A 57,671-nucleotide genomic window follows, 5' to 3' on the forward strand; every position below is an offset into this window, starting at 1 on the left:
CGTAAAAAACTGGCACAAGCAGTGTACCGACTATCGTCGCCGCGACCATACCACCGAACACCGAGTAACCCAGTGCTCGACGACTTCCCGCGCCAGCGCCAGTGGCAACAACTAACGGTAGCACTCCGAGTAAGAACGAAAAGGCTGTCATTAATACCGCGCGAAAACGCAGTCTAGCCGCCGTTTCGCCAGCATCCAATATACTCTTGCCCTCTTCTCTCAACTGCTTGGCAAATTCGACAATCAAGATGGCGTTCTTACACGCTAAGCCTATCAACAACACTAAGCCAATTTGGGCATACAAGTTAAGTTCAGCGCCCACCAGCCAAATATTGAGGAACGCCCCCAATATGGCAATCGGCACCGCGAGCATCACCGCAAATGGAATGGTCCAACTCTCGTACTGAGCCACCAAAAATAGATAGGTAAATACCAACGCCAAAGCAAAGATTAATGGCGCTAAGTTACCCGCCTTAATCTCTTGGTAAGTTTGCCCTGTCCACTCATAGCTATAACCTGTTGGTAAGCTCTGCGCCGCTGCGCGTTCCATGGCGCGAATAGCATCACCGGAACTATAACCAGGTGCTGGGAAACCGTTAATCGTGGTAGAACTAAACATGTTGTATGAGTTCATCACGTCGGGCCCCAATATCGGCGTCACCGTCACCAAGGTACTCAGAGGCACCATTTCCCCGGAAGAAGAACGCACATAAAAGCGCGCAATATCCATATCGGAATTTCGGTATTCACCCTCCGCTTGTAGTATGACCCTAAAGACCTTACCGAAACGGTTAAAGTCATTGACGTACATTGAGCCCAGCATCGTCTGCATGGTGGTAAAAATCTCATTCAGCGGTATGCCTAATGCTTTGGCCTTATCACGGTCTACATCGACAAACATTTGCGGCACATCGGCGCGGAAATTACTAAATGACATCGCAATTTCTGGCTGCTCGTTTGCTTTCATAATAAGCGCACGCATCACCGATGCCAGCTCCTGCGGACTGCGGCCTTGAGTGTCTTGCAATACAAACTCAAAACCACCGACACTGCCGACGCCCGGAATGGGCGGCAATGAGAAAGCCATCGCCTTAACGGATGGATTCGCCGCATATTTGGCTTGCAGCTTTGCCACAATCGCGTGTTCTGCCATATCGGCAGATTCACGCTCAGACCAAGTAGACAGAGTGACAATCATCAAACCGCCGTTTGATGCCACTGAGCCCGACAAGATACTAAAGCCACTGGCATGGATCACATTTTCAACACCTGGCTCTGCCAGCGTTAACTCAACTAAATCACGCATGACGTCTTCAGTACGGTTAAGTGACGCGCCATCAGGGAGTTGAATATCGACCATAAAGGCTTTCTTATCTTCCATTGGCACAAAGCCTGATGGCAAGATTGTCGCTAAACCGCCGGTCGCCGCCAATAGCCCGATAAAGACCACCAACACCAACACCAATTTACGGGTTAGCACATGGACTAGTTTGGTGTATTTACCGGTGAAGATATTGAAGTATTTATTAAATTTGGCGTGGAACCCAGTGGTATGCTCCTTTGGAGAACGTAATACCGAGGCGCATAATGCAGGACTTAGGGTCAATGCATTAACTGACGAGATAAGCACTGCAATACAGATAGTCACAGAGAACTGTGCGTACATCTGCCCGGTGATCCCGGGCATCACGGCCGTGGGTGCAAATACCGCTAATAGCACTAACGTGGTCGCTATAATCGGCCCTGTCACCTCTTTCATCGCTTTAGAGGTGGCCTCTTTAGGTGACAAGCCCTCATCCTGCATCAAGCGGGTCACGTTCTCGACCACCACAATGGCATCGTCAACCACAATACCAATGGCTAAGATAAGCGCGAATAGCGATACCGTATTAATGCTCATGCCAGATATTAGCAAAAAGGCAAAAGTACCAATCAAAGACACTGGGATCGCAATCGCTGGGATCAATGTTGAGCGCACATCTTGTAAGAAAATAAACACCACAAAGATAACCAAGGCTACCGAGATAAACAGTGTTTGCACCACCTCATTAATCGAGCTTTCGACGAAGTCTGAGGTGTCATATAACACCTCGTACTCTAAATCTCTTGGGAAGTTAGCCGACAAAGTATCCATCTGCTCCCTAATGCCCGCCGCCACTTCTAATGCGTTAGCATCAGGTGACTGGTAAATAGAGATAATCGCTGATGGTTTATTGTTAAGCTTGCCTTGAGCATCATAAGTTTGTGACCCTAGTTCAACTCGAGCCACATCACCTACGGTGATTTTTGAGCCATCTTCATTGGCTCGAACCACAACATTAGCAAATTCGGTGGTATTTTTTAGCCGTCCTTTGGTTTGCAGCGTATATTGAAACTGCTGGTCTGGATCGACTGGTGCAGCACCAATTCGACCCGCTGCCACTTGAATATTTTGTTCTTGCAGCGCTGCAATAACGTCGGTGGCAGTAATTGAAAAGCTAGCCATTTTATCGGGATCAAGCCATATGCGCATCGCATAATCGAGCGCACCAATAATCTGTACTTTCGATACGCCGTTCTGACGCGCTAAGGCATCTTTTACATTGAGGCCTGCATAGTTAGTAATAAACAACGAATCAAACGTTTCGTTAGGGGAAACTAGGTTCACTACCATCAAGATATTGGGGCTTTGTTTCTCGACTTTCACCCCTTGCCTTTTCACCTCTTCAGGCAATCTTGGCATGGCTTGCTGTACCCGGTTTTGTACCTTTACCTGCGCCATGTCAGGGTCGGTACCGACCTCAAAGGTTACATTGAGTGAATAGCTACCGTCGTTGGCGCTCTTTGACTCCATATACAGCATGCCTTCCACGCCGTTAATTTCAGCTTCTAAAGGCTGGGCAATGGTGTCTTTTACAACATTGGCACTGGCACCCGAATAACTGGTCGACACACTCACTTGTGGCGGTGCGATCTCAGGAAACTCTGACACTGACAAGATAGGAATAGAGATAAGCCCCACCAACGTCAGTACGGTAGAGATCACAAAGGCAAATTTAGGCCTATTGATGAAGAATTCACTAATCATAGTTATCCCCTACTTTGTTTGGTTAGCTTCTTGGAAAGGAATAATCTCTTGCTCAACCGCATTAACTTCAATGCCTGGTCGAATTTTTTGTAGTCCATCAACAACGATACGATCGCCACCATCTAAGCCACTTAACACGCGCCATTGAATGCCGAAACGTTCACCGAGCTCGACAATACGCTTCTCAACTAGATTCTTATCATTAAGCACCATCACAAAACGGCCTTGTTGATCTTCTTGCACTGACGCTTGCGGGATTAATAACGCTTGTTCTGTAATGGGCGATTCGATAATCAAAGTGACGAACATGCCAGGTAACATAAAGTTATCGGCATTTTTAAAAGTGGCACGGATAGGTAAGGTGCCAGTGGCGGGATCAACCTTGTTACTCACAAAATCGATATAACCAGATTCTTTATGCATGGTTGCATTGGGCAACCGCAGATTAATCACAATATCTTGGATCTTTATATCGCGAGATAACGCCTTAGAAAAACTTTGTTGAGCGGTAATTAACGCACGTTCAGCAACTTGAAAGTTAACCCACATTGGCTGTAACTGGACTAAGTTTGCCATTTCAGATTGCGGACTAATGATGTCACCGGTACTCACTTTAGCGTTACTTATCCGCCCAGAGATTGGCGCGTACACTTTGGTATAGCTTAGCTGTAACTCAGCGCCACTAACGGCCGCTTCGGCTTGCACAACGCCAGCGGCGGTTGTCAGCTTACGAGAGGTCAACTCATCCATATCCTGCGCACTGATCATGCCATCGGGCAGTAAGCGACGACCACGTTCCCAGTTCATTACTGCGACATCTCTTGAGGCGATAGCTTGTTTCAGTACGGCTTTTTGCTGAGCTAACTCTGCCACATAAGTTGCAGGATCAATCTCGAACAGTAAGTCCCCCTGATTAACATCTTCACCTTCGATAAAGCTGCGTTTAAGCAGTTGTCCCTGTATTTGCGATTTAATCGTCACATCTTCAGATGCTCTTGTACGGCCAACAATTTCACTTTTAGATTGAATATCTTGCATGCTTGCGGTGCTAACAATCACGCTTGGCAACACTGCTGCCTGAGGCGCTGGCGCTTCACCACACCCACTGGCAATAATACTGATGCACCCAATGGTGAGCAGTTTTAGTTTTGAAACTGTTGAACAGGCCATTTAAGCCTCCTGAAGTGTCAGATATTTGCATTATATTTATCTTGAAATTATAAGCACATACTGCACCGCACATAAACCTTTTTACATTGAAGTATCATTGTTTTTACATAAAACAGCATAGATAACCTCATATTGCTAAATAAAACGAATCAAGCGACCAACAAAAGCACTTTATTAAATTAACTGATGCTTTGTTAAATTAACTGATGCTTTGTTAAATTAACTGATGCTTTATTAGTCAAAGTAACCTATGGAATTGTTGTGAGAGGCAAAAGTGGGAGCTAGAGCAAGTTTATTGGAGTTCATGTCGTGGTAAAAAATACTCAGAGCAACTAAGTTTAACTAGGCTTAAAATTAGTAAGTGTTCTAGTTTCAATAGCAGCCCAATAGTGGTACAAATGACTTAGCTCATTTACGCTGTTTTCTATAACAGCATGACACGTAAGCTATTATTAGATTGAATAACCCAAGTTAGCAGTTAATTGTTAACCTTAGACACATACAGTACGCACAGGCCAACACCATGTGTTGAGCATAATAAGAACAGTGCCCAATATGGCATCCGTTACAGCGAACAGGTAGGTAATTTATGACAGCAATTTCTCACGTTTATAACTATACAGTCCGATGCCCACAGATAAAGGATCCCGCTCACCCAACAAGCTGGCTAAACCATATCGAGATTAACCGTTCATGTGAAATAGCACTCGACAGAATCACTAAGTGGCATGGCCACTCAGGCACTCGATTGTTCGAGCACGAGGGATGCGTCGTTAGAGAAGCAGAAGCAGAACAAGCCTACTTTTCGATTAAAAATGATCGTCTGAGAGATGACATTCATGTGCTAGCGACCTTTAAAGTCTTTATGGATAACAAAACCAAAGACACGTCAGTACAAGAGGTTATGGAACATATCATTGATGATTATAAGTCGCGCTTAAGCAAACTGTAACCATCAGTAGGCATGTTCTAATCACTAGAACATGCCGCTAATTTCAACGACTAGAAAATCCCATTCCATCGACACTGCCAAACAGTGATATCCCTCCTCATTCACCATTGTTTATCTCGTATCAAAAGCAGCCGTAATTGACCACATTACACACTAGACCCATTGGGTAATTGCTGGCATAGTGCTTGCCATTATTAATGATTGGATCTTATTGTGAGATTATCGACCTTAGTTATTTTCCTTAGCACAATAACCACGATCAGTGCCTGTGCAGAACTAAAAGAAGCCGGCCGTCAGATCGGTGATACCACCAAAGAGGTCACCACCGACATTGGTCATGCCTCGCGGGATACCACTCGTGCTATCGGCCATGCATCCCGTGACGCTGTCAACTCAGTAAAAGATGACCTCAGTAAAAACTAAAGTGAGTTAACCAAGCTTGCGGTCAGTATTAAGCAGCATTGGCTCGCATGCCATGCGGTGCCGGTTGCCCTTGCTCATTAACGTGGACAAATACCATTTTGTCTATGCTCACGATAGGGGCATGAGTGAGCTTATTGCGCACTTGGCAACAAACCGTTATTGAACTTGAGCCATAACTTAGCAACGACAAACCAAACTCAATCACATCCCCTTGCCGCGCAGATGTCATAAAGTTCACTTCAGAGATGAGCTTGGTGACATGACTTAGGCTTTTCATTTGGCAACCAGCAAAGATAGCCGCCTCTTCATCTATCCAACTTAATAGTTGACCACCAAACAGTGAATTAGCAGGATTGAGATGTTCTGGTTTAATAAATCGTCGACTATAAAATTTCATAATGGTGCCTCTTAGCTTTACTTAATGATACCTCCAAAGAGGTAGCAACAAGCGCGCCAATAATATTAATCATATTTTTCAACAACTAAGGATTTATCACATCTATTCACAGCATGAAATGCACATTAATAGAGCCTACTTGCACCGAAGTGAATCGCCTGCAGCGCTAGCCAGTCAGTTGTTAAAGCAACAAAACTGAAACAAAATCATCGCCATATCGTCATGCTTATACTCGACAATCACATCGCCACAAAGAAACCTCCTATAAATAATATAAATTGACGGTGATGATAGTGATTAATATCAAAAAGATAGCGGCAATAGCCTCTTGCAGTCTCGTAACAATAGCAGCAAATGCAGCGGTACTTCCTAGCAACCAAACTGACAGTCAATGGTTTAAAGACAGCGCCCAATTAGTGAGTGATAAAACTCAACAGACAGCGCCAAAGAAAGCTAAAAATGTGATTTTATTTGTCGGTGATGGCATGGGTATTTCGACCTTAACAGCAGCCCGCATCTTCGAAGGACAGCAACAGGTTGATAATAAAGGCGGCGAAGAAAACCTCCTCAGCTTTGAGCACTTCCCAAAAACGGCACTGGTTAAAACTTACAACACCAACCAACAAACACCTGATTCTGCTGGCACCATGACTGCAATCGTCACAGGCGTAAAATCAAAGGCGGGTGTGTTATCAGTATCAGACAACAGCTTGCGTGCTAATTGCCTATCTTCAAAAGGCAATGAACTCATCACCTTGGTCGACCTCGCCAATGCAAAAGGCTTATCGACGGGTGTCGTCAGTACGGCTCGCATCACCCACGCCACGCCAGCAGCAGCCTACGCGGCATCGCCTGAGCGTAATTGGGAAGCAGATTCTAATCTTCCAGCAGAAGCCGTTGCCAACGAATGTAAGGATATAGCCTATCAGTTGGTGATGCGCGATGAAGCCAATGCGTTAAGCGTGGCACTTGGTGGCGGTCGTCGTAACTTCATTCCAAACGATGTCACTGATGGCGAAAATAAAACCGGTCGCCGCGACGATGGTGTTGATTTAACTCAAGCTTGGACCGACAACCTTAGCAATTCAGCTTACGTGTGGGATAAAACGGGTTTTGACGCCATTGATGTGACGACAACCGACCACCTGCTGGGTTTATTTAATTCATCGCACATGGAATATGAAGCTGACCGAGCTGATGACACCGCAGGCGAGCCATCATTGACTGAAATGACCACCAAATCGATTGAGCTACTCAACAAAAATGAAAACGGTTACCTGCTCATCGTTGAATCGGGACGTATTGATCATGCCCATCATGCGGGTAATGCTTATCGCGCAATGATGGATACCGTTGAATTGTCTAATGCGGTAAAAGCAGCCGTTGCAACAACTGATCCAGCCGAAACACTCATCATGGTCACTGCCGATCATAGCCACGTATTCACCATCGCAGGTTACCCAAAACGCGGCAATCCAATATTAGGATTAGTCCACAATGTGGGGGGTGATCTCGCCATCGCTAAAGACGGTAAACCTTACACCACTGTCGGTTATACCAATGGTCCTGGCGCTGTTGTGGGTGTGCGTGACGATTTAAGCTCTGTCGATACCAAAGACAAAGATTTTATGCAGCAGTCATTGGTCCCGATGAATAGCGAAACTCATGCAGGCGAAGATATTACGCTACATGCAACGGGTCCAGGTTCAGACCTTGTCCAAGGTGTTATTGAGCAGAACGTAATCTTCCACATAATCAATCAAGCACAAACGCTAGGCGGTACTAAATATTAATACCTAAGCAACTGGTCATTAATAATTTTTCTTACTGACTCATTCAAATACGTCAGCAATAGTACCCAATAATTGGAGTTTAAAATGAACAAGAAATTACTCGTACTTTCGATTGCAGCAATGCTTGGTTTAGCAGCTTGTGGCAGCGATGGTGATAATGGTGCCGACGGCAACAATGGCACTGATGGCAATAATGGTGGCAACGGTAACAATGGCCAAGACTGGAGCGCTGTTAACCAGTGGTATATCGACGGCCAAGCTAGAGTCGCCAAAGCCGAGGAGCTAACCGTTAACAACCAAGCTGGCGCGGCCAAGAACATCATTCTGTTTGTTGGTGATGGTATGGGAGTATCTACCGTCACGGCAGCGCGTATTTTAGAAGGTCAGCTAAAAGGACAAACGGGTGAAGAAAACTCGCTCTCTTTTGAAACCCTCCCTTATTTAGGCTTGGCTAAAACGTATAATGTCGACGGTCAAACACCCGATTCTGCAGGCACCATGACTGCGATGATCACTGGCGTCAAAACCGATGTTGGCGTGCTTTCACAAGCGGAAGGTGTCTCACGGGGTAACTGCGCTTCAACTTCAGGCCAAAACCTGGTCACTTCACTTGAGCTAGCCGCGATGGCGGGATTATCAACGGGTGTGGTCTCTACTGCTCGCATCACCCATGCAACGCCAGCGGCAACCTATGCCCATGCACCTGAGCGTAACTGGGAAAGCGATGCTGACTTGTCAGCAGAAGCGGTCACCAATGGTTGTAAAGATATCGCATCACAGTTAATCGACTTTAATTTTGGCAGCGGACTTAACGTGGTAATGGGCGGCGGTCGTCGTGCCTTTATTCCGAGTTCGATGACAGATCCAGAAGGTAAATCAGGTAAACGTCTCGATAACCGCGACTTAACCGATGAATGGCTAAATAAATATACTAACGCTGCTTATGTTGCAGATAGAGATGGCTTCTTAGCGTTAGACCCAAGCACCACAGACCATGTGTTAGGCCTGTTTAACTCCTCGCACATGGAATATGACTATGACCGCACAACGACGGGTGCCACTGGCGAACCATCACTGGCTGAGATGACCGCAAAATCGATTGATATTTTGAAGAAAAATGACAAAGGTTTTGTGCTCATTATTGAAGCCGGACGCATTGATCATGCTCACCATGCGGGTAATGCAGCACGCGCGCTACATGACACGATAGCCATGTCAGAAGCGGTTCGCGTTGCGATGGAGAAAACGTCCGCTAAAGACACCTTACTAATTGTTACCGCCGATCATAGCCATGTGTTTACCATTGCAGGCTACCCTACTCGTGGTAACCCAATCTTGGGCTTAGTTAAAGGTAATGGCACTGACGGTCAACCTGTTATCACTAATTCAACCGATACAAATGGCTTACCGTATACCACTGTTGGCTACGCTAACGGCCTAGGTTACGCCAACTTAGCCACCGGTGGCGACGAGCGCTATGGCTACGCTGCAGCATCGGGTCGTTTTGACCTAAATTATGTTGATACCCAAAGCGCAGGCTTCCATCAAGAAGCCCTCGTACCACTGGGCAGTGAAACGCATGCAGGTGAAGATGTTGCTATATTTGCCAGCGGTCCAGGTTCACACCTTATTCAAGGCACTGTTGAGCAAAACCACATTTTTCATGTCATGAACCATGCCATCAATTTGGTTGAAAAGGCAGAAGCTGCCCAACCATAACAACAAACGGTGATTGAAAAGCCACTGGATAGTTTCAGTGGCTTATTCAAGCCTTCAGATATGGATATCAACAATCACTTTAATCAACAATCAGTATCCAATATTCAGCCCTTATCAGGAGTGATCATGCAGCACAATACATCTTCAAAGCCGTTCTCTTATACTTCAGCGCTTACTATGGCGGGCACATTAATTGCGCTCTTAATCAGCAGTACAGCGGCCCATGCAGTGCAATGCGAATCGCTAGATTCATCACACCTCAGTGCGCGATATGCAGTCTCCAATAACCAAGGAGTCACTAAAGAGATAACCTTGCTAAGAAATGACCAAGAAGTCATCTATCAGCATAGCGCGCAAAGCTTTGAGCTGTGGAATACTCGCGGGGAATATGTGCGTTATTTTCCAACCGAACGTCGCTCAGTTAGTTATCAGAATGGCGACCTTCTTTCTCTGAATATCCATTTTGACTTCAAGCAGCTCAATCACCTTATCTCCCCAAAGACGATCGCCAGTATGCAACAGCTGCCATCGAACTCAAATAAAGCGACTGACATCTGTATGACTGAGCAACAATATCAAGGGCAACAACAAAATCACCTGTTAGCAATCACATGGCTCGATAAACTCGCACTGCCAAAATCGTTTCGAGTGACTGATAAAAAAGGCAGTATTCAATATGAGTTGCTAGAGATAAAAGCGCTTCCTAAGAGCGAGTTTATCGCACTGACGTCGGGCTATCGGGATATTGATTTTGCCGATGTCGGCGACAATGAGTCAGACCCTTTCATCGCGAAAATGATCCATCAAGGCTTTATTCAACACGGTAGCAGTGGATTTTATGATAGCCAAGGCAAGCAGATCCAAAACGGAGAAAGCGGCCATCAGCACTAGAGGCTGAAAATCGGTTTAAGTCACAAAAAAGCCCTTAACATTAAGGGCTTTTAAGTTTCATTAGCGTAGGGCTTAAGTACTCAAACATCTCAATCCATCAATGAATGAAGGACGATGATTTGAATCCAGCTTAACGCTTCAAAATTATTTTAAGCTCGCGGATAAAGCAATCAATATCGACACGCGATATATCAGCATGAGTCACTAAACGCAGTGTTTTACCCGCGCTAACCAGTATGCCTTTTTGCTTAAGTTGCTCGGTAACCTGATGAATATCTAACTCGCCAACAACCTTGGCAAACACCATATTGGTTTGCACCAGTGACATATCAACATCAAAACAATCAATCGTAGACAATTGCGACGCCAGATAAGCCGCATTATCATGATCGTCAGCCAATCGTTCGACTTGGTCAGTCAATGCCAACTGAGCCGCTGCCGCCAATATACCCGCTTGGCGCATCCCTCCGCCAAGCATTTTACGCCAGCGTCGAGCTTTTTTAATTAAGCGCTCATCAGCCAGTAATATTGAGCCCACTGGCGCACATAACCCTTTAGATAAGCAGATAGATACGGAGTCGAAATACTGCGTAATTGCGGTGATCGGTAGGTTTTGAGCCACGGCAGCATTCGCAACGCGTGCACCATCAAGATGAATCTTAAGCCCTTTTTCAAATGCTAAAGATTGTGCATCGGCCAAATAGCCTTGTGGTACCACTTTGCCACCAATGGTATTTTCCAGACTCAATAACCGAGTTCGCGCAAAATGGACATCATCGGGCTTAATCGCAGCTTCAATGTCCGACAGTAAAATACTACCATCGGCTTGGTTGTTCAGTGGCTGCGGCTGAATGCTGCCTAAAACAGCAGCACCACCGCCTTCAAACTTATAGTTATGCGCTTGCTGGCCACAAATATACTCATCTCCGCGTTCACAATGGCCCATCAAGGCTAGTAAGTTAGCTTGAGTGCCTGATGAGGTAAATAAAGCGCCATCAAAACCAAACATTTCAGCGGCCATATCTTCAAGGTAGTTAACGCTTGGATCGTCGCCATATACATCATCTCCGACTTCAGCAACGCCAATTGCAGCACGCATAGCGGCTGTTGGCTTCGTCACAGTGTCACTGCGAAAATCTATCATCACTTACCTCATTATCAATATTGTGTTTGAACTCAATTACTCGGGGACGGTTGTTCTTTCGAGCTTAGTTTTTGTTCTGTTCTTGGCTACAAAGAATAGAATGATTAAAGCCCCCTAATAATACTGTGACAACCCAGCTTCTACCAGCGCCAAGTTTACAGATACTTCAATAAATCAAATGAACGAGACCTGCAGCGAATACAGCCAAAGCACCATAAATAGACACCGTTTATTTTACTTAATCATTAAAACTATGCCTAAACATCACCAAAAACCCAAATTGATTGGGCTATGACAAACAAACGCCAAAATAATGCATTAGATTAAGTAATGCTAAAAACAATATTTATCACTGTATTTTTTGCTGAAATACGGGCAGACTTCGCTTTCTTTTGGTTAGCTAGAATTATCTTATGTTAGAAGTAAAAGTGATCAGTGCTTTGTGGCTCATCGGCATCTTAGCTGAAGCGATGACGGGCGCCCTAGCCGCCGGTAAAAAACAGATGGACCTTTTTGGTGTGGTGATTATTGGTTGTGTCACCGCGATTGGTGGTGGCACCCTGCGTGATATGCTCCTTGGAAATTACCCCCTAGTATGGATTGAAAATGCACATTACTTGCTAGCCATCGCGGCAGCATCACTGCTCACGGTGATGATTGCACCGTTAATGCGCTACTTATCGCGATTGTTTTTGGCCATTGATGCAATTGGTCTAGCGGTATTTTCTATTGTTGGTACACAAAAAACCTTAATGCTGGGTTACAGCACTGAGATAGCGATTGTGATGGGGGTTGTGACTGGCGTTTTTGGCGGCGTTATCCGTGATATTTTATGCAATCAAGTGCCGCTTATTTTTAAGAAAGAACTATACGCATTAGTGGCTTTGCTAACATCTGCTTTATATGTGGCGATGAAGCTAAACGGTGTAGTTGAATGGATAAGCCTTTCTATCGCACTGACCTTTGGCTTTAGCTTTAGAATGCTCGCTATCCGCTATCATTGGTCAATGCCCAAGTTTGACTACCAATATCAGTCAGACAACATCCATTAATAACCACTAAGCTCGCAGTTTAAAATCATAAAAAAGGTCAGCAAATGCTGACCTTTTACTTATCCAATTAAGCTATTAGCTTGCTGGGGTCTCTTTCACATAGAGATCCATTTGTGGATAAGGAATTCCAATACCCGCCTCATCAAGAGCAATTTTAATCTGCTCTAAAATTTCAAAATGCGCAGGCCAGTAATCACTGCCTTTTACCCATGGACGAACCACAAGGTTAACTGAAGAATCAGCAAGTTCTGCTACCGCTACAGTGTAAGCGGGATCTTTAAGTACATACTGACTATTATCCAGTATTGAGGTTAATACCTTCTTTGTTTCAGCAAGATTTGCATCATAAGACACGCCAATGACCAAGTCTAAACGACGAGTTTCCATTGCCGAATAGTTGACAATAGTGCCATCCATCATTGCTGAGTTTGGTGCAATAATCACTTTATTATCAGGGCTAAGTAGCTTGGTTGAAAAAATCGTAATTTCACTGACCGTACCTGCAATACCTGCAGCTTCAACATAGTCACCCACACGACAAGGGCGGAATAACACCATCAATACGCCTGCGGCAAAATTGGACAGTGAACCTTGTAGCGCTAAACCAACCGCTAAGCCAGCGGCACCAATAACAGCCACCAGAGACGCAGTTTGCACGCCAATCTGCCCTAATGTCGCCACTATGGTAAATACAAATACCAATGACCAAGCTATATTGCCAACAAACGAAGTGACAGTTTCATCGACTTTGCGCTTCTTAAGTAGTTTTGTCGTGAGTTTTTTGGCAACTCCAGCAAAAAACTTACCAATCACAAAAATAATGATTGCGAATAGAATTCTCAGACCATAAGTGACAATCAGTTCTGGTGCTTGATCCATCAGACCTTGCAAATTATCCATGTATATACTCCCTTAATTTTGAAATGTATTTTTAAAAAATAACGAAAAACTCAACTCTTCTATTTAACGCTCGACCACGACGACTTTGATTATCAGCAATGGGCTGTTGATCGCCGACGCCTTTTACATCAAAACGCTTAGCATTAAAATTAAACTCATCTATTAGCACTCGTTTAACCCCGTTTGCCCGTGACAATGACAACGTCAGATTAAAACGCTCACTGCCGACAGAATCCGTATGACCAATCAGTAACAACCTAACCGGTACCTTGCTTAACCAGAGCGAAACACGTTCAAGCACTGGCCTTTGGCTGGATAATAGATCCGACTTAGCAAAGTCGAATTTAACAACATTAGATGACAACTGCGTGCAATGGGTCGGGTAAAAATCCCCCATCAATGTGTTAAGGCAAAGCTCAGTCGTTAATACCGTGCGAGCACAGCCGCTAGCATCTACCGCTTGACCGGTATTCGTTTCGACGCACGCATCTTTGCGATCAGGTACGCCATCTGCATCGCTATCTAACCAGTCTCGCCCAAAAGTCGGACGGGTAAATAACAAGCAAAAAAGCAGACCGAATATCAACCATCGCATATCGTTAACCTAGAGTCGGAGCAAACCTTTCGCAAAGCCGCATGATTAGACAGGGGCTACCTGTTAACTATGTTAACTAACAAAAAGCAAAAAGGCAGTTAAATAATTAACTTAATCACTACATCATAGTCAGTTTTCGGTAATTACCCCAACATCACCCGTTTAACCACTGTATTTACAGAGGTTAACAAACGTCGCCATTCGCTATCTATAGGGCTGTATGTGAATTATTGAGCAGAGCAGGACTTGAAAAGACTCGTTGCAGAGGTTTTGTGCGCCTTCAATTCAAAGCACATCGCCTAGGGAGTCATTCCCTTGAAGCCAGCGCTACAACTCATTGGCTTAGTTTTATGATTGTTTAACCGCTTTTTTGGGTGAGAAATAACAGTAAAAAAATAGAAGATAAAAAGCAGTGAAAGCTAGCGGAAATAGTAAATAAAATAAGCAAACAATGGCAATACGCTGTTAGCGGCATGCCGTCGAGATAAAAGTAACACTCAAAATTTTATTAGGGCTGATCACATCATAAGATGTGCTAATAACCCGAATTACTTTTGTTGTTTAAACTTAGTAATAATACGGTCTAATTGGTTGGCAAAAGCCTGTCGCTCACTTTGTCCCATGGCTGCGGGGCCTCCGGTTTGAACCCCACTTGCCCGCATCGTATCCATAAAGTCTCGCATATTCAAAATCGATTTAATGTTTTGATCGGTATACAGCTCACCACGTGGATTCAACGCGAGTGCGCCTTTTTCAATGGCTTCAGCTGCTAGAGGAATATCGGCTGTAATGACTAAATCCCCCACTTGCAGTCGTCTAACAATTTCATCATCCGCGACATCAAAGCCAGAGGAAACAATGACCATTTTAATAAAGCGCGAAGGTGGAATTTTAACGCTATGATTCGCAATCAGTGTCGTTTCAATTTCAGCACGATCAGCAGCGCGAAAAAGCGTCTCTTTGGTGACACCTGGACAGGCGTCAGCATCAACCCAAATTTTCATAATATTCCTTCATATATCGAGCCATTATGGCGTATTAAATCGATGACTGCCGATAAGTTCCCTGCAGATAAGAACCTACAACAGTGTCTAAACATATGGCGATTATGGATTTAAATACTGTACCGTCGCAAGCTGTTAAAGTGGCTTAGCTCACGCATAATCAGCCCCGTCACCGCTGCAACTTACATCACCGATGTTTAGCGCCGCCATATAAATTTTGGCGCAGACTATAGCAGTATCTCACTTATTTAGACAGAGACCAGCCCCGCTAAAACCTCGTCCTTAATCGAGTCAGTGAGTCGATTTAACCTATAAATTACGCTGCTACTTTGTTATGTTAATCAACAATTAAGTTTCTTTGAGAGCGCAGCAATGTTTACTCATGCCAGTTTTGATTTCTTAAACGAATTATCGGTCAACAATGAGCGAGAATGGTTTAAAGCCAACCAGTCAAGATATGAAGATCAAGTGCGAACGCCCGCACTGCAGTTTATCGAATCGATGCAGCCAGCCGTCTTAGCGCTTTCACCTAGATTAACCGCGGTACCGAAAAAGGTCGGCGGCAGTATGATGCGCCCCCAGCGTGATAGCCGCTTTAGTAAGGATAAAACACCTTATAAAACCAATGTCGGCATCCAATTTCGCCACTTTCAAGGTAAAGATGTACATGCTCCAGGTCTGTACTTACATATCGCCAACGACAGTTGCTTTTTAGGGGCGGGTATTTGGCATCCTGAATCCAAAGCACTCAATGCTATCCGTAGCTGTATCGACGAAAATCCCAATGGTTATAAAAAAGCATTAACAGCGCTATCACAAAGCGGGTTTAACATGGAAGGCAGTCAGCTAATTAGGCCGCCCAGAGGGTTTGATAAAACTCACCCTATGCTAGAAGAGCTTAAACGAAAAGACTTCATCGCCATTAAACCGATAAGTATAGAGCAAGTGTGCTCAACGCAATTTGCCGACGTTTGCGCAGCAGAGTTTGAGCAATGCCAGCAACTCATGCGCTACCTGTGCTTTGCACTGGAATTGGATTACTAACTTACCCGTTTAGTAGTTAATCAACTCCTTGTTATGCAACTGCAGCCGTTTTCACCTACAGCTTGGATAAAGGCGGTGAAGCCTGTGCACTCTGTCAACCTTGGCTGAGGCGCTTAACCGCAGACTCTGCTACAATTGCGCCACTTTTTATCTGAGCCCTTCGAGGCTTCTGCGTCAGGCACATTTACATGGTCGAATCATCTACAGCAGCTAATGCATTTCAAGCTGAAACCAGCGCTCAAAAACGCGCATTTAGCTATAGCAATACCATACATCAGCTATTTAACAGCGTGTTCCAGCAAAAAATGCCCGCTGATCGTATCGTAGGCGAATACTTCAGAGCCAATAAGAAACATGGTTCTAAAGACCGCCGAGTTATTAGAGAAAGCTTATTTGCGCTGTTCCGTTGGTGGGGCTGGCTTAAAAAAGTGCATACCAGCACAGAGCTAGACGATAGTTGGTTTGCAGCACTTGCGGTCGTCGCGGAGTTAGAAGGCCACTCTTGGAGCCAATTTAGTGAAGCTTGGCAAGGCTTTGCTAATCAGTCGGGTAAATTCAATGTCAACGCTAGCCCTCAGCCTTTGCCGACAGTGTCAGATAAGTGCCAATTTGTTCAGCAATGTTTTACTGATATCGACTTTCAAGAAAAAGACTTATTACCGCAGTGGTTTTGGGACATTACCGATATAGACGCTCAGCATGAGCTTGCGCTTATCGAAGCCATGAGTTCACGTCCACCGATTTGGGGACGGGCGCAAAAGTGCTCTGCCCTGCAACTCACCACTGAACTGAAAAATGACAACATTGACGCTAGCAGCAGTGATTTTTTTAGTGATACCGTCAACCTTGGGCATAAGAGCATTAACCTTAATGCGATAAAACCTTACCTTCAGGGCCATTTAGAGATCCAAGATCTCGGCTCACAAGTGATTGGACAAATTTGTGATCCTAAAGCCGATGACCATTGGTGGGACACCTGCAGCGGCGCTGGTGGAAAATCACTGCAGATCCGCTCTTTAATGTTCAATCAAGATGAGAACGGAACGGGTTCAATCACAGCATCAGACATTCGTAAAAAACCATTAGAAGAGCTGATGAAGCGGGCAAAACGAGCCGGGTTTAGTGGCATTTCTATTGCACCTTGGCAGGACGATTCTCTCCCCGTCTCCCAAGGCAGCTTTGATGGAGTACTTGTCGATGCACCTTGCAGTTGCACTGGCACTTGGCGCCGTAACCCAGATATGCGCTGGCTAGACGATGTAAGTGTGGTCAATGACAAGCAGGCACTGCAATTGGATATTCTTAACCGCAGTGCCAAAGCGGTAAAGTTAGAGGGACAATTAGTGTATGCCACTTGCTCACTGTCACCGGTTGAAAACGAGCAGGTTGTAAATGCATTTCTCTCTCAACACCCACATTTTGCATTGCAGCAACTGAGTCACCCGTTTACAGGGCAACCAGCAGAAATGCTCACGGTATGGCCGCAAGATGCAGATACTGATGGTATGTTCGTTGCTAAAATGTGCCGAAAAAGCTAGCTCAATACTTAAGAACTATATTGAGAAAATCTAGTGCTATATTGAGAGATAAACGCCGTGCAATGCACGGCGTTTTTGTTTCCTTTGTCTGATAATCCAAATTACTGTCGATGCTGTCATTGTGCTGTCATGTTCTGTTTTTATTATCCAGTGGTAAGCCAGCAAAGTTCAATGTGCAAAACGCACCAATAATCGGAAATGTTAGGATTAAGGCGATGAGAAATACATACGAGTTTGATCAACATGTAGAGCGGGACAATAGTTTAGAAAACCGTTTCGACAACAATTTATCTTACGAAAATGATGTCGACGATAACCTCACTGAAGACAGTAAAAGTAACCGCCAAAAGTTGCGACGAAAAGAGCAGCGCAGCCACAATAAGCGAGCGCCAATAGAAGCATTTTCTGAAGAACATTTTGTGAGTGAGAGTAGAAGGCGTTGATATTTTGTAGTTTTATAATAAAGTAAGAGGTTAACATGGTTTCAACCTCTTACTCTTTATACTGACTAAGCCTCACACATCTACATCAAGCGTACTGTTTAACCGCTGCGCATATAGTTGACGACGCTTAACGCTCTTATTGGCATACAAATTTTGATCTGCATTACGCAACCATTCATGATTATTCTGTACATTGGTATTCAAACACCGACCAACATGAAGACTTGCATCGCTAAAGCCTTTTTCACTAAAGTGAGATTCTATCTGAGCTGTTGCCAGTTCAATATCTTCGATACACTCTTTATTAATAAACAGCACGAAATCATTTACACCTATTCGGAAAATACTTTCTTGGTTATGGCTACTTGTCCGTCGACCTAATTGCGCAGCAACAAAACAAATGAGCTTATCTCCCTCTCCAAGACCCAATTTTTTATTAACCAGTGACAAGCCCTCTATCGTGACCAGTACTAAGTAACATTCAGAGATAGCCGATGACCCGATAGGTTGCTCTTGACGCATAAACTCATCAAATGCAAAACGGTTAGCGATTTTAGTTAACTCATCAATACGGGCATTTTTCCAGGCGATATCGAGCGTTTCAATATAGCGCTGTTTTTCATCCGACAACATGCGAATTTTATGTGCCAATGCTAGCGACAATAATAACGCATCGGCTGTGCCACCAATCAAAGTCGCTAACTCAGCGTTGTCAAAAAAGTCAGGCATTAACCCCATATTTCCAGGAAGAATTAATACGGCTGGTAACAACAAACAGGTGAATGCAAAGATGAAGTATCGGGCTGGGTAAAAGCCTTTTAACAAGCACACATTGCCACAGGTAATCGCTAAAGCGATCCACAGCATAATCAAAATAGACGCGATGATAGCAGTGTAAGAGATTAAATAAATACTGGTTGGCAACGCAATAATACATGCCCACATAAGGTATTTACTTAATGTCCATAATCTCGGTGACAGTTCTGGTAATTGCAAAAAATGCTTATAAAAAAGAATGTTAAATATAGGTAAACCAATAAAGAACAGATGGTGCAACGGCAAGCCATGAAACCCAAAAAGGTGTGCCGGAATATGGAATGTTAACGCCCAACCACAGAAATAAGTTAACACGTAAAATCCATAATATAAAAAGGCTTTATCTTTAATGGATGCATAAATAAGTAGATTATAAAAAGCAATTGAGACTAGAGCCCCTAAGCACAGCACAATAAACATTGCACTAAAGTCAGAGTCAAGACGATGCTGCTCGTAGGGTTGCACTTGAAGCTTGGGCTGTGAGGAGTAGTAACGGCTGTTTATTCGGGTCACTAGCCAGTAGTTAGTTGCCTTTTTAAGCTCAGCTTTTCGTGCATAGTCGAACAAAAATTCGTATGGCGCATAATAACCGCTGTGGAAATACTGCTTCGAACCATCTTCGCCAATGATCCAGTAGTCAATAGATTCAATAATGGCATTTTTGACATTAACGCTCCACAAGCCTTCATCTGCTGAGATAACAAAAGCGCTTGCCATCCAATAATCACCGCCCGCCAATGAGACTTTATTCAGCTGAGGATGTGATTTTATCCAAGGTGTAATTGCCATAAAGTCTTGCGGAAAACTTTCACCTTCAGAGGCTTCAAAAAGAAAAGTATGATCAAAAACAGCACTTGCATGAACACTTTCATTACTGCCAAAGAGAGACAATATCAATAAAGTGATTGTTATAATTTTTATGTGCATGGGGGATAAATTCACTTCCTAAAGCCACATCGAACAAAAATCAACGTGACAAAGTTCACGTATTCGACAATATTTTGACTTAAGTCTACATGAAACAGGCGTTTATCAACAATTTAAAGCACACTTTGTTATCCCGAGGATATACTTTAGAGGAAGGTAAAATAAAGAAAAATAGACATGCAACCAATAGCTGATGTTATAACCGCGCTATTAGCTGCATAGAACAGCATAAAAAAAGTCGCTAGAACGTTGCTCTGCCACCTAAATAAAAGCCTGATTCAAAGGTTGCATTTGGAGCATCATCATATTGAAAACGGATATCTCTATAACCCACAAATAACGCCAGTGCAGGGTTAAGTTGATATTGAACCTTACCGTCTACTTGCCAAGAACCATCAATATTGCCAAATGACAGCACTGAAGGTGAATAGTAGCCCGCCCCCTGAAACGAAATATTCGAGCCTAACTGCATTGCATAACGCCCGCCAACACCAACAACATTACCATTCTGACTTTTCTTAGACCAAAGCTGACTAAACTTTGCGCCAATCTCAATATGGTGTATACCCGCATCATGAGCAATATGCATCGCACCGGATAGCATCTGTCCGCCATTTTCAGAATAAATATACTCTGCAGACGCGTTAACATCCTTATTCAGGTCAACCTGTAGGTCGGTTAAAAAGGTGTCATCATTTAAACTTACGCTAGCATCTGTTGCCAGAGCTGAAACGCTGACCAAATAGAGCGAAGCCACGCCCACTAACACTTTAATTTTCATTTGTCGTCTCAACACATAGTTGTCATTTGCGGCGAGCATACACAAAACCAAGCTAATGTTTCATCTAAACAGTGAGATCAAGTTCGCATTTCAATAAAGCGCTACCAAAAGCAAACCACCAACCAACAAAATCAACATCAACACAACCTTAGTATCAAATGGGGCAGGAGATTATATAAAGGCTTTATTCGCTAAACGCTTGATTTCTCCCTTGATAAAAAACATCTAAATATTTTACGATATATTCCTCATTTTGGGAGTTACAGACTCGTTATAACGCCTTTATACTAATCGATGGTATTGGTCGACAAAGCCTTTAATCATCTCAATTAATGGCTTTGCTATACCTAGTTTTAAAATCTCAAAAATGTTTAAAACAACTATAATAAATATCCTGAGTGGTATGATTTGGAGCAAGCATGAAACAATTAAAATTCACCTCGATAGCAATAGCAATTACAACCGGCATCGTGCTAATGGGCTGTGGTTCTGATTCAGATTCTGATTCATCACCTAACCCAGAGTTCGGCAAATTTAGCCTTGGTGTATCCGACAATCCAGCCGATGCCAATGTGGTTAATATCGCATTTAAGCAAGTCGTGCTAAAAAACAGTGCTGGCTCAGTATCATTCGATGTTTCTGTCGGTGATGATGGCCTACAACACGTCGATTTACTCAGTGTGCAAGGGCAAGATGTGGAAACACTCGTCAGTGGTCAATCTGTCGCTGTTGGTGAGTACCAAATGTGTATCTATATGCAAAATAACCAGATATCTGATACAGACAGCTCTTATGTTCTTTCAGGTGCAAGCAAAGACACCAATGGCGACTATGTCGGTGGCGTTGTCGAAGGCTTAGTCACCAATAGTAATGGATCTTGCGGCGGCGTTGGTGCTGATGAAGAAAATACCGGTCGATTATTTTTTAATAAAGCATTCACTATTGCAGCGGGCAACAACTCATTTGTGGCTGAATTCAATTTATCACAAGGCCTCCAAGGCCCTCATGGCAATAAAGAATATTGGACCTTAAAACCAACATCGGTCCAATTGGTGAATAGTGCAGATGTTGGCGCAATAGCCGGGGAAATTAGTACTGAGACGATGAGCAACTGTGAAACCAACGCTAGCGGCTCAGAGTTTTCTCCTGCGGTATACCTTTATCCTAACAGTACAGCATTAGATAATATGGCAGACTTTAGAACGGGTGAAAATGTACTAACTCAAGTAGCCCCGATCACCTCCGCTAGAGTTAACCCTATTGAAGACAATGAAGGAAACACCTCAGGTTATAAATATGAGTTTGGCTTTGTTGTCGCCAACACATATAGCTTAGGTTACACCTGTCTTGCACAAAATGATGATCCTGAAGCATCCAATGTTCGTGATCCTCAGGATGGAACAGCGGCTTTTTTCATCGACTCTTCCGAGCAGGACGTTACTGTTGTCGTTGATGAAACAACAACACGTCACTTCCCTGAATCATTTGTACCAAGTGACTCGTAAAGTCGCTTGGATTTAACACCACGCTACGGAAAAAAAGGTATGATTTAATGCATGCCTTTTTTTCATCAAAAAAACACCGTCCCATAAATTTGATATCTTCTACATCTGGTTGCTGAATATGTCACATTAAAATGAATTGTGCGCAATGATATTGCTAGCAATTATAAATAATAGTAAGGTATCAGCAGAAAAAGGAGCACATTATGTCATCTTCAATTTACGGGTTTTCAGTAACAAATATTCAAGGGCAAGAAACCTCTCTCGAGGACTACAAAGGAAAAGTGGTTTTAATTGTTAATACTGCTAGTGAATGTGGCTTTACTCCGCAGTACAAGGAGCTTGAAGAGCTTTATAAGAAGTACCAATCACAAGGCTTAGCGATCCTCGGATTCCCTTGTAACCAGTTTGGTGCTCAAGAAAAAGGTAATAGCGCAGAGATAAGTTCATTTTGCGAACTTAACTTTGGCGTCACCTTCCCTCTATTTGAAAAAATAGAGGTCAATGGGGAAAATACAGCCCCTTTATATCGTCACTTAAAAGCTGAAGCAAAAGGCCTATTTGGCTCTGAGCGGATAAAGTGGAATTTCACAAAGTTCTTGGTTAACAAGCAAGGTAAAGTTGAAAAGCGCTTTGCTTCAACAACCAAACCAATGGCTATTGAAAATGATATTTTAAAGTTACTGTAAATAAAAACATTGAATAAACAGTGCCTTAATTATTGAGTAAAAAAAATTGAAATTTATTTGTCTATTTTTTGAACTTTCACAAAACAACACCCTCTAACTTCTTGAGCATTGAATTTGTTTTCATGTTCATCATTCTCCCAGGGACTTCTAGCGCAGTCCCCTTGATCTCTAAGTAGGTCAATCAGGCAACCCATTGGGTTGCCCTTTTTTTATCCTAAATTATCAAAAACAGTCAAATTCAACGACAAAAAACAAAAAGTAAGCAAAAAGACTCTAAGCTGTGGGAACTAATTTGAAATAAGCGACTCTCACTATATGAACCGATTCTCGTTAAGTGAATTTCATCAGTTGGCTTAGCTTTTAGTTTCATTGTTCATCATCATTCCCTTGGGCACTCCTGTTGAGGTTTGCCATTGGAGTTAACAGTTTCGCTAGCGCATTGACTTGTTTAACTCCTGAGAAACATATTGTATGGCAACCCATTTGGGTTGCCATTTTTTTTGCCTGTTTTTACTTGAGACTTTTTTACTTGAGACTTAATCGCGGTTCTTATCCAGGTTTACAAGGTTCAAACAATAGAATTTAAGACAAAAGAAGCATATAGACTTTATGTACAGTTTAAGCCAAGAGAAAGAAGTGAAATAAAATGCAATAAAATCCCTTCATTTGGGAACTAATTTGAAATAAGCGACTCTCACTATATGAACCGATTCTCGTTAAGTGAATTTCATCAGTTGGCTTAGCTTTTAGTTTCATTGTTCATCATCATTCCCTTGGGCACTCCTGTTGAGGTTTGCCATTGGAGTTAACAGTTTCGCTAGCGCATTGACTTGTTTAACTCCTGAGAAACATATTGTATGGCAACCCATTTGGGTTGCCATTTTTTTTGCCTGTTTTTACTTGAGACTTTTTTACTTGAGACTTAATCGCGGTTCTTATCCAGGTTTACAAGGTTCAAACAATAGAATTTAAGACAAAAGAAGCATATAGACTTTATGTACAGTTTAAGCCAAGAGAAAGAAGTGAAATAAAATGCAATAAAATCCCTTCATTTGGGAACTAATTTGAAATAAGCGACTCTCACTATATGAACCGATTCTCGTTAAGTGAATTTCATCAGTTGGCTTAGCTTTTAGTTTCATTGTTCATCATCATTCCCTTGGGCACTCCTGTTGAGGTTTGCCATTGGAGTTAACAGTTTCGCTAGCGCATTGACTTGTTTAACTCCTGAGAAACATATTGTATGGCAACCCATTTGGGTTGCCATTTTTTTTCCCATTAACGAACATCTTCAAGCTGAATATCTAGCATCACAGCTATTGACGGATGATAACCATCACGTGCCAGCGCGTAGATATTTTTAATCTCAGCTGTAAATCCCGCTTTGAGTAATTCAGCATAGAGAGGCCTGACAAGTTTACCCCGACCTATTTTAACGAGGTAGTCACTTACCGCTGGCAATACCGCAGTATAGCCGTTACGAATAGCGACCTTATACCAATCACATGCGATCTCTGCGTTAGTCGAAACTGTCAATGAAAAGACGTTATCAAGATCGCTCAGTTGCGTGTGTGTAATCACCAACGGTAGGTTAGCCAAAAAGTACTGCCAATGGTGTACTAACCAGCCAAGGGTATTTAACTCTGTCGCAAGACAACCCGATGTGAATGCAGCGAGTGCAACGTTCACTTTATCTAGGCTATTTGAAGTGGGTGCGGTAAACCATTCCGGCATACCTTCGCCGTAGATCCAACCCAATAAGTCAGCTTCAGTTATTGAATCTGCATGCTCAACTAATAAGGTCTTTTTAGCATACTCAACGAAGGTTTCCGTTGTTATCGCTTCAAAAGCAAACGCTTGCACATAATCATAAAGAAATGTATCAAAAGACTCACGCCCAAGCCTTTTTTCTAAGTCGTGTACGAACATTGATGCTTTGTCATAAGTGAAGCGATTAAAAGCTTCGTTTGGATCTTGAGTTTGCATATTGGCAGGCAAGGTTTGTGCCTGCAGTGCAGTAGACTCAATGGCTTCTTTTAGTCGGCCGTATTCAAGCACAACTTCAAGTTCAGCTAACTCTTTACCAAAGACTTTTTCGACGATACGGTTAGTGAAGTATGTGGTGAAGCCCTCGTTTAGCCATAAGTCACGCCAAGTCGCATTACTGACCAAGTTACCGGTCCAAGAGTGCGCTAACTCATGAGCAACAGTAGACACTAGGCTTTTATCACCAGCAATTAACGTTGGCGTCATAAAAGCGAGTCGCGGGTTCTCCATTCCACCAAATGGGAAACTGGGTGGCAAAACGAGCATGTCATAACGGCCCCAAGGATAGGGGCCAAGCAAGGACTCAGCCACTTCAACCATGCTCTCGGTGTCTTCAAATTCAGCGATTGCCGATTCGACAACCTCAGGCTCGGCATAAACTCCGGTACGTGCTCCTAATCGACCAAAAGCCAGATCACCAACGGCGATGGCAAGCAGGTGAGTCGGCATCGCTTTTTCCATGGTGAAGCTAAAGCGACCATCAAGCGCAACATTGGCATCATTCATGGCACTCATTACCGCTCGCATGCCTTTAGGTGCGTTGATCACCGCATCAAAGGTAATTCTAGCCTTTGGTGTATCTTGCAGTGGGATCCAGCTACGAGCATTAATGGGTTGAGATTGACTAAAAAGAAACGGCAGTTGCTTGCCACTTGTTTGAGCGGGCGTTAACCACTGCAAGCCTTGCGCTGCTGGCGATGTAGCGTAATGTATTTTGACACTGCTGACAGACGGATCTAATTTTACGCATAAGCGTTGACCTAAGATCTCGTCTTCTTTGTCGATGGCGTATTCTAGCTGTTGATCTGCCCCGGTGGTCACATTAAAGATGGTGATATCACGCAGGTCGAGCATCAATTCACGAGTGTCGTTATCTAAAAATGTAAGCTTGAGTTCCACCAGCCCAGTCAATTGTTTAGATGCAAAATCCACATCTAACATCAATGATAAGTGCTTAACACAAACTTGCTCTGTATTGGCGAATGAATGGTAGTCACGGCTATTATCCCAGGGCTCTAACACGGCATATCCTTTTTAGTCACTGAATCTTTGAGGGTATTTTAGCCATAATTCATCCATGTAGATGAGATTGACTTGAATAAGTTTAAATGGAACACTTGCGGATATTGTATGCAAATATAAAAATGAGAGAAACCCTCCATGAAAAATAAACACCTTACACTCGCTTTATTGCTCAGTCCTCTACTTATAACACCGCAGCTTGCTGCTGCCGAGTCGGCCAAGGACCTTAATACTGTACTCAGTCAAAATTATGCCTGTAGTGACACTATCATAATTCGTTCTCAAGCATTAACGTCACAACAAATTGAGTCTGCATGCTTATTACTGCAAACACAGGAAGCTAAGTTTCACCTTTTGTTCGGCACATTGAATAAGCCTGTAGCCAACGACAACAACCACAGTATGCGGGCTAATGTTTACCATTCCAGAGAAGATTATATAGCCAATGTGACCGCTCACTTTGATGTTCCTAGTGATAACGGCGGCATGTACCTAGAGGGCTTTCCTTGGGTAGATGGCAATCAAGCAGAGTTTGTTGCCTATGAGAAAAAAGGCCAAGTTTGGAACCTCGCCCATGAGTATGTGCATTATCTCGATGGTCGCTTTAACCTTTACGGCGATTTTTGTGCATCACTGCATGACTCACATAGTGCGCCAGAATATTGCCCGAAACCCGCTCCTTTGTATCCTCATACTGTTTGGTGGAGCGAAGGAGTTGCCGAATACATATCTCTTGGCGATGACAACCCAAAGGCCATCAAGGTCATAGGCGATAAAAACTTAGTCTTAAGTGATTTATTTAATACCAGTTATGAGCGTAATGGCGGTGGCGATAGAGTGTACCGTTGGGGCTATCTCGCGGTGCGCTTTATGCTTGAAAACCATAAAGACAAGATTGATGAGATGCTGACTTTTACACGTAAAGGTGATTACCCGAGATACCAAGCATTAGTGAGCCAATGGGGAACCAGTATGGATGATGAGTTTCAAGTGTGGTTAACAGACCTAACAGAAAAAAATTAGTTACGATTACCGTTTATATCACCATCAAAAAAGGCCTCTTAATGAGGCCTTTTTAGGTCTATCTTGCTAGATTAGAGTTTAAAGACGGATACCGGCTTTCTCTAAATCTTTAGCAATAACGCTGCGTGGAAGTGCAACATAACCGTCTTTCTCTACGATTTGCTGTCCTTGCAGTGACAGTACATAGCGGATGAACTCACGATCCATTGGCGCAAGTGCCTTGTTAGGATGCTTGTTCACATAAACATATAAGTAACGTGATAGTGGGTACTTACCGCTTGCCGCATTTTCAGGTGAAGCAGCGATGTAATTGGTGCCTTTCTTAGAAATCGCAACCGCTTTTACGCCTGCTGTTTTATAACCAATTCCAGAGTAGCCAATCGCATTGAGTGATTGAGATACCGACTGCACTACTGAAGCTGAACCGGGTTGCTCATTAACGTTAGCTTTGAAGTCGCCTTTACAAAGCGCTTTCTTTTTGAAGTAACCGTAAGTACCAGATACTGAGTTACGACCATATAATTGTACGTCACGTGTAGACCAGCTACCCGTTAGGCCAACATCACCCCAACGCTTAACATCATCACCGCCACACTTTTTAGTAGAAGAGAAGATACCGTCGATCTGCTCCATGCTCATGCCTTTGATTGGGTTATCTTTATGCACAAACACTGCTAACGCATCGATTGCAACACGAATCGCTGTTGGCTGGTAGCCGTAGTGCTTTTCGAATGCTTCAACTTCATTTGGCTTCATCTTACGGCTCATCGGGCCGAACTGAGAAGTACCTTCAGTCAATGCTGGCGGCGCAGTAGAAGAACCCGCTGCTTGAATTTGAATATTCACGTTAGGGTACAGTTGTTTAAAATCCTCAGCCCATAGCGTCATCATGTTAGCCAAAGTATCTGAACCAACAGACGATAAGTTACCAGACACACCACTTGTTTTTTCATAAGTTGGTAAAGACTGGTCGATTGCAGCCATTGATGCTGCAGAAAATACAGTCGCTGCAGTTAAGCTTACTGCGCCAACAAGTTGTTTCAATTTCATTCTTTGCTCCAGTGTTTAAATATCATGGTTTCTTAAAACGCTGTCAGTATTAACTTCTATGATGACAAGTCTATTACTGTAACGTGACACTTGGATGACAACGCGGGTATTTTTGACAAGTTAATAGCGGTAATATAAAAAAACAGGCTAAGCGCCTGTTTTTATGTCATCTAATTTTAGCTTATCGCCCTCAGTCGGCTGAAGTGAGAGCCTCAGGCACCGTAAACTCAATCAGGTTAGGCGGAATAACAAAACTAAATGTACTGCCCTTACCTAACTGGCTTGATACCATAAGCTCGCTCTGGTGATGATTCAGCGCATGCTTAGTAATCGCAAGGCCTAAACCTGTACCACCACTTTGTCTTGAGCGCGCACTATCAACCCGATAGAAGCGTTCCGTTAAGCGGCTAATATGTTGCGCTGCGATACCTTCACCACTGTCACGCACACTAAATTGTCCGCCAGTGGCAATCTTCCGCCAGCTAATATCGATAGTCCCACCAGGTTCTGTATATCGAATCGCATTGGAGATAAGGTTTGTGCAAGCACTTCGTAGCTGTACCTCATTACCATACATATCAAGCCCTGGCTCACAATAAAGACTTACCTGATACTGATCTTGTGCTAACGCGAGTGCCTCGTCATGCAGTATGTCCATCATCGATGACATGTTCACTTTAACTTCGAGGTTTACATCCCCGGCATCCTCAATTCTTGATAACGCGAGTAACTGCTCAACCATAGAACGCATACGCGTGGTTTGCTGTTGCATCTGCTCCATCGCTTTAATATTGGGAGAGTCAGGCTCCGCCATGGACTGCATCATTTCCAAATAGCCCTGCAGCACAGTTAAAGGCGTCTTTAGCTCGTGTGATACATTAGCGACAAACTCTTTACGCATCCCCTCCAGTTGACGCACCCGAGTAATATCTCGTGCAATCAGTAGTAATTGGCCAGAGCCATAGCCCATGATCCGAATCTCTAATAAGCGCCCTTCAGACAGGGGGGCCGCTAATTCTAAAGGCTCTTGGTATTCAGCATCTTTTAAGTAATTAGAAAAATCAGGATGACGGATAAGGTTATCAATTCGCTGGCCATTATCTTGCGGCCAGACAAAACCTAATAACAGCTGCGCGAGTTTATTACACCAGAGTATATTGTGCTCAGCATCGAGCACGACGGCAGCATCAGGAAGTGCTTCAGCGCCCTGCCTGAAGCGGCCGAGTAGAAATGCGAGTTGAGATACGCGTTTACGGTTTTTGCCCTGTAAGCGGTAGATACCGTTAAATACCCCTTCCCAACTACCGCTGCCGTTCGGCGGTGTTAAGCGGCGGTCATGCCACAGCCAATAGTTAAGCCGTGAAAGCTGACGGTAATTCCAAAACAGTAAACAGATACAACCGAGTAAAAGTATCCAAAAGACTTCATTAACCAGCAAACCAACCACTAAACAAAGCAGTAGATAGATCACCAATCGAGAAATTAGACGATACCCAGAATATGAATCAAACATAGACCGACCATATGGGAGAGCTGAGCATAAGATAACGGAAAAGCTATCTTATGCCTATGAGATATTGAACTAAAGTCTCGTTGAGAAACGGTAGCCAGCGCCACGAACAGTTTGAATAAGGCGATCATGCCCTGATTCAGTCACCGCTTTGCGTAAACGCCTAATATGCACATCAACCGTTCTATCTTCAACATATACGTTGGTGCCCCAAACATTATCAAGCAGCTGTTCACGGCTGTAAACACGCTCTGGGTGGGTCATAAAGAAATGTAATAAACGAAACTCTGTCGGGCCCATGTCTAATACTTGTTCACCAACGGTGACACGATGACTTACAGGGTCCAATTGTAATCCTTGCACATCGATGGGGTCTTCAAGACATGTTGGTGCGGCACGGCGTAATACCGCCTTAATACGCGCAACCAGCTCTTTAGGAGAAAAAGGTTTCGTAATAAAGTCATCGGCGCCCACTTCAAGGCCCCTCACTTTATCTTCCTCTTCACCACGAGCCGTCAGCATGATAATTGGAATATGACGGGTAAATTCATCTTGACGTAATCGCTTAGCTAATTGAATACCACTGCCACCTGGGAACATCCAATCAAGTAAAACAAGATCGGGATAGGGCTCTGTTAACATATCCAGTGCTGAGTCGTAATCTTCAGCCGACGTTGTGGTAAAGCCATGTTGCTCTAACACGAAAGTTAGCATCTCGCGAATCGCTAACTCATCTTCAACTATCAGTATCCTTGCTGTCATAATCGATCTTCTGTCAGTGAATTTCTATGGGCCTATTATTGGTCAGTTTTATTACATTAATATTAAATGACATGACATTTTGCCATAATAAAGTAAATTATTGTCATAAAGCTAAACGATTTAGTTAACTTTAAGACGTAAAAAGGAGGCCGAAGCCTCCTTTTTAAAAAACCTAAGCGTGACTTAGAACTTATGTTCTAGACCAACACCAAAGTATTTGTCATCATTTTCAACTTTTTCATATGAACGATTAGTGTAAAAAGCGAATAGTTTTGTCGGTTTACCTAGTTTGTAATCACCGCCTAAAGACCATGAATCACCTTTATCTTCCATATCTTGGTACTGTGCTTTTAATACCACTGCATCGATAGTATACGCTGCACTAAAGAGGTAACCGGTTTTGCTTTCGCCGCCGACTGTTGGTGTACCGTCTTTCTCATAAGTCTCTTCTTGCTGCTGATACATACCGCCTAACTTAAAGCCAGCGATTTTACCTTGCACTGTGGCGCGAACAACTTCGTAACCTTTTACATCTGAATCATAAGCTACAGAGGCGTAAACCGGTGATTTTTTAAGTTTTGCATCACCGTACATCGCTGCAACACTGAAGCCATCTTGAGCATACTGTGAACTAGCACCTTCAGCAGCGTAAGTCACACCCATTTTAAAGCCACTGAAAGAAGGCGTTAGGTAAGTTGCTGTTTGTTCAATACGGTTTTCACCTTTGAACAAGTTTTTCAAATCACCTGAAAGGTCATTGAACTGGTCAACTTTACCTTGAGATACTTTAAGCATGGTGTCGTTACGACCAACAGAGAAAGCACCAAAGCTGCCTTTAAGACCAACAAATTGGTTACGTGCTTTGAAGTTTTCCTTAACGTCATCGCCTGTATCTACTTCATATTCTACGGTGTAGAAAGCTTCAAGGTCACTGCTGAGTTCAAAAGCACCTTTAACACCAAAACGAGAAGCATTAGATTGAATCGTAGTCGTGGCTTCATCATTTACATCATTAGACTGTGCTGTCACATTTAGCTTACCGTAAACTGTTAGTGGTTCTGCAGCGTGGGCAGAAGCAAGAGTTGCAGTAGCAAGAGCAGAAGCCAGTAGAGTTTTACAAAAAACGTTCATCATTTAATCCTTTCGACGTTTATGCGTCTTGGTTATTGGTTTGGACGAGCGTCATAATGAAGATAGTTTGTTGCATTTTTATTTCAGCAAACGCTAAATCGAATTGAAATTGTTTGATAAATGTTAACTCGACAAGGGCAAGCCCCTAGAATTGGGGCTTTCAGGAGCAAAATGAGAAATATGACAGTTTGGTTAAATGTGACAAAGCTGTCGAATAAGAACATGCCTAGGCGGTTTACCAGAACCTGACAATGCCTTACACTGCGGCTTTAATTTTGACTGAGCATTAATCTATGTGGTTTAAAAATCTAACTGTATACCGCTTTAACAAGCCTTTCTCTGTTGACACTGAATCAATGGAAAAATCACTGGAAGACTTCACCTTCTCTCCATGCTCAAGCCAAGATGTCAGTAAGTTTGGGTTTTCTAATGCCCTCGGCAAGCATGGCGATTCTTTGGTCCATACCGCTGCAGACAGACACCTTATCTGCGCGACTAAAGAGGAGAAGCTTCTACCTGCTCAAGTAATTAAAGAAGCCTTAGAAGATAAAGTGGCTCTGCTTGAATCTGAAGATGGTCGCAAGCTTGCCAAAAAAGAGAAAGATGCGCTAAAAGATGAGATCATCATGACTCTTTTACCAAGAGCCTTTTCTCGTCGTAGCCAAATTCGCGCGCTTATATTGCCTGAAATCCAGATGGTTTTGGTCGACAGTTCAAGCGCAGCTAAATCAGAAGAGCTTATGGCTTTGCTTCGTAAGGCCATTGGCACTTTACCTATCATTCCAATTAGCTTTAAAACGCCAATTGAAACACAGTTAACAGAGTGGTTAAAAGAAGGTAAAACACCTGCCGCTTTTGAAATGCAAGATGAAGCCGAGCTAAAGAGTGATTCTGACGAGGGCGGTATTGTTCGCTTTAAGCAGCAAGATTTAACTGAAAATGAAGTATTAGCGCATATCGAAGTCGGTAAGCAAGTACATAAGCTAGCACTGCATTTTGGTCAATCCATCGCCTTTCTTCTTCAATCAGATGCTGCGATTAAGCGTCTTAAATTCTCTGAAGAGTTTAGAGCAGGCAATGATGATGTTGGTGATGAAGATCCGATGGCGCGTCTTGATGCCGATTTTGCCTTAATGAGTAGCGAGTTAATCGCCTTAGTTAATTCTGTAGTCGATTCCCTCGGTGGACTCGAAGACAGTATTTAAGTTAACGACTGATATTGCAGTAACAAAAAGGCGCCTAAGGCGCCTTTTTACTTTTTAAATATAGCAGCTATTACTCAGCAGCCTTTAATTTACCCTCTTTATCGAACGGCCAATCAATGCCTAACCAAGCTTTGAAAAATGCTTTTTGAGAACGGCTCGGTTTTTCAACACTACTTATCGCCAATTTACCGCTCTGTTGTTCACCTAGCGCAAGCTCTATCTCTTTAAGTCTGTCATTACTAAACAGAGTAACCTTTATCTTGCCATCCGCTTTAAAGTCCTTAATACGTGACTCAAACCCAGCAGCTGTGACTTTTAAGCCATTAATAGCCACAATTTCATCGCCGAGCACAATACCAGCGTTCCATGCGGGTCCATTACGCAGTACGCGTGAAAGCACTAAGCTATTAGATTCAAGTGTGACACCTACAAAAGGTTCAGACTTAGCATCGTCTCCATAACCCACCGTTAAACCAGCTTGGTCTAACATAGTGTCGAAATCTAAACTAATAGGTGAGTTAACATGCTCCTGCCACCACTTTTCGTAGCTCGTTCCCGAGACATTTTTCAAAATGGCTTTTACATCAGCAACGTTGTAGCCCGCCGGAATGCGGTGCGACTGATAGAGCTCACGATGCACGTCGCGATATGAACGCTCCAACTTGGTTTCATCGAGTAAAGAGAAATCCAGTGCCAGCGAGGTTAAATAACCTTCAGAGTATATGTTAGTACTATGGTTTACGGCATAATCTCCGCCGGTACTTGCCCATTGATTGGCACTCGCACTTGCAACAGACTGCACTTCTCTACCCGGAGTTTTCTCGCTTTGTGCAACACGCTTCGCCAAATCTTCGAAGAACTCCTTCGCGGTCATCACGCCAGCACGGAGCAACAATTGGCTTTGAAAGTAACTTGTTGAGCCCTCTGCCATCCAAAGCAGCTGAGTGATCCCCTCTTCCTGATAGTCATAGGGAACTAACCCTTCAGGACGGTATGCTTTTACATTCCAAGTATGAATAAACTCGTGCGAAGCCGTCTTTATAAAACCAAGGTAGTCCTTACGATCACGATAACTAAAGCGTGGACGTTGAATAATGGTCGAGTTCAAATGCTCAGTTGCACCACGAGCGCCACTAGTGGCATGCACCATATAGACGTAACGTTCGAAGGGATAATCATCCCAAATGACCTCCGCTTGGCCACTTAGTTTAGTTAAATCATCAACCATCTTGTCGATATCGTAATTACCTTCACCCCAAATGACTAACTCATATTGCTTGCCATCTGCCTTAAATTCTCGGTATTCACTGATCCCGGTTTCGATAGGAGAGTCGACTAATATGTCGTAATTAGCCGCCGTAAAGCTGTGGTTCGTTGGTCCACTATTCATACCAGAATAACTATTCCAAGCAGAAGGAACTGCTAGGCTGACATGGATAGGCTCATCCCTAAACTGCGGGCTATAAACAAAAGTGCCACTGGCATCGAGGAAAGCATGAGAAGCATCAATATGATTGACCCGTTGCCCAAGCTTATTGGCGTAGAGCTGATATGAAACCGTGACGGCTGTTGGTTTATCAAGTGCAACGGTCCACTCACCACTTGCCGTTCTGCTCCAAGGCAGTGTATCGCCGGCGGCGTCTTTTGCAGTGAAAAATCGCACCGAATCTGCAAGTGGCAGTACTTCATACTTACCGGTACGCCAAACGGGTAAATTAACGACTAAGGCTGATGACTTTGTTGCAGGAAAAACCACCTCCACTTTGGCTAAGTGGTGCTGTGGATTTGATAAATCTATTGAGTAATCAACGTCTGCAATGGCTACTGGAGAAATTAATGCGCTAAAAGTTAAGATTAGGGGAACTACTGGTTTCACTCTCGCTTCCTTCTGTTATTATTGTTTTCATTAAGTCGAAAAGTATAACATTTGACTTGATTACACCAATTAAAATAACAAAAAGATATAGCTCTTGAACTTAAGCTTAGAGCAAGGAATGACCTACCCATGCGCAGTGTGTTGACCCTTTTATTGATTATATTGTTCAGTTGTATAAGCAACTGCGCTCATGCGATAGCCAGAAATGACGTTGATACAGAGCATAAGTTTAGAGAATCTCCCAATAGTTTACGCCAATCAATCAATAATAATTTACCCACACTCCCAGATTTCACCAACAAAGAAGCGCTTAATCGTTATGCGATGAAAAATGGACTCTCGCTTGCCGATCTTAAATTTGAGCTGCAACTATTAGCAAGACTATCGTTAGATTTATCAACCAAAAATGACGACCGTTACACTGTAGCTAGAAAATTAATCGACCAATTAGAACTTGTTGCAGACAATGACTTTGATAAAAGTTATATCCTCATGCTTAACGGCCGCTATATAGGAAAAACTAAACAAGATTTCAAATCAGCTATCGCTTTTTATCAACAAGCAATCACAGTACTTTCCGCTAACCAGAGTGTGAAAGTACAAGTATTACGGTTTACCCTGCATGAAAACATTGGTGTTATGCACATGATGTTACGAGAAGACGAATCTGCACTAGCCCACCTCAAAAGCGCTCAAGCAGTTGCACTTGAGATTGCAGACCCCTACATGATCGCTCATGCAGAATCAGTGCTGGGGAAGTATTACTATAAAAAAGGTCAGTATGGAAAATCACTTTCGCATTACTCTGAAGCGATAAAACATACCAAGGCAGATGAAAACCCAACTCAAGATGCGCATATTCAAATGCAATTAGCCCGAGTCTATCGTTCACTCAAATCTTGGGATGATGCCTTACGCTACGCCACTGCAGCCTCGGCAATATACCAACGCCTCGGTAAAGAGGTTTATGTCGCCGCCAGCATGACGGTGATAGCAATGACCTATGGTGAACAAGAGCAATGGTATAAAGCGATTGATTACTACTTAAATGCCCAACAAATTGATGCCAGACTCGGCAATTACATCGGCCAAGCGCTTACGTTACATAATCTAGGTGAAGCCTATTTTAAAATTGGAGATACCAAAACATCCATTTCTAATCTACTACGTGCAAGCGCCATTTTTAGCTCTCGTAATAGCGATCACTATTTAGTTTATAATCATCTTTTACTTGCCGAAGTGTTTAACAGTATCTCCGATTGGGAGCCTGGATTAAAGTACGCCGAATCCGCGACTCGTATAGCAGAAAAAATGAAGCTTGACGATGAGCTTATAGAAGCACTTACCTTAACTTCAGCCGCGCAACAGCACCTTGGGTTGTTTGAACAGGCATATCACAATATTAACAAGATCCTTAATTTGCGATCCAAAGACGGCAATGAGGTCAACGATGACCAGCAAGCTAAGCTATTATTTCAATTACAAAAAGCAAAGCTTAACATTAACCAAAAAGATAACGATTTACAGAGACAAGAGGGCTTGCTATCAACTAATCGTTTAATGTTGATTTTCTGTTTATTGGCACTCGCGTTAACCTCAATTATGTCTATTTATCTGTGGCGAATTAAGAACAGCTTAACAGCGAAATGCACTAAATTAACACAGAACAGCAGCTTGGACCCATTCACTAAAACAAGCAATTACTCTGCTTTCATTCAAGATTTCACTGATTACAGCAATACATTTAAAACGCTCGCCTTAATATCATTAACAGAACAGTTAAATTCAGATCTAGCCCAAGGTTATTCATGTAATGCAAAAATGAATAAACAGCAGATAGACTCACTGTCAGGGGCTTTAAATTGCCAAGTCTATATTGTTCGACCAGGGCTTTTTCTCTTGAGCTTTGACATAAAAGTGGCCCCCGACACACTACTGAGCAACATAAAAAACGCCTTAAATGATAACTATGGTGACACTTGTTTGCACATGGGGCTGCTAAACCTGCCTTTGCTCGCCGATCCAGCACTCAAAATTTCAGCTGAGCAGCACTTCGGTACGTTACAGATGATGCTATCGGCAGCGATCACCTTAGGTAACCAACAAAATTACTATGTCACCCTAAAGCCGCTCAATTTTGCATCTTCAGGTATCTTTGAACCGCCGCTATATCTCAATATTGAAAAAAGCATTATCCGTGGCATCATCAAAATAGAGACCAACGGCATCAAGGGTGATATTGTTTGGCCAAGGTGGAAGAGCCATCAAAATGTCGATTTGGCCGCCGAGTTGAGTTAACGACACAAATGAAGCCCATGCTCGAGTGATGGTTATTCCGCTTTAGACTAACTACTGTTAAAATAAGCACTAAAGTCATAATTCGAGTATGTACGGTTGATAAAGGAAGAGCTAAATAAATGAAGGATGCCGTCGCCAGCACCTCACAGCTAAGCGTATTACAGCAAAAGCTCTATTCAGCAAGGCAAGCCCTTGATGATATGAATGAAGACCAAAATAAAAAGCTTCAGCTCCTTCTGCAGTTTATTAGCCAGCTGAGCTTAGCGTGCAAAGGCCAGAACATTGAATTGGACAACAAACTCGCTAAACTTCGGCACAAATTAAGCCGCTTTAGTCAGATTGATAACGCCATAACCGACCTAAACGACGTTGAAGGCGTATTAAAGCAACAATATAACCACGTCATGTTGCAGCTTGAAGAGAGCCGTAGCTCCTTATCTAATATCGTCAGCCAAATTCAACGCATTGAGTCTCTGCCAACAAAACTCAAGAAAGAGATCTCCTATTTCAAAAAAGAGCTCGTAAAACCATTTCATACCTATTGGGATTACATTCCAAAAGTAGAAAAAATCATCCAGTTCTACGATGAGATCCTTAACGAGCAGCTCCGTCTTGGCGAACAATTTGAAGTGTTACCAAGACATCGTCAATCAGCCCACGAGCTGGCATTGATGCTATCGGAAATAGAGTTTAGAAAAGAGCAACGAGAACAAATTTCGTCGATAAAACTGTCATTAACTGAAGATTTTGAACTCGACACCTTATTAAACGCCTATCAAGTTGTACTTAGCCTATTACTCGATAATATCGCGAAAGAAAAAACGGCATCGCAAGAGTTTTTATACATACTCAACGGTGCATTAAGTAATGTTCGCGAGGTGGTAACAGACTCCTACACGCATTCGGTAAAAAGCTTTCAAGTTGCTAAAAAACTGAATGGTGAGATCAATAATCAAGTCGATAATATTGACGAGTCGGTTGCTGAAACTAATGATATCGATCACCTAAAAACACAAGTAACAGAGCAACTATTAGCATTACGAACCGCACTCAGCCGTAAAGAAGCACTAGAGAACAGAGAGCAGATCCAATTACGACAATCTGTTGAAGCGCTGCGCCGCGAGCTAAACGAGCTAAGTAAAGAAACCGAAACCTATAAAAAGCGCTTGTTTGAACAACAAAAGCTGAATCTGCTCGACTCACTCACTCAACTGCCCAACCGTGCAGCACTTGAAGAGCGCATGGACATTGAGTATCGTAATTACAAACGCACTCAACAACCACTATGGGTCGCCGTTGCCGATATCGATCATTTCAAAACAATCAACGATAGTTTTGGCCACAGCACGGGTGATAAAACACTGCAAGTGATTGCTATGGCGCTAAAAAGTTCTTTAAGAGATACTGAATTTGTTGCCCGTTACGGCGGTGAAGAGTTCGTATTTTTACTCCCAGACATTGGTGAGAATGACATTAAGCCTTTACTTGACCGAGTAAGAGAAAAAGTAAAAAGTATTCCTTTTAAGTTTAAAAATCAGAGAATTACAGTTACAGTATCTATAGGCGCTGCACAAATTATTGAAAATGAGCTCATCAGTGAAACCTTTGAACGAGCTGACGCCGCGCTGTATAAAGCTAAACATGAAAGCAGAGATAGAGTCATTATTGATTCATAAACTGTCCTCGGCGAGAGGTATTTTTACCGCCACTTTTCTTTAAAGGACAGTTAATCTATCACTGCTAAGGAGCTGCTATGATAGTGAAAATTAGTCCCCGAGGAAGCTTAGATCAGCTTTCACAACTCGAAGTTGACAGACTCAAACAGAACGCAAAAAGTGAGCTTTATCAGCTCTACCGCAGTTGCTCGCTTGCAGTATTAGCCTCTGGCTTGCAAAGCGATAATGCGGAAAGTCTTTTCAATCAGTTCAGTGATTTTAATATTAATGTCTTAAGGCGAGAGCGCGGCATTAAGATTGAATTGACCAATCCGCCACAAGAAGCCTTTGTCGATGGCGAAATCATCTCTGGTATACAAGAGCACCTATTTTCAGTGCTACGCGACATCGTCTATATCTATGATAAATACGACAACCTAAAACACATCAATTTAACCAACGCGAGTCACATCACTAACGTGGTTTTTGACATTTTACGTAATGCTCGCACAATGCCGATGCTCGACCCCAATATTGTTGTCTGCTGGGGAGGACATAGCATCAATCCGATTGAATACCAATATACCCGTGAAGTGGGCTATGAGCTTGGATTACGTAAGTTAGATATTTGTACCGGTTGTGGCCCTGGTGCAATGGAGGGCCCGATGAAAGGCGCTGCCATTGGCCATGCAAAGCAAAGAGTAAACCACGCTCGATATATAGGTCTTACAGAGCCGAGTATTATTGCTGCTGAACCCCCAAATCAAATCGTCAACGAGTTGGTGATTCTGCCTGACATTGAAAAACGACTCGAAGCATTTGTTAGGCTGGGGCACGGGATCATTATTTTTCCTGGCGGAGCGGGTACCGCAGAAGAGCTGCTCTATTTACTGGGTATTTTGCTCAATAAACATAATCAAGAGATCCCCTTCCCACTCGTGTTAACCGGGCCAAAAGAGAGTGAAGAGTATTTCTTACGCATTGATGAATTTATTGCTGCAACGCTAGGACCGGAAGCACAAAGTAAGTATCAAATTGTGATTGATGATCCATCAAAGGTTGCTCGTATTCAAAAAGAAGCGATGGAGAAGATTAAGACCTTCCGTAAGGACAACGGCGACTCCTATCAATATCAGTGGTCTTTGAAAATCGAACCTGAATTTCAACTACCTTTTGAACCAACTCATGAAATGATGAGTAATTTAGATTTACACGACCAATCGAACAAAGCAGAACTGGCGGCAAACTTGAGAAAGGCTTTTTCAGGTATTGTTGCCGGTAATGTCAAAATGGAAACGATCAAGATAATTGACCAGCGCGGCCCCTTTGAAATTAAGGGGGATCCAAAACTCATGGCGTTAATGGATAATCTACTTAACGCTTTTGTTTCACAACAACGAATGAAGTTACCGGGAAGTGCTTATATTCCCTGTTATAAAATAATGAAATGAATAAATTTTTAATTTTAGATGGCATGAACTTAGTGCGGCGGATCCACGCCGCTCAACCCAACGAATCAGATATCAACGGCCTAAAAGAGCGCGTTAATGGCGCTTGTAAAAAGCTAATAAAGTATCACCAACCATCTCACGTAGCGATAGTATGGGACGGTAATGCATTATCATGGCGCAAATCACTATACGAAGGCTATAAAAAGGGCCGTAAGCCAATGCCTGAAGCATTGTCCAACGGTCTTGCCGATATTAAAGCGTTTCTTGCGGAACATAACATTGCCTCACTTAATGCCGAGTCGGAGGCCGATGATGTTATTGCCACCTTGGCGACTAAGCTCGTCAGCATTGGCGGCGAAGCCATTATAGTGTCAACCGATAAAGGATTTTGCCAATTAAATCATCCTAATATCAAGCAGTGGGATCACTTCAATCAAACATATATGACGGTTGAAGCCATGGAACAAAAGCTAGGTGTTGAACACAAGCAATTTATTGATTATTTGGCGCTCGCCGGTGACAGTGGCAATAAAATTCCTGGAGTGCCAGGTATTGGTCCTAAGTCCGCCGTTGAATTGCTAAAGATATTTCGCTCACTGGCTAATATATATAGCTCAATCGAACAGGTTGGCACTAAACAAGCTAAAAAGCTTGAAGATGGCAGAGAAATGGCCCGACTAAGCTATAAACTAGTGCAACTTCAATTAGATATGCCTTTAAATGCAAACCTAAAGCAATTTAGGCTACCGAAAACTAATTAACTAAAACTTACAACTGTTAACAAAAAGTTACCTTATTAGCATTTACGCCCATTACTTTGCATAGTATCGTATTACGTTATTGGAATTGCCTATCAAGGAACCCGAGTACAGATGAAATCCAAAGTCCCCGTAATCATTGGATCTATTTTTGTTGCCTACATTGCCTTTGTTGCGGTCATTATGGTGTCTTATGACCCAACTCCAGATGAAATGGATTGGGAAGATAGGCAGGCTTACAATAGAGCTAAAATGACAGAAATCACTATCGGACAAAGCATCGCTGAAGTTAAAAGCATCTTTGGTAAAGCTGACTTTAGTGAAGCTAAAATCTCTAATCAGCAGAATCTACAGATCTTATTTTACCGCACTCAACATAAAGAATCAGACGGTGAAACAACCAAAGAAGAGTGCACTCCTCTGCTGTTTAAACAAGGACAGCTTGTTGCTTGGGGTGAAGAGACTTACCAGCAATATCTGACCAGCCAAATAGATAGCTTATAAGCCCGTTTTAACAGAACACTACTGAAAGAATAACATCGGCAAGTTCCTCTCGGAACTTGCCGATGTTGTAATAAGTACTTAAAAGCGAGGTTTAAAGGTAAGGTTTAACAATATTAGCCATCATGTGGATATGGTCATCATTATCATTAAGTGCTGCTATATACCTAAACTGCTCCCCTCCCGCGTCCTTAAATATGTGTTTATTCTCTCCCGCGATCTCTTCAAGCGTTTCAAGGCAATCAGCACTAAAAGCCGGACACACTACCGCGATATCTGTAACCCCTTTAGCGGGTAAAGACGCCATAGTGGCATCAGTATATGGCGTTAGCCATTTAGCCTTACCAAATCGCGATTGGAACGTCGTAATGTACTGCTCTTCAGTCAAGCCCAGCTTTTCGACTAACAACTTACTGGTAACCATACAAAAACAGTAGTAAGGATCGCCAAGATGAAGATTACGTTCAGGCATGCCATGGTAAGACAAAACGAGCTTTTGCGGTTGACCGTTAAGCTCAAAGTCCCGAGTTATAGAAGCCGCTAACGCATCAATAAAGTCAGGGTTGTCATGATATGTATTAATAAAGTGCAACGCAGGCAAGTAGCGCCAAGTCGTCAGCTCTTTAGCTATAGCATCAAAAGCAGATGCAGTGGTTGGTGCGGCATACTGTGGGTATAGCGGCAAGACCACCAACTTATCTACGCCGTCTTTATGCATTTGTTGTAATGTTGTCGATACCGAAGGTTGTCCATAACGCATGCAGAACTGCACCGAGACATCTTCGCCTGCTTGCTCAAAATACTGAGACAATTTTTGTGTTTGACGTTTAGTGATATCCATCAATGGTGAACCATCTTTGGTCCAAACCTGTTGGTATAAAGCGGCTGACTTAGCCGGTCTTACACGCAAAATAATTCCATGCAGAATAATCATCCAAACCAATCTTGGGATCTCCACCACTCGAGGATCAGCTAAAAACTCTGCTAAGTAACGCCTTACAGCTGAAGCCGTTGGCTCATCGGGTGTTCCTAGGTTCATTAACAACACACCCGTTTTCCCACGCTTTTTATGACCTACATCCTTAGTTAATCCTGAAAACTTTGCCAAGAGAACTCCTTAAACCTTGATAGTGAATATGTTAATCGACGATATTACTGGCTAATATTTAGCCCTTGGAGCAGCGGTCATACCCGATTGAGTAACTATTACGTTCAAGCCAACTTATAGATCAGTATTTTGCATAAAAAAGCTGCCAATACAAACTATTGCCAGCTTAATCTTAGACAAACGTTAATGAGGTAAAAAACTCAAACCCTATCAGTTAATCTAGGTTGAGTGTTACGCCATCCATTGAGCTTGAGCTGGCAGTATCCGAACTTTGCAACTTAATCATTAAGCGTAAGTCATTCGGTGAATCAGCATGATGCAGTGCATCAGCGTAGCTAATCTCACCATCACTATAGAGTTTTAACAATGCCTGATCGAAAGTCTGCATGCCTTGTTCATTCGACTTGGACATGGTTTCCTTTAATAAGTGCAGCTCATTCTTAGCAATCAAACTGGCCACTCGCGGCGTGTTAATGAGCACTTCAATCGCGGCTCGGCGGCCAGTACCATCACTCTTAGGCACGAGTTGCTGGGCAACGATTCCACGTAAATTAAGCGACAAATCGAACAACAATTGATGATGTTTGCTCTCTGGAACCAAGTGCATAATACGGTCGAGAGCTTGGTTAGCATTGTTGGCGTGCAATGTTGCCATACACAAGTGACCCGTTTCGGCAAAGGACAATGCAAATTCCATTGTTTCTTGACTACGGATCTCGCCAATCAAAATCACATCTGGCGCTTGGCGTAATGAGCTCTTAAGCGCCGCGTCAAAGGATTCAGTATCGATGCCAACTTCACGCTGAGTGATGATACTTTTGCGGTGATCGTGAACAAATTCAACCGGATCTTCAATGGTTAAGATATGCCCGCGAGCATGGGCATTTCGATAACCAACAAGCGCGGCTAGAGACGTTGATTTACCAGTACCCGTTCCACCAACCATAATGACTAAGCCACGCTTACCCATGACCAAATCTTTTAGAATTGGCGGTAACATTAAGTCATCCATGTCAGGAATTTGTGTCTCAATACGACGCATGACACAACCCGGAGCTTCTCTTTGCCAAAAGGCGCTAACACGAAAGCGGCCTAGATCTTTAACGGCGAAAGCGAAGTTACACTCGCGAGATTGATGAAACTCCACTTTTTGCACATCGGTCATTAATGACTCAACAAAATCTAATGCCTGTGCCGGACTAAATTTGTTCTCGCTCAATGAACGTAATTCACCATCAATTTTTGCACTAGGTGGAAAGCCTGCCGTAATAAACAGATCTGACGCTTTACGCTCAGTCATTGCCTTTAAAAAGGGACGCACATCCATAAGTATTTATCCGTTTAAAAATTGGTTTGCTTGTTTGAACTCTTGAGCATGGCATCTTCACGGGTGATTTGACCGCGATTAACCAAATTCTGCAAACACTGATCCAGTGTTTGCATACCATGCGCCATGCCCGTTTGAATCGCTGAGTACATTTGTGCCACTTTATCTTCGCGGATCAAGTTACGAATGGCTGGCGTCCCCATCATAATCTCATGAGCTGCCACACGGCCACCACCGACTTTTTTAATCAAAGTCTGGGAAATAACGGCTTGCAGTGATTCCGATAACATCGTTCTCACCATGCCTTTTTCTCCCTCAGGGAACACATCAACCACACGGTCAATCGTTTTAGCGGCTGAGGTGGTATGCAAAGTACCAAATACAAGGTGACCGGTTTCAGCTGCTGTCATCGCCAGTCTGATCGTTTCAAGATCTCGCATCTCACCCACTAAAATAACATCCGGATCTTCACGTAATGCACTGCGCAACGCCGCATTAAAACTGTGAGTATGACGATGCACCTCACGTTGGTTAATCAAGCATTGCTTGTTTTGATGCACAAATTCTATTGGGTCTTCAATCGTCAATATGTGGTCATGGCGATTTTCATTTACGTAATCAACCATAGCCGCCAGCGTAGTACTCTTACCAGAGCCAGTTGGACCTGTTACCAGTACCAGTCCTCGAGGGAAACTCGCTATTTGTTTGAAGATTTCAGGGGCGCCAAGTTGCTCAAGACTTAAGATATCGCTGGGGATGGTACGAAATACCGCAGCCGAACCACGAGACTGATTAAACGCATTGACACGAAAGCGTGCAAGACCTGGCACTTCAAACGAAAAATCTATCTCAAGGTGCTCTTCATAATCTTTTCGCTGCTTATCATTCATTATATCGTACACAAGACTGTGAACACCTTGATGGTCTAAAGCAGGAAGATTGATCTTCCTAACTTCACCATCGACACGGATCATAGGAGAAACCCCCGCAGAAAGGTGTAGATCTGATGCATTGTGCTTTACACTAAAGGCAAGTAATTCTGTGATTTCCATAGTTTGGGATATCCATTCAACCAAAAATATACAACATGACAACAATAACAGACAGACTAGCGCTCGCCCAGCACAGGATTAATCAGGCGGCACAAAATTCATCACGAAATCCTACAGATGTGCAGCTGTTAGCCGTGAGTAAAACCAAGCCCAATAGCCAAATAATCGAGGCCTATGCTGCAGGCCAAAGACGTTTTGGTGAAAACTACGTGCAGGAAGGGGAAGCGAAGGTCACTAGCCTAAGCACGGATTACCCCGACATAGAGTGGCACTTCATCGGCCCCTTACAATCCAATAAAACAAAAGTGGTCGCGAGTTTATTTGATTGGATGCATACCGTTGAGCGTGAAAAAATTGCGATCCGGTTAAATGAACAGCGTCCGGCAAAGATGTCTGCGTTAAATGTCTGTATTCAGGTCAATATCAGTCAAGAAGCAAATAAGTCAGGCGTTAGCGGAGCTGACGTATTTTCCCTTGCTGAACAGATCAACGCCTTACCCAATTTGAACTTACGCGGATTGATGGCGATACCGTCTGCCAATGTCGACATTATCACCGCAACATCGGAACTCGCAGCATTACAAAAACTATATGCATTATTGTCAGAGCGATACCCGAGTGTAGATACTTTGTCAGTCGGCATGAGTAACGATTTGGAATTAGCGGTAGCCCACGGCTCAACCATCGTAAGAATTGGTAGTGCTATTTTTGGTGCTCGTGATTATCCAAAAACAGATTAAAAGTCGGACACAATAAATGAATATTATTTAATGCATTAAAACTTGGTTTTGACAGGCTTAACCCAAATATTAAGTGATGTAACCTTTAAAAGGTTGCTATAGATAATGTGTCGTCCTAACGAAAATAAAAAGAGAACTCAATGTCACAAAAGAAAGTGTGCTTTATTGGTGCTGGTAATATGGCCCGCAGTATCATTAGTGGTTTAATTAACAGTGGTTATGCCCCTGAGAGCATTACAGCTTCAAATCCAAGTCAACCAAAGCTAGATGCGCTTAACAAGGATTTCGGCATTAAGGTGACTAACGATAATGTTGGCGCCGCTGCGACGGCCGATGTCATCGTATTGGGTGTAAAGCCTCACTTAATGCAGCAGGTTGGCGAGCAATTAAGTGGCCTTGATCTTTCAACTAAATTAATTATTACTATTGCTGCAGGCGTGACAGCCAAGCGTTATAGTGACTTTTTCAAGCAAGAGATCAAATTAATACGTACTATGCCTAATACCCCTACTCAGATAGGTGTAGGCTTAACAGGTTTGTTTGCTGGTGATGATATCTCCGCCGACAACAAAAGCTTGTGCGAGACGCTCATGGCAACCGGTGGCGAGGTTATTTGGGTAGACAAAGAAGATGACTTAAATCAGGTGATAGCATTAGCAGGAAGCTCACCGGCATACTTCTTTCTATTTCTAGAATCTATGGTTGCAAGCGCAGTAAAGGGGGGGATGCCGGAAGCTAGCGCAAGAGAAATGGCGCAACAAGCGGCATTAGGTGCTGCATTGATGGCCAAACAAAATCCTGACTTAAGTTTGGCGCAATTACGAGAGAATGTAACTTCAAAAGGTGGCACTACGGCGCAAGCTGTGGCAACGTTTGAAGAGGGAAATTTAAGAGCGCTAGTCGATAATGCAATGACAAATTGTATTGCGCGGGCTCAAGAGATGGCAAAACAGTATTAATTCCTTTTATTTAACGTGAAAAGTAGAGTAAACAAATGAATGCATTTAGTTTTCTAGTAAGTACAGTATTCGATTTATACCTGATGGTGGTCATTTTACGGCTCTGGTTACAATTCGCTCGTGCCGATTTTTATAACCCCTTTAGCCAGTTTATTGTTAAAGCCACTCACCCCATTGTCGGTCCTCTAAGACGCGTGATCCCATCGTTCGGCAATTTTGATAGCGCGTCATTTGTCCTGGCGATCACGGTCGTTATCTTAAAATTTGTTCTGCTAACCTTGATGGCAGGTGCAGCGCTAGACGTACCTAATATTTTACTTATCTCTTTAGTGTCGGTGTTTAAAGAAGCAGGTGTGTTGCTATTTTGGATGCTTATTTTACGAGCAATATTAAGCTGGGTAAGCCAAGGACAAAATCCAATTGAGATGGTAATGAGTCAGCTTACTGAACCTCTATTGGCCCCTATACGCCGTATGTTGCCCCAAATGGGTGGATTAGACTTGTCATTACTGGTGGTGATGATAGTGCTTAATTTCCTCAATATCTTGCTCGCCCAATATGTACCATACTGGGCCAACGTATAGTGGTAGCAATAACGATGCAGCAGGGAAACCTGCTGCTTCAGCTTTATATCCAACCCAAAGCGAGTCGTGATCAAATTGTAGGACTTCATGGTGAAGAGCTCAAAATAGCGATTACCGCACCACCTGTTGACGGAAAAGCCAACGCGCACCTAACCAAGTTCCTCTCTAAAGCATTCAAAGTGCCTAAGGGTGATATAACGATACTCAAAGGCCTGATGGGCCGACACAAACAAGTTTTAATCCACTCTCCTAGGTTGATACCACCAGCAATACAAAACCTTTTGTAACCGTATACTTATAAGAAGTTTAAGGCGTTTATCGCACTTAAGTTCTATACTAGTAACAAAGCTATCACCTAAGGAAAGCCCATATGTTCCGCTCTCTAACAGCCATTTTATTGCTAAGTTTGTGCCTCATCAGTAGCGCATTTGCTGAGCAAAAACAAAAAGTCGGCAACTACGATATTCATTACGTAGCCCTAAGTAGCACCTTTTTAACACCCAGTATTGCCAAGTCTTACGGTATTAAACGCAGTAGCTATACTGGGATCTTAAATATTTCGGTGTTAGATACGAATGTAGACGGTAACCCTGCGGTGCCTGTTGAAATTACCGGCATAGCCAATAACTTACTTGATGCACGTGTTGAATTGAAATTTAGAGAGATACGTGAAGGCGACTCTATCTACTATATTGCAGAAGTCCCTTATCGAGATGATCAAGAGATCAACTTCAACATTGCTTTAAAACATGGCTCGAAGCTCAATACACAACTTAAATTTAAGCAAAAATTTTATGTAGAGTAACGCTATACCAATTGCATTAAATATGAGGGCGAAAATGCCCTCATTATTTCAGCGCCCTTGCATATAACTACAGCACACCACTACATTTTCTATACTTAAACGACTTCAACCTACTCACTTCAACGTTTCCTTAGAGCAAGACAAGAAGCAACATATGTCTAAATACATTCTTGATAAATACCACCACAGACCGTGGATATATCGGGAATGCAGCAGTCATTAACGGCCTAGAACGCGGTCATGTATCGACATACTGAATCCTGCCGCTTGAAGTTTTTTTGGCTATATAGCCTTCGGCAGTTTTAGTCATATCAGCATCGATAGTTTAATTTCTGGATTCTAGCGATACCTTCCGCAACAGAGTCAATCAGTGGCAATGACAAAATGGTCTTAGGGGCTGTTGATCTTTCGAGCTTAGTTTTTGTTCGACTCTTTCCCGTAAAGAATAATGATTTTAGTACAAGGCTTGAGCGATGATGTTTAGCTGGCTAAGCGAAAAGCTCGTAACGCACGCTTGTAGTAAAAAAATAGAAGTATTGAAACGAACTCTAAGGGCCGCGCTTCTTGGCTATTTTTACGGTGTTGTAGGCTATTTGTGGAGAATGACTAAACGACATAGCCTCCGCCTTGTCAAAATAGCCAATAAACGGCGGCAAAAACAACCGTGAAAGATCTACAGCCCCTAGTATCAGCACATATATAATGCAATTAATGGCTCGGTTCGCTATTATTGCGGCCATATTTTCAGACACCTTAAAGGTCTTCCATGAATCAAATCGTCCTTGCTAGTGGCAATAAAGGTAAGCTCAAAGAATTTTCAGAACTAATGGTTGATTACGGTGTAGAGATCCTCGCCCAAAGCGAGTTTAACGTCTCAGAAGTGGCAGAAACCGGCACCACTTTTGTTGAGAATGCGATCATTAAGGCACGCCATGCTGCAGAAATAACAGGCCATGCCGCTATCGCTGATGACTCTGGTTTAGAAGTTGATTTCCTACAAGGGGCACCTGGGATCTATTCAGCACGTTATGCGGGTGAAGGTGCGAAAGATCAGCAAAATTACACCAAGTTACTTAACGCACTAGAGAACCAGTCACTGCGCGGCGCTCGCTTTCAATGTGTATTGGTCTACATGCGTCATGCAAAAGACCCGACACCCATTATTTGCCAAGCATCATGGGAAGGCACTATAGGCTTTGCTCCGCAGGGTGAAAATGGCCATGGGTACGACCCTATATTTATCCCCGCTGAACACCAATGTAGCGCCGCCGAGCTTAGCAGTGATGAGAAAAACCAGTTAAGCCATCGCGGTAAAGCGCTCGTTTTGCTTATTGCTGCAATGAAACAACAAGGTATCTTTAACTAATGTTAATCCTGCCACCATTAAGCCTATACATTCATATTCCTTGGTGTGTACAAAAATGCCCCTACTGTGATTTCAACTCTCATGGTCAGAATGGCGAGTTGCCACAAACTGAATATGTAGACGCGCTTATTGCCGACTTAAAACAAGATCTTCAGTATGTTCAAGGCCGACAGTTACACACTATTTTTATTGGTGGCGGCACGCCCTCTTTGTTTGACGCGGCGCAAATACAACGCCTTCTCGTTGAAGTTGATAAACTTATTAAGTTTAAAGACAATATAGAGATCACCATGGAGGCTAACCCTGGCACCTTAGAGCATGATGATTTTATTGCCTACCGCGAAGCGGGCATCACACGTTTGTCTATCGGGGTGCAGAGTTTTTCCAGCGACAAGCTGAATTTACTCGGGCGGATCCATGATAAGACAGAAGCTGAAGTTGCGGCACAAAAAGCAAAAGTATCGGGTTACCAAAGCTTTAATTTAGATCTAATGCATGGTTTACCGAACCAGAGCTTTGATGAGGCTTTAGCCGATATTGAAACCGCTGCTGCATTGGCACCGCCACATCTATCTTGGTATCAACTGACTATAGAGCCCAATACGCTGTTTCATTCCAAGCCACCTCAACTGCCTGACGATGAAAAACTATGGCAGATTTACGAGCAAGGGCAAAAAAGGCTTGCCGAGCTTGGTTACGTTCAATATGAAATATCTGCTTATGCTAAAGAAGGCTTCCAATGCCAACATAACCTTAACTACTGGCAGTTTGGCGACTACTTAGGTATAGGCTGTGGCGCACACGGTAAAATTACTCAGCCAAGTGAAAATCAAATTTTGCGTACCGTTAAGATTAAGCACCCTAAAGGTTACCTTGCTGCAGATAATTACACCTCTGATGTCACTATCGTTGCAGAGGAAGACAGACCGCTTGAGTACTTAATGAACCGTTTAAGGTTAATGACACCTATCCCTAAAGTTGAGTTTGAACAACGTACCGGGTTAGATCGAAAAGTATTAACGGATGGAATTAAGCAAGCTTGTGCTAAAGGATTAATGACTCAAAGCAGCGACCATTGGCAGCTAACGCCCAGAGGCCATATGTTTGTGAATGACTTATTGTCACAATTCCTATAAACCTTTGAATAGATTAGTTATAACTAAACAAAATAGCTTGATAGACACATTTTCTAACACTTAGATCAAAACATTAACTCTAGGCTTCTTTAGGATAACAATCATAATTCTAAGGAAGTCTAAAAATGCCCATAAAAACAAAAATAAGTTTTATCGCCCTGTCCCTTTCAGTTTGCTTAAGTTCCGCAGTATATGCAGCACCATCACCAATCAATTATGCAAGTCCAAGTGAACCTGTCGCTCAAAAAGCCAATAGTGAATCTGAAAAAGCCAATGCGCTGTTTGAAAGTATTTTCATGGAAAACGTATTAGCCAGCCCTATATCACAAACCTATTTAGGCATAAAAACAGATTACGATAAATGGGATGAGATGAGCGACGCAGCAACTGATGCTGACTTAGCGCGTACTAAAAAGCATTTAACCCAACTAAAAATGCTCAAAGTAGCTAAGCTTGATAGGCAGACAAAGCTTAGCTACCAGCTACTAACACAAAAGCTTGAGCAAGAGATCAAAGACGATCAATGGCGTTACCATAGCTACCCAGTTAATCAGATGTATGGTGGCCATTCACAGATAGCTTCCTTCCTCATAAACCAACATCAGATCAGCGATATAAAAGACGCTAAAGCCTACATTAGCCGCTTAAATGGCGTGTCAAAGCGTCTTGCTCAACTGCAAACCGCATTAGAAATACGTGCAGATAAAGGTATTATCGCGCCTAAATTTGTATTCCCATATGTCATTTCCGATAGCAAAAACATCGTTAAAGGTGCACCTTTCGATGAAGGCGAAGACAGTGCTTTATGGGCTGACTTTAAGCGTAAAGTCAATACGCTGTCGATTAGTTCAGCTGAACAACAACAGCTTCTCTCAGCAGCAAAAGAGGCATTAGTCGATGAGGTTAAACCGGCATACGACAAACTTATCAGTTATCTGGTTAAGCTTGAAACCAAAGCAGATACTCGCGATGGCGCTTGGAAATTACCTCGGGGTGAAGAGTATTATAACAATGCTTTAGAGCGCACAACGACGACGCATATGAGTGCCAATGACATTCATAAGTTGGGACTTTCTGAAGTAGCTCGAATTCAGAATGAAATGCGTGACATTATGAAGAAAGTTAACTTTGAAGGTAGCTTACAAGCATTCTTTACCTTCATGCGTGACGACCAACAATTCTATTATGCCGATACCGATCAAGGCCGTCAGGCCTACTTACAAGAAGCTATTTCACTCATTGATACCATGAGTAGCCGTCTTGATGAAGTGTTTAAGGTAAAACCAAAAGCACCAATGATTGTTAAGCAGGTCGAAGCATTTAGAGAAAAATCTGCCGGTAAAGCCTTCTATAACAACCCTTCACCAGACGGAAGTCGTCCGGGCACCTACTACGCTAACCTTTATGATATGAAGGCGATGCCAAAATACCAGATGGAAGCTCTTGCTTATCATGAGGGAACACCTGGTCATCATATGCAGATAGCTATCGCTCAAGAGCTTGAGGGTGTGCCTAAGTTCCGTAAATATGGCGGCTATACTGCTTACATTGAAGGATGGGGATTATACAGTGAGTACTTCCCTAAAGAGATGGGCATGTATGCAGATCCATATTCTGATTTTGGTCGACTAGCGATGGAGCTATGGCGTGCATGTCGCCTCGTGGTTGATACAGGTATTCATGCTAAGAAGTGGTCACGTGAAGAGTCAATAAACTACTACGTGTCGAACACACCCAACGCCGAGTCTGACGCCGTTAAAATGGTCGAAAGGCATATTGTGATGCCATCACAAGCAACCGCCTATAAAGTCGGTATGCTGAAGCTACTTGAACTAAGAACCAAAGCACAAACAGCGCTAGGTGATAAATTCGATATCAGAGATTTCCATACTGTAGTACTGCAAAATGGCCCAGTGCCTCTTGATGTACTAGAAAGTGAAATCGACCTTTGGATAGAGCAGAGTAGCTAAAACAAAGCGGTTACTGTGATATGCACAGTAACCTATTTCACTTAAAAGAACGCATTAAAAAAGCCACTTATGATAGTGGCTTTTTTATGTCATCTAGAACGATAAGCATTATCTAACGGCTTTCAAACTTTCACTTATGCGAGTCAACAGATAAAATTGCTGGCTACAGATAGCATTGAACCACTTAACAGAAAAATACCCCGGTAAAAGCCGGGGTAAACCAAAACTAGGATGATGGTTTGAAGGCTAGCATTGTTTTAGTTCTTACACTTCAGCCAGCATTGAATCAAAACTGCGTTAAGCTGATCTGTATAGCACAATAAAGAGGGGTCATTCTCAACTCTGCTATAGGACTCAAATCATTTTGAACCAACTGGCTCCAATTGTATTAAATTAAGAACAAACTGCAACCTAAACAATAAAAACCAGCATTAGTAGCCACTAAATTGGCACTGACTAAACAACGGCCAGTGCAACTTAACTATCTGATTTGAAATACTTTATATTAACTTACAACTAACAGAGATAAACATTGTTCTAAATATAAAACAATGTTTTCTATATTTACTTACGTTTTGCATACAATTCTTTATATGGGTCATCCCAATAAGGTGGGCTACCGATATGATCTTTAATGAAATCGATGAATGCGCTGACCTTTGGTGCTAAATGTTTACGTCTTGGATATACGGCTTGTAAAGGCAGATGATTGGTCAGTTGCCACTCATCAAGTAATGGCACTAACGTGCCCTGAGCAATTTCATCTTCCAATAAATAACTGGCAAGATAAACCACACCTAAGCCACTCACTGCTGCTGTTTTTAGCGCAGGTGCATTATCGACTCTAAAGTTGCCCGATACGCCTATCTCACAATAATCATCGCCTTGCTTAAACTGCCAAACACTATGCTCATGCCACTCACCTTGATAAACAAGACAGTTGTGATCGACCAGCTGTTCAGGTCGGTTTGGCATACCATGTTGCTCAATATAAGAAGGAGAGGCTGCCAATAAGAACTGACATTTCATCAGTGGTCTTGCAACCATGCCAAGAGGTAACTGCTCAGACATCGTCAGTAATAGATCTAAGCCTTCACTGACTACATCGACCTTGTGGTCAAGGAGGCTGACTTGCAGTTCAAGCTCCGGGTGTCTTGCCATAAATTCTGGTAAAGCAGGAATGATATGCATAGTACCAAAAGACTGTGAGATACCCACCTTCAAGACACCACGAGTAGCATCATTTAGGTTATGTACGCTGGCAACAGCCTGATCTGCATCTCTTAGCAGCTCTTCACCTTGCACATAGAGCAAATGACCTGCTTCAGTCAAACTTAAACTACGAGTAGTACGCTGAATAAGTTGAACGCCAAGCTTATGCTCAAGATCTGCGACCTGAGTACTCACTTTTGACTTAGATATTCCTAACTTTCGTGCCGCAGCGCTAAAACTGCCCGCTCGAGCTACATGAGTAAAAATTGCGATTGGTTCTAAAAGTTCTAACATGTAAATCGCCTTAAGGTGTTTACGAGAGTAATAGTACTTCCATCGCTAAGATAAGCCACCAAGGCCAACAATACCTTATAGAGCAATACCTTAAGAGAATATATGTACGCTAGCGTAGAGTGATGATTATTCAACCAAAAAGTGGTTTTTGTTTTTATTCTTAGAAGTATACCAAAAAAAACTTAGAACTCATCATATATGTACTTTTGTACTAGCATGTAGTGAGCATTCATACTGGCATACAGAACAATAGGATAGCGTTAGATAAGAGGATACAGAGTCAGTTTCGCTTGCTGCTATCGATTTAAGGCACGGTCAGTTAAGACGTTAGCATAGGGGAAAAACGAAAACCCCTGCACAAAGGTGGGATGCAGGGGTTGTTGCAATTTAGCTCAGCAACACAAGAACTATTTTTACCAAGGAGTTTTGGATCTAAAAATAACGATTAATGTTTACTCACGCATTTCTTTGTTTGCCGTCGCTATCAAAGAGTACTTTGCTAATTCAGGTATTTGAGTGTGTAGCTCTTTCTCTAATACCACTAAAGACTTAAATCTCTTACAGAGCTTTTCACCACGAATTTCAAGATCTTGTGCTTGCCCTTCCATTTGCAGCTCTATGTCATCGCCGATTGATTCCATTTTGGTTGAAAATGACTCCATTTTCTGCTCAAACGAACCGCCTTCACCCGACATCATTTCGCTTCCTAGCGTCATCACCATAGTGCCGATAGAGTTTTGGGCTAGCTGCTCCATCTCTTGCTCAAACTCTTCTCCAAATGCATTTTCAAGCGAAGACTCGGTTGCACCAAGGTAAAATGTGTCACCATGCTGATAGGCCACATTTTCAATGCGCTGTTGCAAACCATCCATCATTTCATCAATTTTAGCGCCAGTTGCATCACCTAACAAAGGAGTCAATGCCATACTCACCGCTGTCGAAGCCATTGCTACGGCATCATTAACAAGCTCGATAACCTCGGGAACTTGAGCAGAAACCTCATCGGCGTATTGGTTTACCAATGCTTGCTGCTGTTTGTTAAGCGGTACTTGTTCACCATTGACAAAAAGCTTATTCATTTCAATTCTGTACTGTTCTTTACCGACTTCACTTACGGTCAATTTTTTCGGCTCAACTGTAACGTCGTAATTTAACGATACTTCACATTCATTTTTAAAGTGCTTATCTGAATCTTCATTTGCATTAACTATTTGCACACTAGAGGCTGACAGTAGTACAGCGGATACACCAACAGAGGTAAGTAGTCTTTTCATTGCTTTAGTCCTTTATCGCCTTGTTAATATCATGTTATATATAATAGATAATGCACGTAACATGCCAAAGAACATAAGTCATTATTATAAAAGGATTAGTGGAATTAAGGGTGTGACTTTATTGATAATAGGATAGGAATAATTAGCCAATACTACGAACTATTGGCTAATTATTACATTAGCAGATGAGTTAAAGCAGGAAATTAAAAAATTGAACGACCAAGCGTTTGGCAAAGTGTCTCTAGCGCGGCAGTTCCAGCAAGAGAGTTACCATTAGCATCGAGTTCCGGTGACCATACACAAACAGACATATCCCCTGGAATAACGGCAATAATACCTCCGCCAACGCCACTTTTTCCGGGCATACCAACGCGATAAGCAAACTCACCAGCGCCGTCATATAAACCCGAAGTGGCTAACAAAGCATTTAACTGCCTAGTTTGTACCGGTGTGATCAGTTGTTTTCCAGCGAGGTTTTTACCTCTGTTAGCGAGGTATAACATTGCTTTAGACAGATCAGCACAACTCATTCTCAAAGAGCAATAATGAAAATAACTCTTAAGAACGGTATTAACGTCATTATTAAAGTTACCGAACGACTTCATCAAATAAGCGATAGCAGCATTACGCGCACTGTGTTGATATTCAGAATTAGCAACGACTTTGTCGTAACCCACTCTTGGATTGTCACTGAGCTCACGTACAATTTCTAACATTCGCTGCTTTGGCGCACCTAACCGACCTTGCAACAGGTCAGCAATGACCAAGGCACCCGCATTAATAAATGGGTTTCTCGGTAGCCCTTTTTCTAACTCAACTTGCACTAGAGAATTAAAAGATTGTCCTGATGGCTCTTTACCAACACGTGACCAAATTTCAGGCTCTTCGTAATGCATTAACGCCAGTGTTAAGCTAAATACTTTTGAAATACTTTGAATTGAAAAGGGCTCGAGATAATCCCCAGCCCCTATCGTGACACCATCTCTGGTGGTCACGGCTATACCCAGTTTATTAGCATTTACCTCAGCAAGAGCAGGAATGTAATCTGCAACTTTACCCTTACCTAAAAGAGGTCGTACTTTCTTCACGACCTCCTCAAGTAATGCCAATTCAGGCATTAGCTCCACCAAATATCGTATAGCTCACCGATTTCGACATCTGCAACAGGTTGGCCTTCGAAGAAGGTTTTAACTGCAGCTCGGTCTTCATCTGTACATTTACCGATATCTTGAGTAGCAATAATACCTTCCCACTCTTTATGTCCGCCGCCATGGAACCCAAGATCTCTAGGTTCAATAATTGTCTCGATGAACTGATCAACAATTGAATCAATCTGCTCTTCAGTTACAGACTCATTGAAAGTCCAGTTTGTATCGAATCCAAACTCTTGAAACTCATCAACGCGTAACTTTTTACGTAAACGACGACTGCGATTAGCTGCCATGGTGGAACTCCTCAATGGTGATAAATAAAAACTAAATTAACGAACTATATAACGCTTAGACACGCTCAAACATAAGGTCCCAAACGCCATGACCTAAGCGATGACCACGTGCTTCGAACTTTGTTAGCGGACGATGTTCAGGACGCTCAACAACATCACCTGTCGCCGATTGGTTTTTATAACCAGGCGCACTGTTCATGACTTCTAACATGTGCTCACTGTAGTTTTCCCAATCTGTCGCCAGATGGAACACGCCACCCACTTTAAGTTTGTTGCGGATAAGCTCAGCAAAAGGTGCCTGTACTATTCTACGCTTATGATGACGTGTTTTGTGCCACGGATCAGGGAAGAATAACTGCAACCTTGCCAAACTTGCATCGGCAAGGCTGTTTTCTAACACTTCAAGCGCATCATGATGATACACGCGCAGGTTAGTCACCCCAGCTTCTGCCGCGATAGACAAACAGGCGCCAACACCCGGCTTATGTACTTCAATACCGATAAAGTTTAACTCTGGAGCCGCTTTAGCCATTTCAACTAATGAAGCGCCCATACCGAAACCGATCTCAAGCACGGTGTCAGCTTCACGACCAAAAACCTCGACTAAATCGATAGGTTCAGGCGTATAATCTAGGCCCATGGCTGGCCATTGTTGCTCCAACGCTTGTGCTTGCCCTTTTGTAAGGCGGCCTTCTCTTAATACAAAGCTTCTTACTTTGCGAAGGTATTTACCTTCTTCATTGAATTCAGCGGTTGTTACTTCGCTCATTTTCGCCCTCGCTTAAGATAGCTATTAATTTTAAAAGAAAGGCATTATCCAAAGTTAGACCTTTAGCGCAAGCCTTATTGACGCAAAATTATACCCATTATTTCAGTTTGTGCGAGTTACAGAGCTACTTTTACAAAAAATACTCGATTAACGGGTCAATCTAGCGCTATTTCACCAGGCTCCCTCACGTTGAAAGCAAAACCGGCCCCCTTATCAATGAACAACTGCAACTTGTTTAAATCGCCACTGGTAGTTACACTGCGGCGATGAAAACTACCCCACTCTTTTCAGACCGAATTATTAGTTGGTACGATGTCCATGGTCGTAAGCAACTCCCCTGGCAGCAAAGTAAAACCCCATATAAAGTATGGATATCAGAGATTATGTTGCAGCAAACCCAAGTTGCCACGGTTATTCCTTACTTTGAAAAGTTTATCGCGCGCTTCCCAAACATCGACACTTTAGCGTCAGCAGACCAAGATGAAGTGCTGCATC

Annotated in this window: 50 protein-coding genes (2 of these 50 running past the window's edge); 27 read left to right on the forward strand and 23 right to left on the reverse strand. The window is 42.9% G+C overall.

Annotated elements, in window-relative coordinates:
* A protein-coding gene (locus CXF86_RS02510) for an efflux RND transporter permease subunit (protein ID WP_102038275.1) crosses the window boundary here: on the reverse strand, nt 1-3,067 show its 5' portion. Its footprint begins 86 nt before the window's first position; only the first 3,067 of its 3,153 coding nucleotides appear in the window; the start codon lies at nt 3,065-3,067; the stop codon falls past the left edge of the window.
* A 9-nt stretch (nt 3,068-3,076) separates the two neighbouring features.
* Nucleotides 3,077-4,237 carry an efflux RND transporter periplasmic adaptor subunit gene (locus tag CXF86_RS02515; protein WP_101090568.1) on the reverse strand — a complete coding sequence of 387 codons (1,161 nt, stop codon included), beginning with the start codon at nt 4,235-4,237 and terminating at the stop codon, nt 3,077-3,079.
* A gap of 589 nt (nt 4,238-4,826) precedes the next feature.
* Here CXF86_RS02515 and CXF86_RS02520 point away from each other — a divergent pair.
* Both CXF86_RS02520 and CXF86_RS02525 read left to right on the forward strand, forming a co-directional pair.
* Nucleotides 4,827-5,189, forward strand: a complete 363-nt coding sequence (locus CXF86_RS02520; protein ID WP_101090567.1) for a cytoplasmic protein — start codon at nt 4,827-4,829, stop codon at nt 5,187-5,189.
* A gap of 213 nt (nt 5,190-5,402) precedes the next feature.
* Nucleotides 5,403-5,612, forward strand: a complete 210-nt coding sequence (locus CXF86_RS02525; protein ID WP_101090566.1) for a hypothetical protein — start codon at nt 5,403-5,405, stop codon at nt 5,610-5,612.
* A 28-nt stretch (nt 5,613-5,640) separates the two neighbouring features.
* On the opposite strand, the gene CXF86_RS02530 is transcribed toward CXF86_RS02525, so the two are convergent.
* Entirely contained in the window at nt 5,641-6,009 is a 369-nt protein-coding gene (locus CXF86_RS02530; RefSeq protein ID WP_101090565.1) for an acyl-CoA thioesterase, read from the reverse strand.
* A gap of 287 nt (nt 6,010-6,296) precedes the next feature.
* Here CXF86_RS02530 and CXF86_RS02535 point away from each other — a divergent pair, with 287 nt between their 5' ends.
* From CXF86_RS02535 to CXF86_RS02545, 3 genes are all read left to right on the forward strand, one after another.
* Complete coding sequence (locus tag CXF86_RS02535) at nt 6,297-7,802, forward strand: alkaline phosphatase (protein ID WP_101090564.1); 1,506 nt, start codon at nt 6,297-6,299, stop codon at nt 7,800-7,802.
* Nucleotides 7,803-7,886: 84 nt separating this feature from the next.
* Nucleotides 7,887-9,521 (forward strand): alkaline phosphatase family protein, encoded by a 1,635-nt coding sequence (locus tag CXF86_RS02540; RefSeq protein WP_101090563.1) that lies wholly within the window; start codon nt 7,887-7,889, stop codon nt 9,519-9,521.
* A 126-nt stretch (nt 9,522-9,647) separates the two neighbouring features.
* On the forward strand, nt 9,648-10,412 hold the full coding sequence (locus tag CXF86_RS02545) for a hypothetical protein (protein WP_145991686.1): 765 nt from the start codon (nt 9,648-9,650) through the stop codon (nt 10,410-10,412).
* Nucleotides 10,413-10,542: 130 nt separating this feature from the next.
* On the opposite strand, the gene ltaE is transcribed toward CXF86_RS02545, so the two are convergent.
* On the reverse strand, nt 10,543-11,556 hold the full coding sequence (gene ltaE, locus CXF86_RS02550) for a low-specificity L-threonine aldolase (RefSeq protein WP_102038277.1): 1,014 nt from the start codon (nt 11,554-11,556) through the stop codon (nt 10,543-10,545).
* A gap of 413 nt (nt 11,557-11,969) precedes the next feature.
* Between ltaE and CXF86_RS02555 the strand changes: the two genes are divergently transcribed.
* Nucleotides 11,970-12,608, forward strand: a complete 639-nt coding sequence (locus CXF86_RS02555; RefSeq protein ID WP_102038278.1) for a trimeric intracellular cation channel family protein — start codon at nt 11,970-11,972, stop codon at nt 12,606-12,608.
* A gap of 75 nt (nt 12,609-12,683) precedes the next feature.
* Here the strand turns inward: CXF86_RS02555 and CXF86_RS02560 are convergent, their stop codons facing one another.
* From CXF86_RS02560 to CXF86_RS02570, 3 genes are all read right to left on the reverse strand, one after another.
* A complete protein-coding gene (locus CXF86_RS02560) occupies nt 12,684-13,508 on the reverse strand; it encodes a mechanosensitive ion channel family protein (protein ID WP_102038279.1) in 825 nt (274 codons plus the stop codon).
* A gap of 31 nt (nt 13,509-13,539) precedes the next feature.
* Nucleotides 13,540-14,103, reverse strand: coding sequence for an OmpA family protein (locus CXF86_RS02565; protein WP_102038280.1), 564 nt, complete (start codon nt 14,101-14,103; stop codon nt 13,540-13,542).
* 548 nt (nt 14,104-14,651) lie between these two features.
* The gene (locus tag CXF86_RS02570; protein WP_101090557.1) at nt 14,652-15,107 is read right to left on the reverse strand and encodes a YaiI/YqxD family protein; all 456 of its coding nucleotides are present in this window, start codon (nt 15,105-15,107) and stop codon (nt 14,652-14,654) included.
* A gap of 372 nt (nt 15,108-15,479) precedes the next feature.
* Here CXF86_RS02570 and CXF86_RS02575 point away from each other — a divergent pair, with 372 nt between their 5' ends.
* The 3 genes from CXF86_RS02575 (at nt 15,480) to CXF86_RS02585 (ending at nt 18,132) form a co-directional block, all read left to right on the forward strand.
* A complete protein-coding gene (locus CXF86_RS02575; RefSeq protein WP_101090556.1) occupies nt 15,480-16,151 on the forward strand; it encodes a DUF2461 domain-containing protein in 672 nt (223 codons plus the stop codon).
* A 188-nt stretch (nt 16,152-16,339) separates the two neighbouring features.
* Nucleotides 16,340-17,689, forward strand: a complete 1,350-nt coding sequence (locus tag CXF86_RS02580) for an RsmB/NOP family class I SAM-dependent RNA methyltransferase (protein WP_101090555.1) — start codon at nt 16,340-16,342, stop codon at nt 17,687-17,689.
* Nucleotides 17,690-17,904: 215 nt separating this feature from the next.
* A complete protein-coding gene (locus CXF86_RS02585; protein WP_101090554.1) occupies nt 17,905-18,132 on the forward strand; it encodes a hypothetical protein in 228 nt (75 codons plus the stop codon).
* 72 nt (nt 18,133-18,204) lie between these two features.
* On the opposite strand, the gene CXF86_RS02590 is transcribed toward CXF86_RS02585, so the two are convergent.
* Complete coding sequence (locus CXF86_RS02590) at nt 18,205-19,875, reverse strand: 7TM diverse intracellular signaling domain-containing protein (protein ID WP_101090553.1); 1,671 nt, start codon at nt 19,873-19,875, stop codon at nt 18,205-18,207.
* Between the two features lie 241 nt (nt 19,876-20,116).
* A complete protein-coding gene (locus CXF86_RS02595; protein WP_102038324.1) occupies nt 20,117-20,656 on the reverse strand; it encodes a YfaZ family outer membrane protein in 540 nt (179 codons plus the stop codon).
* A gap of 419 nt (nt 20,657-21,075) precedes the next feature.
* Here CXF86_RS02595 and CXF86_RS02600 point away from each other — a divergent pair, with 419 nt between their 5' ends.
* Complete coding sequence (locus CXF86_RS02600) at nt 21,076-22,161, forward strand: DUF4382 domain-containing protein (protein WP_102038281.1); 1,086 nt, start codon at nt 21,076-21,078, stop codon at nt 22,159-22,161.
* Nucleotides 22,162-22,364: 203 nt separating this feature from the next.
* Entirely contained in the window at nt 22,365-22,847 is a 483-nt protein-coding gene (locus CXF86_RS02605; protein ID WP_101090551.1) for a glutathione peroxidase, read from the forward strand.
* 1,278 nt (nt 22,848-24,125) lie between these two features.
* On the opposite strand, the gene CXF86_RS02610 is transcribed toward CXF86_RS02605, so the two are convergent.
* The gene (locus CXF86_RS02610; RefSeq protein WP_102038282.1) at nt 24,126-25,916 is read right to left on the reverse strand and encodes a M1 family metallopeptidase; all 1,791 of its coding nucleotides are present in this window, start codon (nt 25,914-25,916) and stop codon (nt 24,126-24,128) included.
* 138 nt (nt 25,917-26,054) lie between these two features.
* On the opposite strand from CXF86_RS02610, the gene CXF86_RS02615 reads away from it, so the two are divergent.
* Nucleotides 26,055-26,939 carry a collagenase gene (locus CXF86_RS02615; protein ID WP_102038283.1) on the forward strand — a complete coding sequence of 295 codons (885 nt, stop codon included), beginning with the start codon at nt 26,055-26,057 and terminating at the stop codon, nt 26,937-26,939.
* Nucleotides 26,940-27,017: 78 nt separating this feature from the next.
* On the opposite strand, the gene CXF86_RS02620 is transcribed toward CXF86_RS02615, so the two are convergent.
* The 4 genes from CXF86_RS02620 to CXF86_RS02635 all read right to left on the reverse strand — a co-directional run bounded on the left by CXF86_RS02620 (nt 27,018) and on the right by CXF86_RS02635 (nt 31,395).
* On the reverse strand, nt 27,018-27,989 hold the full coding sequence (locus CXF86_RS02620) for a PstS family phosphate ABC transporter substrate-binding protein (protein WP_101090386.1): 972 nt from the start codon (nt 27,987-27,989) through the stop codon (nt 27,018-27,020).
* Between the two features lie 190 nt (nt 27,990-28,179).
* Entirely contained in the window at nt 28,180-29,502 is a 1,323-nt protein-coding gene (phoR, locus tag CXF86_RS02625) for a phosphate regulon sensor histidine kinase PhoR (protein WP_101090387.1), read from the reverse strand.
* Nucleotides 29,503-29,571: 69 nt separating this feature from the next.
* Complete coding sequence (phoB, locus tag CXF86_RS02630; RefSeq protein ID WP_101090388.1) at nt 29,572-30,261, reverse strand: phosphate regulon transcriptional regulator PhoB; 690 nt, start codon at nt 30,259-30,261, stop codon at nt 29,572-29,574.
* 183 nt (nt 30,262-30,444) lie between these two features.
* A complete protein-coding gene (locus CXF86_RS02635) occupies nt 30,445-31,395 on the reverse strand; it encodes a porin (protein ID WP_102038284.1) in 951 nt (316 codons plus the stop codon).
* Between the two features lie 290 nt (nt 31,396-31,685).
* On the opposite strand from CXF86_RS02635, the gene rdgC reads away from it, so the two are divergent.
* Complete coding sequence (rdgC, locus tag CXF86_RS02640; protein ID WP_101090390.1) at nt 31,686-32,597, forward strand: recombination-associated protein RdgC; 912 nt, start codon at nt 31,686-31,688, stop codon at nt 32,595-32,597.
* A gap of 70 nt (nt 32,598-32,667) precedes the next feature.
* On the opposite strand, the gene CXF86_RS02645 is transcribed toward rdgC, so the two are convergent.
* The gene (locus CXF86_RS02645; protein WP_102038285.1) at nt 32,668-34,473 is read right to left on the reverse strand and encodes a M61 family metallopeptidase; all 1,806 of its coding nucleotides are present in this window, start codon (nt 34,471-34,473) and stop codon (nt 32,668-32,670) included.
* A 129-nt stretch (nt 34,474-34,602) separates the two neighbouring features.
* Between CXF86_RS02645 and CXF86_RS02650 the strand changes: the two genes are divergently transcribed.
* From CXF86_RS02650 to CXF86_RS02670, 5 genes are all read left to right on the forward strand, one after another.
* On the forward strand, nt 34,603-36,771 hold the full coding sequence (locus CXF86_RS02650) for a tetratricopeptide repeat protein (protein ID WP_102038286.1): 2,169 nt from the start codon (nt 34,603-34,605) through the stop codon (nt 36,769-36,771).
* A 119-nt stretch (nt 36,772-36,890) separates the two neighbouring features.
* Entirely contained in the window at nt 36,891-38,447 is a 1,557-nt protein-coding gene (locus tag CXF86_RS02655) for a GGDEF domain-containing protein (RefSeq protein WP_101090393.1), read from the forward strand.
* A 77-nt stretch (nt 38,448-38,524) separates the two neighbouring features.
* Complete coding sequence (gene ppnN, locus CXF86_RS02660; RefSeq protein WP_101090394.1) at nt 38,525-39,877, forward strand: nucleotide 5'-monophosphate nucleosidase PpnN; 1,353 nt, start codon at nt 38,525-38,527, stop codon at nt 39,875-39,877.
* Nucleotides 39,874-40,638, forward strand: coding sequence for a flap endonuclease Xni (gene xni, locus CXF86_RS02665; protein ID WP_102038287.1), 765 nt, complete (start codon nt 39,874-39,876; stop codon nt 40,636-40,638). The genes ppnN and xni overlap by 4 nt, the downstream gene beginning before the upstream one ends.
* Before the next feature lie 111 nt (nt 40,639-40,749).
* A complete protein-coding gene (locus CXF86_RS02670) occupies nt 40,750-41,139 on the forward strand; it encodes a DUF3192 domain-containing protein (protein ID WP_101090396.1) in 390 nt (129 codons plus the stop codon).
* A 91-nt stretch (nt 41,140-41,230) separates the two neighbouring features.
* Here CXF86_RS02670 and hemH read toward each other — a convergent pair whose 3' ends face one another.
* The 3 genes from hemH to CXF86_RS02685 form a co-directional block, all read right to left on the reverse strand.
* Nucleotides 41,231-42,244, reverse strand: coding sequence for a ferrochelatase (gene hemH, locus CXF86_RS02675; RefSeq protein WP_101090397.1), 1,014 nt, complete (start codon nt 42,242-42,244; stop codon nt 41,231-41,233).
* A gap of 214 nt (nt 42,245-42,458) precedes the next feature.
* On the reverse strand, nt 42,459-43,571 hold the full coding sequence (locus tag CXF86_RS02680; RefSeq protein WP_101090398.1) for a PilT/PilU family type 4a pilus ATPase: 1,113 nt from the start codon (nt 43,569-43,571) through the stop codon (nt 42,459-42,461).
* A 14-nt stretch (nt 43,572-43,585) separates the two neighbouring features.
* On the reverse strand, nt 43,586-44,623 hold the full coding sequence (locus tag CXF86_RS02685; protein ID WP_101090399.1) for a type IV pilus twitching motility protein PilT: 1,038 nt from the start codon (nt 44,621-44,623) through the stop codon (nt 43,586-43,588).
* A 35-nt stretch (nt 44,624-44,658) separates the two neighbouring features.
* On the opposite strand from CXF86_RS02685, the gene CXF86_RS02690 reads away from it, so the two are divergent.
* The 8 genes from CXF86_RS02690 (at nt 44,659) to CXF86_RS02730 (ending at nt 52,183) form a co-directional block, all read left to right on the forward strand.
* Entirely contained in the window at nt 44,659-45,363 is a 705-nt protein-coding gene (locus CXF86_RS02690) for a YggS family pyridoxal phosphate-dependent enzyme (RefSeq protein ID WP_101090400.1), read from the forward strand.
* A gap of 140 nt (nt 45,364-45,503) precedes the next feature.
* Nucleotides 45,504-46,322: a pyrroline-5-carboxylate reductase gene (proC, locus tag CXF86_RS02695; RefSeq protein ID WP_101090401.1), complete on the forward strand. Its 819-nt coding sequence runs from the start codon at nt 45,504-45,506 to the stop codon at nt 46,320-46,322.
* A gap of 35 nt (nt 46,323-46,357) precedes the next feature.
* Nucleotides 46,358-46,906, forward strand: coding sequence for a YggT family protein (locus CXF86_RS02700; protein WP_101090402.1), 549 nt, complete (start codon nt 46,358-46,360; stop codon nt 46,904-46,906).
* Nucleotides 46,906-47,193 carry a DUF167 family protein YggU gene (yggU, locus tag CXF86_RS02705; protein ID WP_101090403.1) on the forward strand — a complete coding sequence of 96 codons (288 nt, stop codon included), beginning with the start codon at nt 46,906-46,908 and terminating at the stop codon, nt 47,191-47,193. The genes CXF86_RS02700 and yggU overlap by 1 nt, the downstream gene beginning before the upstream one ends.
* An 83-nt stretch (nt 47,194-47,276) precedes the next feature.
* Nucleotides 47,277-47,711 (forward strand): DUF4426 domain-containing protein, encoded by a 435-nt coding sequence (locus CXF86_RS02710; RefSeq protein WP_101090404.1) that lies wholly within the window; start codon nt 47,277-47,279, stop codon nt 47,709-47,711.
* Between the two features lie 766 nt (nt 47,712-48,477).
* Entirely contained in the window at nt 48,478-49,077 is a 600-nt protein-coding gene (gene rdgB / locus CXF86_RS02720; RefSeq protein ID WP_101090406.1) for an RdgB/HAM1 family non-canonical purine NTP pyrophosphatase, read from the forward strand.
* Entirely contained in the window at nt 49,077-50,213 is a 1,137-nt protein-coding gene (gene hemW / locus CXF86_RS02725) for a radical SAM family heme chaperone HemW (protein ID WP_102038288.1), read from the forward strand. The genes rdgB and hemW overlap by 1 nt, the downstream gene beginning before the upstream one ends.
* Before the next feature lie 125 nt (nt 50,214-50,338).
* The gene (locus tag CXF86_RS02730) at nt 50,339-52,183 is read left to right on the forward strand and encodes a DUF885 domain-containing protein (RefSeq protein ID WP_102038289.1); all 1,845 of its coding nucleotides are present in this window, start codon (nt 50,339-50,341) and stop codon (nt 52,181-52,183) included.
* Nucleotides 52,184-52,747: 564 nt separating this feature from the next.
* Here the strand turns inward: CXF86_RS02730 and CXF86_RS02735 are convergent.
* The 5 genes from CXF86_RS02735 to trmB form a co-directional block, all read right to left on the reverse strand.
* Nucleotides 52,748-53,689, reverse strand: a complete 942-nt coding sequence (locus CXF86_RS02735; RefSeq protein ID WP_101090409.1) for a LysR family transcriptional regulator — start codon at nt 53,687-53,689, stop codon at nt 52,748-52,750.
* Between the two features lie 452 nt (nt 53,690-54,141).
* A complete protein-coding gene (locus CXF86_RS02740; protein WP_102038290.1) occupies nt 54,142-54,963 on the reverse strand; it encodes a YggN family protein in 822 nt (273 codons plus the stop codon).
* A gap of 203 nt (nt 54,964-55,166) precedes the next feature.
* Entirely contained in the window at nt 55,167-56,081 is a 915-nt protein-coding gene (gene glsB / locus CXF86_RS02745; RefSeq protein WP_101090411.1) for a glutaminase B, read from the reverse strand.
* Nucleotides 56,081-56,407, reverse strand: coding sequence for a 50S ribosome-binding protein YggL (locus CXF86_RS02750; RefSeq protein WP_101090412.1), 327 nt, complete (start codon nt 56,405-56,407; stop codon nt 56,081-56,083). Before CXF86_RS02750 ends, glsB begins: the two co-directional genes overlap by 1 nt.
* Nucleotides 56,408-56,462: 55 nt before the next feature.
* A complete protein-coding gene (trmB, locus tag CXF86_RS02755) occupies nt 56,463-57,176 on the reverse strand; it encodes a tRNA (guanosine(46)-N7)-methyltransferase TrmB (RefSeq protein ID WP_101090413.1) in 714 nt (237 codons plus the stop codon).
* 266 nt (nt 57,177-57,442) lie between these two features.
* Here trmB and mutY point away from each other — a divergent pair, with 266 nt between their 5' ends.
* Nucleotides 57,443-57,671 carry the start of an A/G-specific adenine glycosylase gene (gene mutY, locus CXF86_RS02760; RefSeq protein ID WP_101090414.1) on the forward strand. 836 nt of this gene lie beyond the right edge of the window, so the window shows 229 of its 1,065 coding nt (coding positions 1-229); it begins with the start codon at nt 57,443-57,445; its stop codon lies beyond the right edge, outside the window.

It is taken from the genome of Shewanella sp. GutCb (genome assembly GCF_002836135.1).
Classification (GTDB): Bacteria; Pseudomonadota; Gammaproteobacteria; order Enterobacterales; family Shewanellaceae; genus Shewanella.

Bases quoted from the DNA above. Each gene is read 5' to 3' on its own strand.
- hemW (WP_102038288.1), top strand. From the start codon at position 49,077: ATGTTAATCCTGCCACCATTAAGCCTATACATTCATATTCCTTGGTGT.
- CXF86_RS02590 (WP_101090553.1), bottom strand. From the start codon at position 19,875: ATGCACATAAAAATTATAACAATCACTTTATTGATATTGTCTCTCTTT.
- CXF86_RS02595 (WP_102038324.1), bottom strand. From the start codon at position 20,656: ATGAAAATTAAAGTGTTAGTGGGCGTGGCTTCGCTCTATTTGGTCAGC.
- phoR (WP_101090387.1), bottom strand. From the start codon at position 29,502: ATGTTTGATTCATATTCTGGGTATCGTCTAATTTCTCGATTGGTGATC.
- glsB (WP_101090411.1), bottom strand. From the start codon at position 56,081: ATGCCTGAATTGGCATTACTTGAGGAGGTCGTGAAGAAAGTACGACCT.
- CXF86_RS02620 (WP_101090386.1), bottom strand. From the start codon at position 27,989: ATGAAATTGAAACAACTTGTTGGCGCAGTAAGCTTAACTGCAGCGACT.
- CXF86_RS02690 (WP_101090400.1), top strand. From the start codon at position 44,659: ATGACAACAATAACAGACAGACTAGCGCTCGCCCAGCACAGGATTAAT.
- CXF86_RS02600 (WP_102038281.1), top strand. From the start codon at position 21,076: ATGAAACAATTAAAATTCACCTCGATAGCAATAGCAATTACAACCGGC.
- CXF86_RS02565 (WP_102038280.1), bottom strand. From the start codon at position 14,103: ATGCGATGGTTGATATTCGGTCTGCTTTTTTGCTTGTTATTTACCCGT.
- CXF86_RS02650 (WP_102038286.1), top strand. From the start codon at position 34,603: ATGCGCAGTGTGTTGACCCTTTTATTGATTATATTGTTCAGTTGTATA.
- CXF86_RS02535 (WP_101090564.1), top strand. From the start codon at position 6,297: ATGATAGTGATTAATATCAAAAAGATAGCGGCAATAGCCTCTTGCAGT.
- CXF86_RS02685 (WP_101090399.1), bottom strand. From the start codon at position 44,623: ATGGAAATCACAGAATTACTTGCCTTTAGTGTAAAGCACAATGCATCA.
- CXF86_RS02735 (WP_101090409.1), bottom strand. From the start codon at position 53,689: ATGTTAGAACTTTTAGAACCAATCGCAATTTTTACTCATGTAGCTCGA.
- CXF86_RS02680 (WP_101090398.1), bottom strand. From the start codon at position 43,571: ATGGATGTGCGTCCCTTTTTAAAGGCAATGACTGAGCGTAAAGCGTCA.
- CXF86_RS02560 (WP_102038279.1), bottom strand. From the start codon at position 13,508: ATGGATAATTTGCAAGGTCTGATGGATCAAGCACCAGAACTGATTGTC.
- ppnN (WP_101090394.1), top strand. From the start codon at position 38,525: ATGATAGTGAAAATTAGTCCCCGAGGAAGCTTAGATCAGCTTTCACAA.
- CXF86_RS02730 (WP_102038289.1), top strand. From the start codon at position 50,339: ATGCCCATAAAAACAAAAATAAGTTTTATCGCCCTGTCCCTTTCAGTT.
- CXF86_RS02530 (WP_101090565.1), bottom strand. From the start codon at position 6,009: ATGAAATTTTATAGTCGACGATTTATTAAACCAGAACATCTCAATCCT.
- xni (WP_102038287.1), top strand. From the start codon at position 39,874: ATGAATAAATTTTTAATTTTAGATGGCATGAACTTAGTGCGGCGGATC.
- CXF86_RS02615 (WP_102038283.1), top strand. From the start codon at position 26,055: ATGAAAAATAAACACCTTACACTCGCTTTATTGCTCAGTCCTCTACTT.
- trmB (WP_101090413.1), bottom strand. From the start codon at position 57,176: ATGAGCGAAGTAACAACCGCTGAATTCAATGAAGAAGGTAAATACCTT.
- CXF86_RS02700 (WP_101090402.1), top strand. From the start codon at position 46,358: ATGAATGCATTTAGTTTTCTAGTAAGTACAGTATTCGATTTATACCTG.
- ltaE (WP_102038277.1), bottom strand. From the start codon at position 11,556: ATGATAGATTTTCGCAGTGACACTGTGACGAAGCCAACAGCCGCTATG.
- CXF86_RS02570 (WP_101090557.1), bottom strand. From the start codon at position 15,107: ATGAAAATTTGGGTTGATGCTGACGCCTGTCCAGGTGTCACCAAAGAG.
- CXF86_RS02670 (WP_101090396.1), top strand. From the start codon at position 40,750: ATGAAATCCAAAGTCCCCGTAATCATTGGATCTATTTTTGTTGCCTAC.
- proC (WP_101090401.1), top strand. From the start codon at position 45,504: ATGTCACAAAAGAAAGTGTGCTTTATTGGTGCTGGTAATATGGCCCGC.
- CXF86_RS02655 (WP_101090393.1), top strand. From the start codon at position 36,891: ATGAAGGATGCCGTCGCCAGCACCTCACAGCTAAGCGTATTACAGCAA.
- CXF86_RS02740 (WP_102038290.1), bottom strand. From the start codon at position 54,963: ATGAAAAGACTACTTACCTCTGTTGGTGTATCCGCTGTACTACTGTCA.
- CXF86_RS02580 (WP_101090555.1), top strand. From the start codon at position 16,340: ATGGTCGAATCATCTACAGCAGCTAATGCATTTCAAGCTGAAACCAGC.
- rdgB (WP_101090406.1), top strand. From the start codon at position 48,478: ATGAATCAAATCGTCCTTGCTAGTGGCAATAAAGGTAAGCTCAAAGAA.
- CXF86_RS02555 (WP_102038278.1), top strand. From the start codon at position 11,970: ATGTTAGAAGTAAAAGTGATCAGTGCTTTGTGGCTCATCGGCATCTTA.
- CXF86_RS02605 (WP_101090551.1), top strand. From the start codon at position 22,365: ATGTCATCTTCAATTTACGGGTTTTCAGTAACAAATATTCAAGGGCAA.
- CXF86_RS02750 (WP_101090412.1), bottom strand. From the start codon at position 56,407: ATGGCAGCTAATCGCAGTCGTCGTTTACGTAAAAAGTTACGCGTTGAT.
- CXF86_RS02520 (WP_101090567.1), top strand. From the start codon at position 4,827: ATGACAGCAATTTCTCACGTTTATAACTATACAGTCCGATGCCCACAG.
- CXF86_RS02540 (WP_101090563.1), top strand. From the start codon at position 7,887: ATGAACAAGAAATTACTCGTACTTTCGATTGCAGCAATGCTTGGTTTA.
- CXF86_RS02585 (WP_101090554.1), top strand. From the start codon at position 17,905: ATGAGAAATACATACGAGTTTGATCAACATGTAGAGCGGGACAATAGT.
- CXF86_RS02635 (WP_102038284.1), bottom strand. From the start codon at position 31,395: ATGATGAACGTTTTTTGTAAAACTCTACTGGCTTCTGCTCTTGCTACT.
- phoB (WP_101090388.1), bottom strand. From the start codon at position 30,261: ATGACAGCAAGGATACTGATAGTTGAAGATGAGTTAGCGATTCGCGAG.
- CXF86_RS02710 (WP_101090404.1), top strand. From the start codon at position 47,277: ATGTTCCGCTCTCTAACAGCCATTTTATTGCTAAGTTTGTGCCTCATC.
- CXF86_RS02515 (WP_101090568.1), bottom strand. From the start codon at position 4,237: ATGGCCTGTTCAACAGTTTCAAAACTAAAACTGCTCACCATTGGGTGC.
- rdgC (WP_101090390.1), top strand. From the start codon at position 31,686: ATGTGGTTTAAAAATCTAACTGTATACCGCTTTAACAAGCCTTTCTCT.
- CXF86_RS02545 (WP_145991686.1), top strand. From the start codon at position 9,648: ATGCAGCACAATACATCTTCAAAGCCGTTCTCTTATACTTCAGCGCTT.
- CXF86_RS02575 (WP_101090556.1), top strand. From the start codon at position 15,480: ATGTTTACTCATGCCAGTTTTGATTTCTTAAACGAATTATCGGTCAAC.